The following is a 44728-nucleotide window of genomic DNA, read 5'->3' as shown; positions in this document are numbered from 1 at the left end:
AGGTAAGCGCCGCCGGCCTTGAACACGGCGAGCAGCGCGACGACCATCGCGACGCTGCGCTCGGCGCACACGGCAACGAGTGTATCGGGCCCGACACCCAGCTCGACGAGGTGATGCGCGAGCCGGTTGGCGCGGGCGTTGAGGGCGGCATAGGAGAGGTGCTCGTGGTCCGCGACGAGCGCGACGGCCTCGGGGGTTTGCCGGGCCTGCGCCTCGACGAGTTCGTGGATGCACTGGTGTTCGGGGTAAGCAGACGCCGTCGCATTCCACGTGTGCAGCAGCAGATGCCGCTCGTCGGCATCGAGCAGGTCGATTTGCCCGATCGGCCGCTCAGGATCGGCGAGCGCGGACTCGATAAAATGCAGCAGCCGCGTTCGATGCGCCAGCACACTTGCGTTGTCGTAAAGCTCGGCATTCGCGTCCACGTGCAACGTACACCCGGGATCGCGCGGATCTCCTGTCACGGTCACCGCGAAATCGTTGACGAGGCCATTGGCGAGCGCATGCAGGGTCGCACGGCTCTCGCCGAATTCCCACCGGTTGCCGTACGGCACGATATTGATGCGCGGACCGAAGACCGGTGCGGTGACCGCACCGCGCAGCTGCTTGATCTCCTTCACGCGGAACTGCTGGTGCTTCATGTGCGAGAAGACTTCGGTGCTCACGTGCCGCGTCAATTCCACGAGCGTCATGTGCGGCGCAAGAGGCAGCCGCATCGGCAGGATGTTGGCGAACATCCCGGGCAGTGTGCGCGTCTCCTTCGTGCGCGCCGATACCGGGAAATCGAACACGGTAGTCCGGCCGTTGCTCGTTCGGTAAAGGTACGCCGCCACGATGGCCGTGAGAACGAGCGGCCACTTCGCGATCTGCGTCTCGATCCGGTCGAGCTGTTCGACAAACGCAAGCGGAAGCGGCGCGGATTCCCGCCTGAAAAAGCCGCTCGCGCGCGGCGTCGTACCGGCCAGGGTTTCCGGAGCAGGCAGGGTGTCGACGTAGTCTTGCCAATACTGGCGGTCGTTCGCGTAGCGCGACGATGACCGGTACGAGCGGTCGCCGTCCGTCATCAGGTCAGTCGCGCCGAAATCCGCGTCGGGGACGGGCTGCTGTCGCGTCAGTGCCGTGTAAATCTGGGCAACCCGGCGTGTCACGAGCGGGATGCTCGCCCCATCCATCACGATATGGTGATAGCGCTGGTACCAGACATAACGCTCGTCGCCGAGCTTGAACAGCATCTGGCTGAACAGCTTGCCGGAGAGCAGGTCGAACGCCGTGCTCGACTCGATCTGCATGACATTCCAGCAAGCTGAAAACGGGTCTGCTTCATTCGACACATCGATAAAATCCAGCCCGAATGCATCCGGTTCGCATTCAAACTGCAAGGGCCCGGCCGGTGTTTCGAGAAAGCGAAAATGCAGGCTCCGGGCTTCCTGGATAACACGGCTTAATGCCGCCTCGAAGGCCGGACGATCTAGCGCGCCATTGATATCCACATAGCCACGGCTGTCGAACAACGGGTTGTCGGGTTCGAGTTTCTGCGAAAACCACATTTCCATCTGCGCGGCAGTCAGCTCCGCGAATTCCTGAGGGTCTTTTGTATTCAAAATTATCCTCGTCATTGTTCAATACACGCGACTTGATGGCGAAGGGCGCGAATGATGAGCGATCACACATCGCGCGTTTCAATAACCTGAAAAATCAAACCCATTCTTGACGGTGGTTCGCCGGCAGCCCGCGAGCAGGGTTGTTTTCAAGGCCAGACAGGCGAAACGGGGAGGTGTTGCTTGATTGGATGTGCGAACTGGCGACTCTAAGTATTCGTGCCACATGAATATTTGAAGCGCACTGTAGCATGCTGATTGTGAAAATTAGCTTACTCAATGCGAGTTATTTTCATATCGAGCATAATCCGCAACAAATTAATAATTCGTTTCGATCCGGGTATTTTTATTATTTACCAACCCGATTCAATACAAAAATAATCAATTCATCGAATTATTGAACGATGAAGGCGACCATGCTGACGCCCTCGGAACACAAAGCGTCGAGACCGATCGTTCACGATCGTCAAAAACCAAAAGCCTCGTAACGTCAGGGCTGACGAACGAGGCTCTTGGCAAATCGATATTCCAATACCGCGAGTCGCGAGATATCGACCCACGTTGCGACCGCTTTGTGCACGCCCGTCGCGACTGGCCGGTCGAACGTGTCGATGTTCAGCGCGTACATCGCGCGGCCAAACGGCGTCACGCGATTGCCATTCATGCCTGGCTTTGTGACGCGGAACATGACGGCGTGGTCGCGTTAAAACGCCACCCGCCCGATTCTTGTGCGGCAGATCGATTGCATTTCCAGACTGACCGATTCGAAAACGCGTCAGAACCGAACACGCATGGCGCCGACCGCCGTGTCGACACCCGAGCAGGCGACCGAATCAGCGCAACCGGTGTGCACGGTCGACGGCCGTGCACACCGCCGTGGCCCCGGCGGCGCCTATTGCGGACTCGCCGCCTCCGGTGCTGCGCGCGTCATGCTCGCACCGGTTCGCTCTCGCGCCAGCGCGCCATCAGCGTGTTCGACGGCCGCGTTTCGTCGCGCAGCTTGCGCGCGACGTCGACGCCGGAAACCGGCAAGCCTTGCGGATCGAGCATCCCGAGCTGCACGAGCACGCTCGCCTGATCCCAATAGATGTGTTCGTTGTAGAGCTTGGGCCCGCGAAATTCGACGATGGCGACCATCGGGATCTCCACGCGCTTGCCGGTCGGCGCGACGCCGGGCAGCAGCCAGTCGATCTCCCGGTCGTGCGTAAACGTCAGGATGAATTCATCGACCATGCGATCGACGCCAACCACGCGCGAGATCGGCGCCATCGCCATGTCGGCCGGATTGTTGTGGATGAAGTGATGCGTGTAGAAGCGCCTGAGTTCCGTGTACCCGGTGCCGCCCGTCATGGTCGGCACGTGATTCACGTACGGCTCGGGCACCATCGTCCGCATCGTCTCGTCGGGATCGCGCGCGGCGAACTCCAGATGGAAGTGATGATCGGCGAGCGCGCCCAGGTCGTAGTCGGGACCGAGCACCTTGCGAAACACCGCAAGACTGCGCGTATGCGCGGACATCGCGGCCGCTTTGACGAAGGTCGGGCCGCTGCGGCTGAACGCATGACCGGCGCCTTCATATTCGTAAAGCTTCACGTTCGGCTTGCCGCCCAGCGCCGCGCGTATCGCCGCCACGGTCCCGGGCGGATTGAGCGGATCGTCTACGCCGAAATGCAACGCGAGCGGGCACGTGACGCGCTCGGCCAGATCGAGCGACTGTTCGATGCCGACGCCGTAGTAGCCGACCGCGCAGTCGACGCCGCACTGCGCCGCAGCGAGCCAGGCGAGCTTGCCGCCGAGACAGAAGCCGAGCACGCCGACCTTGCCGTTCGATTCGGGCAGCGTGCGCGCACGGGCGACGGTCGCGCGGATATCTTCGATGGCGCCGGCCACATCGAGACGCCCGTAATAGTCGAAGGCTTTTGCATGGTCGGCTTCGCCGTAACCGAGTTCGATGTTCGGGCCGAACGGGTGGAACAGGTCCGGCGCGATGACGACATAGCCCTCGGCCGCATAGAGATCCGCCACTTCGCGCATCTCGGCGTTCACGCCGAAAATCTCCTGCAGCAACACGACGACAGGGCCGCTGCCGGCTTCCGGCAGCGCGAGATAGGCGTCGAACGCAACGTCGCCCCGTTCGATTCTGATTTGCTTCGTCATGGATGCACTCCCGATAGAGTAGGGGGGAAATATGCGGGCCGCACGGTTCGCTACCGCGATGCCTGCCGCTCGAACCACTCGCGCGGCGAGCGGCCCTGGTCCGGCCCGAGGATTGAAAAACCGCCGTCGACGGGTACGTCGACACCGGTGATCCACGACGCATCGTCCGAACAGAGAAACGCGACGACGCGTCCGATCTCGTCGCCGCGGCCGACTCGGCCGAGCGCATGCAACGGCCGGCCAACACGATCCGCGACATCGACCGAGCCACCCGCGAGCCGTTCCAGCGACGGCGACCACGTCCAGGCCGGCGACACGCTCACCGCCCGCAGGTCGCGCGACGCGAGATCCACGGCGAGGTTGCGCGTCAGTTGCAGCAACGCGGCCTTCGACGCCGGATACAGCGCGCGTCCCGCCGCGCCGAACTTGCCGCCGACGCTGCCGAGGTTGACGATCACGCCGCGTCGCCGCAGGTGCGGCGCAGCCTTCTGCGCGAGAATCGCCGCCGACACGAGATTGACGTCGAGCAGGCGCGCCCACTGTTCGCGCGTCGAGGCGAGACCGGCGTCGTCGTAGCTGCACGCATTGTTCACGACGATGTCGAGGCCGCCGAAGGCGGCGATACCCGCCGCGATCGCGCGATCGAGCTGCGCGTCGTCGGTGACGTCGGTCGGTACGAAGTGGGCCGGGGCGCCGATCGAAGCGGCCAGCGCATGGCCCGCGTCGACGTCGAGCCCCGCGATCAGCACGCATGCGCCTTCATTCGCGAGGTTGCGCGCGATGTCGGCGCCGAGCCCCTGCGTCGCACCGGTGACGATCGCGACCTTGCCCTCAAGGCGCGCGCTCGAGCGCCCCGGGCACGCCTGCCGGGCCGGTTCGGGAGAACGCGACACGTTCATGCACCCTCCGTTTTCGACGCAGGGCCGAACAGCTCGGCCACGCTGGAAATGGCCGCAATCAACCGCATCGACTCGAGCGAGGCGTCATGCTGGCGGCGATCCGCACAGGCGCAGGCGTCGGCCGCGACGGTCACGCGATAACCGAGATCGGCGGCATGGCGGGCCGTCATCTCCACGGTCGAATGCGTCGCGACGCCTGCGACGATCAGGTGACGCACGTCGTGAGCCGCGAGGAGCCGTTCCAGCGGCGTCCCGATGAAACCGCTCGTGCACTGGTGATGCACGACATGGTCGAGCGCGCGCGCCGGATCGGGTTCGAGCGCCGGGTAAAACTGCGCGCCCCAGCTGCCGTCGCGCAGCGCGCCGAGTTCGGCGGTGCGCACGAAGACGGGGGCATTGCGCGGCAGGTCCGCGTAATCTTCGCGGAATGCGATACGGACATGCACGATCGGCAAACCGTGCGCCCGCGCACCGGCCAGCAGCGCGCCTGCCGCGTCGAGCACCGCCGCGCGACCGGGCTGGTCCGTGTCGAAACCGACGCGGATCTTGCCACGCGGATCGATCACGTCGTTCTGGTAATGCAGCGCAATCACGGCCGTGCGCGCAAACGGAGTCGAAAGCGTGGCGGCGTTCATACGAATACCTCCAGGTTTGCGAGTGCATCGGTCGAGTTGATGAGATCGACTCGCTTCAGGTAGATCTTCCACGCCGGGCCACGCGTATCGAGCTTGTGCGTGACGAGCCCCGCGAGCGTGCGCTGGCCGATCCGCCATTCGTTGACGATCTGCGTCGAGTGGACGACCAGCCGGCCGGCTGCGTCGCGGCCGTCGACGATCACGTTGCCGACCATCCGCGCCGTGCGCGTCGACGGCTGCTGCGACCAGTTGCGCCGGTTCGTCACGCGGGCCGCGCGCACTTCGCGCAGCGTCGCGTCCTCCCAGAACAGCGAGATATGATCGCGCGGGTTGGCCTGGCCCGGCTCGTGCGGCAGCCAGTACATGCCGTCCGGCGCCCACAGGTCGAGCCACCCGTCGAACGCGCGCGTATCGAGCAGCCGCGCCTCGCGGTACAGGAACTGTGCCGCCTGCGCCTGCAGGGCGGCGTCGAAAGCGAGAGCAGGGGCGTCGACCGCGACGGTCGACAGGTCGAAAGCCGGATCGTGCAGCATCAGGCATCTCCTTCGCGCATGCGCGCGGGTTGGCCGGTCTCGTCGACCATGAAACGCTTCCACGCGGCGAACTGGTTGCGCATCGGCAGTTCGCTGGTGCCGTTGATCGATACGAAGCCGTCGTCCGTCGCGCGGTCCGTGCCCGCGTAGCGATGCATGCTCACCCATTCGCCGCCGCGCGTCCGGTTGCCTTCCTGGCAGCGCGCGTAGACTTCGACGTCGTCGGGCATCACGTTCGACGACGGGGAATTGATCACGTTCGCGTAGGTCAACGCACGCTCGAACACCTCGTCGGGCGCGCCTTTCAGGCGAAACAGCTGGATTTCGACGAGCGTCTGGTCCACCGCAATCGGGCGGATCACGCGAAACTGCTGAAATACCGTGTGCGGGGAACCGCTGGCGTAGATGACGGTGTTGTGGCGATTCATGCCGAGAATCCGGCGCGCGCGCTCGTCGCCGTAGGCCTGCGCGAGCACCGCGAAATGCGCGCTCGACACCGGATCGCGTTCGGCGGCCGCCGGATCGAAGATCCCTTCCATGTAACCGTGGCCGTACGTGTACGCGCGCAGCTCCAGTTTTTCCCAGAATTCGTACGGTTCGCCATTGCCGTCCATGATGAGCAGTTCGAACGGCATCGCCCCCAGCTCCGCGGCCCGCGAGCGGGCCGACACCACCGACGATTCGTGCGTGACCGGCGCATGCATCGTGTCGTGCAGGTTCTCGTAGAACACTTTCCAGTTCGAACGCTGCAACACACGGAATACCCCGCCCGTGACCTCGACCTCGCCAACCGGCGAGCGATCGCACAGGTTGTCGATCGACGAGACGACACCATTCAGGAACGTCCGCAGATCCGGGCCCTCGTCGCTCTGGCTGGCGAACACGAAGCCGCGATAGCTGTCCACGCGCGCGACGCGGCGCATCGAGAAATCCGGATGCTGCGGGTCGAAGCAGGTGTTCTGCAGGCCATTGCGCAGCGGCGCCGACAGGTGTGTGCCGTCATGCCTGAAGGTCCACGCATGGTATGGACACCGGAAGAACTTCCCGACCGAACCGTCGCCGTCGGGTACGACTTTCACGCCCTTGTGCGGGCACCGGTTGTAGATCACGTGTATCGCGCCGTCAGACGCGCGCACCATCACGACTTCCTGGTCGCCGAGACGCGTCGTGTGATAGTCGCCGGCCGTCCTGACCTGGCTTTCGTGGCCGACGTAGATCCACGCACGGCCGTAGATCCGCTCCATTTCCAGCGCGAAGATCGCCGGGTCGGTATAGAGGCGCTTGTGCACGCTGTCGGGGCGCACCAGACCCGCCAGGGTCTCGTTGGTAAGGCTCATGGGGTTTCCTCGAAGGAGAGGGTCAAAGATCCAGGACCAGGTGCGCGCCGTTCGCGCGCGACACGCACGGACAGAACCCGCCGCGCGCGCGATCGTCGTCGCTGAGGCAGATGTCGCGGTGATCGGGATCGCCGTCGAGCAGGCGGACCGCGCACACGCCGCAATCGCCGCGCCGGCAGTCGTAGAGCGGATCGAGGCCGGCTTCGATCATGGCGTCGAGAATCGAGGTGCCGGGCGGCACGTTCAGCGTGCGCCCCGACACCGCGAGGCGGACTTCGACCGGCGCGTCTCCGCCCGTCGCGACCGGCGCCGCAAAGCGCTCGCAATGCAGCATGTCGTCGCGCCAGCCGAGACGCCGGGCGACCGCGAGTGTCGCTTCGATGAGTCCGGCGGGGCCGCACACGTACAGGTGCTTGCCGCTTTCAGGCGCGCCGATCGTGTCGGCCAGCGGCATGCCGCGCGACGGTTCGCCGTTGTCGAGCCAGGATGTCGCATCGGGTAGCGCGGCAACCTCGTCGCGATAGGCCATCGAGACGGCGTCGCGCGCGGCGTAGTGCAGGGCGAACGGGCGCCCGGCTTGCGTCAGTTCGCGGGCCATCGCGAGAATCGGCGTGATGCCGATGCCGCCCGCCACCAGCAGGTGCTGGTGCGCGTCCGCAACGAGCGGGAAATCGTTTCTGGGCGGATCGATGTCGAATGCGTCGCCGGGCGTGCATGCGTGCATCCACTGCGAACCGCCGCTTCCCGCGGGTTCGCGCAACACCGCGATTTCGTAACGGTCGACCGGCCCGGCGCTGCCGCCGGCGTTCACGAGGGAATACGCGCGCCGTTGGGTGCGTGGGGAGAGCGGCACGTGCACGCCGATATGCGCGCCGGCTGCGAACCCGGGCAGCGGGCCGCCGTCTGCGGCGACGAGAAGCAATCGGCGGATTGCGGGCGTCAGGGCGTCGATACGCTCGACGCGGATTCTGAGCGGGGACATCCAGCGGCTCCGTTGAATTCAGAGGAGCCCACTGTATGCGGGCGAATTGGCCGCGAATATCCGTCGAGCGCAGCGCCTGTCCGGCGCGCGCAGAATTCCGGCTCAGCCGGCGGACTGGCGGGCGCGGCGCAGCGTATCCGACGGCGATTCGCCGAACGTTTCGCGATACAGGGCGGCGAAGCGGCCCAGATTCGCGAAGCCGCAACAGAGCGCCACGTCGGCCACGCGGCCGGTCTCGCGTGCCTGCAGCAACTGGTCGCGCGCACGTTCGAGACGCCGTTCGCGCACCAGCTGCATCGGGCTGCCGCGTGAAAAGCGCTGAAAGCCGTCGAGCAGCGTACGCACGGGCACGCCAGCGGCCAGCGCGATATCGGCCAGCGTGATCGGCTCGCACGCGTGTTCGGCGATATAGGCTTCCGCCCGCTTGACCGTGCGCGGCACGAGTGCCGTTCCGCCGGGCCTCGTCTGGCAGTGATGGGGTTGACCGGCGAGCAGGAGCGAGATCACGAGCCGTTCGAATTCGAGCGCGATGCGGCGGTCGCGCTGCGCGAGCGCGACGGTTTCCGGCGACGAGGCCATGACGCGCAACTGGGCAAGCCACGGCAGGAGGTCGGGGCGGGAGAGATCGAGCACCGGCTCGATCTGCAGATGGTCGTATCCCGTATGCGCCAGGATCGCGTGCTTGTCGACGCGCACGAAGAACTGCTCGCAGTCGCGGGAGAACGTGCCGCCGAAACGGGTGGCCGGACCGACGATGACACCCTGGGCCGGCCCGACGATCACGCGCCGGCCACCGACGCTGACGTCCGCATAGCCGCCCAGGCTGAGGATGGCGAGATAGTAATCTTCGATTTCGCCGGCATCGACGCCCATCGCGACGTCGTAACCGATCGTGCCGAACCCGACACTGTCGATCCGCACGTAGTCCATGTATGCCGAATAGCCGCCGCGCGCGCTGCCCGGCGTGAGCCGATGCTGTTGCAGCACCGCGGCGATCCGCTCGCGCGTGTCGTCGATATCGGCCGATTCGAAATAGCGGTATCGACGGAGCAGGGTCGGCTCGATCGGCAAGGAAGCATTTGGCATGGCGTATCTTCTTTGCGTATGCGGGGAAGCCCGGAGGGCAAAATCGGTCGATCGCGGTCGTGTTCCGGGGTACGCCCACTGTACACGTTTGCGACACCGTCAATAAAACGCGCAAGACCGGCTTCCGGATATTTGCGCGAACCGGACAGGCGACCGTATGCGATTGCGTTTACCGGCTAGCTCGCGATCGTCGGCCGACGCCATACTCGTCGGCGTCGCCGAGCGCGCAGGCGATCGAAGCCACGGCAAGCGCGCTGGACGATGCCGGCGGCAATCCTTACGTTCGCCAGGAAATCGATGATCGCCTCATCCTGCGCCCTCGCGCCCTCGCCCGCGCACGACGGCCTCGACGCGCGCGATGTCTCCGCGTTGCTCGAGCTTGCGCGCGGCGGCACGCTCGAACAGATCAGCGGCCGCTGTCTGGCCTGCCTCACGACCGGGCTCGACGCATGTGCGAGCGGCTTCTATTTGCTCGCCCCGGATGCGCGCCCGATTGCCTGCGAAACCGCCGGCGCGCCGATCGATTTTCTCGACGAATACGAAGCCGCCATACGCGAGCGCGATCCGGTGCTGCACGTCGTGTTGCGCTCGCGTCGCGCGATGACAGGGGGTGCGCTGCCGGCGGCCGTATGGGGGCATTCGCCGGCATGGCGGCACCTGCAGCGCTGGGGCTTCGGCCCCAATCTCCAGGGGCCGCTCGAAGCGGGCGGCAGGATCGTCGGAACGCTGAACCTCGCACGCAAGGCCGGTGGCGAGCCGTTCAATGTGCGCGACATCGCACGGTTCGCTTGGGTATGCCGGGCGGTATCGGTTGCCGTGAGCCAACCGGGCGCACTGTACGCAGGCGCGTGCTCGCCGTGCCTCACCGAACCGTGCGATCCCTGCGATCCGCTGCCGCCGCGCGCTGCCGCCGTCGGCCGCCTCGTGCGCGACGGCGCACCGAACAAGGCGATCGCACGCACGCTCGGCATTTCAGAACACACAGTCAAGGAGCATGTCCGCGCGTTGTGCGTGCGCTTCGGCGCCCCCAACCGGACCGCGCTGAGCGCGATGCTGGCGTTGCGGTCAACCCCCGCATCCGGCGGGATTGAGACGGCGTGCGCACGTCGCTAGATTGTGCGTTCGCGGCCAGCCGGTCGCTTCATCCTGGAGCACAACAACCATGACTCACCCCATGACGAACGCCGCCGTCGGCGCAGCCGATCCGCAGCATGCCACGCATTGCCGCCTGAACGACGGCGGATTCATCACGCGCTCGAAGCTGATTCCGTGGACGCGGCTCGACAAGCCCGGCCTCGAAGGCATTCAGTACAAGATCCTCAATTTCGACGAAAACCGCGGTTACATGGTCGTGCTGAACACCTTCGATCCCGGCTCGCGATTTGCCCCGCACAAGCACATGGGAGCCGTCGAGATCTTCATGCTCTCGGGTTCGTTCTTCTACGACAACGGCCAGGTGTTCGCCGACGATTTCATGCTCGAGGCGGGCGGTGTCACGCACGCACCGGGCTCCGACGACGGTGCGCTGATGCTCGCCATCTTTCACGGGCCGCTTCAGATTCTGGATCAGGACGGCAGCGTGCTCGTGACGGTCGGCATCGACGAAATGTACGCACTCGCAAAACGGAACGGCGCCGTCGCCCATCTGAACAAGACCGAGCATCGCGTGGCGCTGACGTCGGGGGCCTGAGCGGGTTGCGATCGTGCGGGACGACCCGTCGCTGGGTCTGGCGGCGACGGGTATCGAGCGGGTTTGCGGAGCACCGCGACATGCAAGACCGCTCGGATCGGCTCGATAGACTCGCGATAATTTTGTCTACGGCGCGGCCGTAAACGCGGCATCGAACAAGCGAAGCAGGCGATCGACTCCGATTGCCGGATCGGCGCTCAAAAAACGCTGCTCCGATAGCGGAACAATGGCGCGCTGCGCGAGGCCGTTACTCGATCGCTCCCGGCGCCGGTGCGGAAGAGGGTTGAAGCGTTTGCCTTCGACTTGATGGTTGAGGGCGGCACGTCCCCGTGGTGGCCTGGATGCAACGTGCAGGGAAAGATGCCGAACGCGTCTCGGTACCCGCTCGAGATCCACGGCAGTTCCCCCCGATTGAATAACTGTGCAGTTCGATTCAGTCCGACGCGCGGCTCCCACTCGAGGTTTGTGTATCCGAAAGCGTGCGCTGGATAGTCGGACCCGGCTCCAGAGCAGGAGCGACGCTCCCGCCGGCTTTCGTTCCGGCCGGCTTTTATGCTTCTTTCAGCCAGGGCATTTCCACGGGTGACACGACCAGTTGCCGGAATTCGCGTTTCAGATCGAAGATGAACCCGACCAGGATCATGGAGTCGGCGTAAGGGATCGGAAAGACATGCGGATTTTCCGGAGTACGCAAGGGGCGCTCGGGCGTGTCCGCCGTCGCCGCGGCGTTTTCGCGAACGCTTTCCAGTTCGTCGGCCATGGCCAGGTCACCGGTTTTCAGCACGCGGCTACGCAGGTCGCTGAAGGGCTCGATGCGCGCAGAGTCTTCGTGGTATTCGGGCACTTCGTAAATGAACCAGGACATTTTCGTCTCCTGTGAGAAGGGGCGATATTCTAACGCTGCGCGAGGATTCACCGAAAATCGGCCGTGACGTGCGATGGCCGCGGTCGCGGCGACACAGGCCGGCCGCGCGTTGCTTCGACGCGTGACATTCGACAGCGATGGCATGACGCTGGACCATTTGTCTGGATCCGTTCTCGAAGGTTGCGGGATCGCACCTCAGTCTGGCAAGTCGATCGTCGCGGAACCGGCGGGACATGAAACAGGATCGCGAACGAGACGAGCGATTCGGGTAAGGGGCCGCTTGCGCAGTGTCGGCATGTTCTCCGGCGAAGGCGACGGCAACATGCTTGTGCGCTTCGGCGCGCGTACGGAGATCACGCCGCACGCGATCGCCCCCCCTGGCCCCGTACGACGGGTAGGACAGCGTGGCAATGGCGGCTCCGGCAGATCGCAGGAACGACGCAGATGAGCGATCCGCCGCCGATCTTGACGGTACAGGCGCGCCATCCATGATCGCGTCTACACGCGAAGCACAATCCGCCGGGGAAGCGTCCGACCTCGCCGGGCTCCCGAGCTTCACCGATGCGATGGCTCACCGCGCGCGTCGGCACGACCATCCCATCCCCCGGGTTCGCGCGTCGTCCCGTTGCGCGCTCCGGCACGCCGGGGGATCGGTCGTCAGCGCCGGCCTGAGCCGGCCGGTTCGTCAAGTCACCGGCGGTGCGTGCCCGTGATCCCCGAACCCCCGAGCGTCGTCGTATTCCCGCGAAATATCCTTGTTCGTATAGTCCCCGAGCTTCGACGCGGCGACCACGCTCAGCACCGCGCACACCAGCACGTACACCGCGATCGCATACCCCGAGTGGTAGTAGGCGAACAGCGCCGTGGCGATGAGCGGTGCCGGACCACCTGCAATGACCGAAGCGAGCTGATAACCCATCGACGCGCCGCTATACCGCAACCGCCCGGTGAACGACTCGGCAATCAATGCAGCCTGCGGTCCGTACATCATCGAATGCGGAACCAGCGACAATACGATGGCCGCGAAGATCCATACCGGATTCCGGCTATCGACCATCGCGAAGTAGACGAATCCGAACACGCCGACGGCAACCGCACCGATCATGTACATCCGCCGCCGCCCGATCAGGTCCGACACGTGCCCGAACAGCGGAATGGTGAAGAACTCGACCACGGATGCGACCAGCACCGCCGCCAGCAGCAGTTCGCGCGTGACGCCCAGCGCCGTGATCCCGTAAGTGAACACGAACGCCGTGTAGATATAGAACGGCGCCTGTTCGGCCATCCGCGCGAACGCCGACAGCACGATATCCTTCGGCTGCTTGCGCAGGACTTCAAGCATCGGCGTCTTCTCGATCCGGCGCTCGGCCAGCAGCTTCGCGAAGATCGGCGTCTCGAGAATGTTCAGACGGATATACAGCCCGATCGCAACCAGTACGATGCTGAGGAAAAACGGTACGCGCCAGCCCCACGCGACGAACGCACTGCCGGAAATCCAGCTCATGGCCAGCACGGCCAGGTTGGCGAGGAACAATCCCGCTGGCACGCCGAACTGCGGCCACGACGCGACGAAGCCGCGATGCGCATTGGTGCGCGCCCACTCCATCGACATCAGGACCGAGCCGCCCCATTCGCCACCGACACCGACGCCCTGGATGAAACGCAGTACCGTGAGGATAACCGCGCCCCAGATGCCGATCGCGGCGTAGGTCGGAACGAAGGCCACGGCGAACGTGGCGAACCCCATCAGCAACAGGGTCACGATCAGTGTGGCCTTGCGTCCGATGCGGTCCCCGTAATGGCCGAAGATCGCCGCGCCGACAGGCCGTGCGACAAAACCGACGGCATAGATCAGGAACGCCTGCAGCGTGCCGACGAGGGGGTGGGATTGCGGGAAATACAGCTTTGCGAAGACCAGGCCGGTGACCGTGCTGTAGAGGAAGAAGTCATACCATTCGATCGTGGTGCCAATCGTGCTGGCGATGACGGCGCGGCGCAACTGGCGCCGGGATTCCTCGTCGGAGAGGGGCGTGGCCGCGGATTGCATGGCAGCCATTTTGATATCTCCCGGGAAAGGGCGATAGAGAAATAAACCATACGCCCGGCGACAGGTTCCGGCAAGCGCGATCTGCGGCACCCAGATCTTTCAATCAGGCATCCTTATATATCATCATATGATGTTGAATTGTCATTCGCCGAGACGGCAATGAGGTTGGCGTGATGGACGAACTGAATGCACGCGGATGTGACGTGAGGCGGAATGTTGCGACCAATCAGGCAGTGAGTCTCGCGTCGAATAAAAGAGAAGTCACTTGCCGAATGGCTGCAAAAAACGTCTCGGGTCGGCAGCGCGCGACGTCGGCCGCGGCGCTTACCGATCCTGTCCAAATCCCACAAGTCAGCCCACCTGAACGCCACGCTCCTCCGCAAGCAACCGACGATAGTGAGGCAGTGCGCCGAACAGCAACCACACCGCGAGCGCGGACGCGATCGTACAGACGATCCCGATCGAATCGCCGACCATCTTCGGATTGCCGAACACGCGATCGGTGAAGAGGGCGATCAGGGTCGGTCCGAGCCCGAAGCCGATCAACTGCGCGAAGAACGAGTAGAGCGCGCCGACGGTGCCGCGCATGCGGCTGGGCGCGACGAGTTGCAGTGCGGCGGCCATGCACCCGGTCGGCAACGTGAAGAAAAGATTGGGTGCGGAAGTATCAACCGGGCGCCGAGCGTACTCAGTCCACGACCCAGCAGAACTCAGCCGTAAAGGAAAGCGATCACGCAGGTCGTACAAGCATACCGGGTCAGTTGTCGTTGTTGTAGAGAATCGACGATGACAGGCACCTTGCGATTGTCGGCCTTCGCGTTACCGCCGACGTTCCTCCCGAGCCGGTGCCCGACGCCTGTACGTGTTTCGTCCGCGAGTGCGTATTTCCAAGGACGTACTAAAGCATTTCAAGCGCCTGACCGACGGCAAGGTGGTGTGGGAACGAGGTGACAGATCGTGGCGGGTTCTACGGCCAGGCGAGGTCTATAGAGGTCGTCAAAAGGACCAGGAAAACGCGAAAATGGCCAAGACCCAGAAGCGCCCCACATCAGTAGCCTGTTCCAACTGCGGCCGTTCGCTCTCTCTCACCCAATACACAAGTGACGGACCGACCGACGGATTCGACAAGAACATGGTCCACGAACGGCACGACGGCACACTAGCTGGTACGAGCGTTCAGTGCAGCACTTGCGGCCATTACACCATTTTCGTGCGGCGTCGAGATGTCGGAACAGGCAACAGATAGGAAAACCCGACATCGTGCAACGGCTGGCGATATTTGTCGTGGTCGTCAGCCCGATCGGCTTGGATCCGGGCAGGTTTGCGCAGGGCCGACCACGCAAACCGCGAACTGGTGGGATGGCCGGTGCGAAGGAGCGGATTGAACGCTGGCGACAGTTCTACAACGAACGCCGGCCCGATAGCGCGCATCGCTATCAACCTCCCGCCACGCTCGGTCGAGTCTGGCTATCCGGTGACTCAGGTCAGAGGCGGTGGTCGGTGAAACTCAGCTGTTCGCGGAGATAGCGGACGAACGCCTGCACCTTGGGCGACGGTGCGCGTTCTTTCGGGAACAGTACATTCAGATCCTGCGGTGGGCCTTTCCAGTCCGACAATACGCGGCGTAGCCGGCCCGCCTTGACGTCTGGCTCCATGCTCATGTCCATTGCCAGCATCAGGCCTTGTCCCGCCCGCGCCGCATCGAGGATCAACGCGGGATCGCTCGCGACGATCACCGGATCGAGGGAGTAGTGTTCCGGCTTGCGGCCTGGTTTGCGCAGCGTCCAGATGTAGCAGCCGGTGCCCTTGGCCTGATGCAGAACCAGGGCTGGGTGGTGGTGCAAATCGTCTGGCCCGGACGGCGCGCCGTGGACGTCCAGATACCCGGGGCTGGCATAAATCGATGTCGCGAAGCTGCCGAGGTGCCGCGCGACCAGACTCGAATCCGGGAGGATGCCGAAGCGTAGCGCGATATCCACGTCTTCGGCGAACAGGTCTAGCGGCACATGTGTAGCGACGATCTCGAGCCGAACATCGGGGTAGCGCGAACGGAAGCCGGCGATCAACGGGGCGATCCAGGTGACGCCGAACGAATACGGAAGGGTCACGCGCAGCCACCCACGCGGGCCGTCGCGCAACTGGTGCACCGCGCTTTCTGCCGCATCGAGCCGGTCGACAATCGCGCGGCATTGCTCGAAGTAGGCTGTACCCGCCTCGGTCAACCGTAGCTTGCGTGTGGTTCGGTGCAGCAACTGCGCGCCCAGATGGGTTTCCAGTTCCTGGACGCGCCGGCTAACGGTTGTCTTCGGAATTTGCAACGCGTTGGCCGCGCCGGTGAAACTCCCCGCCTGTACGACGTGGACGAAGACGAGCGTGTCGTTCAGATCCCTTGCCATGGATGCACTCTTGTAGGGAGCGGTCGTGACGATGGAGTGCAAGGCTAACACGTCCATTGTTCCATTGATGGGGCAATGCTTGCCACGACGACGGACTAATCGGCTGCGCGCCGATCCCCTATCTTCGGCGGTACCAAACCAACCGGAGCACCCCATGAATCTCACCGAATACACCGCCATTGACGGAGTCGGGCTGGCTAAGCTCGTCGCCGCCCGGGAAGTTACACCGGCGGAACTGGCGGAATTGGCACGCGTCGCGGCCGACGTCGTTAATCCAAGTCTCAACGCGATCGTCGAACATTGGCCGTTCGAGGCAAGCGGACGCGTGTCGCTCGACGGAGGTGGACCGTTGGCCGGCGTGCCTTTCCTGATCAAGGACATCGCAATCTCGATGGCGGGCAGGCGCCTCGAACTGGGTAGCCGCCTCGCGCAAGGATGCGTAGCGGCCGGCGATTCGGTTCTGATGGAGCGCTTTCGCGACGCGGGCCTGGTCACGATCGGCCGGACGACGACACCCGAGATGGCGTTCAGCACGACCACCGAGTCGACGCTTCAAGGGGCGACACGCAACCCGTGGCAACTCGGACTGAGTGCGGGTGGCTCGAGCGGTGGCGCGGCGGCGGCCGTCGCGGCAGGCGTTGTCCCCGTCGCACATGCGACCGATGCGGCGGGATCGATCCGTGTGCCTGCCGCGTACAACGGACTGTTCGGACTCAAGCCGACGCGCGGGCGCGGTTCGAACGGACCGGCGCTGGACGAAGTGTTCTCCGGGTTCGGCGTCCAACTGGGCGTCAGCCGTAGCGTGCGGGATAGCGCCGCGTTGCTGGATGCTGTGCAAAGCCGAGACGCGGCGGGCGAACCGTATGTCACGTCCGCGCCAGCGCATAGCTTCCTTTCCGAGGTTGGCCGTGAGCCGGGGAGGTTGAAGATCGGCTTGATGATCGACCCGTGGAACGGTGATCGCACCGATCCGGCGATCGCGGCTGCCGTCAGCGACACCGCGCGCCACCTCGAAGGGCTAGGTCATCACGTGAGCCTCGAGACGCCAGGTATCGGGGTGTCGTGGGAGGCGCTCGTGCAGGCGAACGCGACGATCTGGACGGCGACGATGATCGGCTGGATCGACAGCATCGCGGCGTCGACCGGTCGACCGGTCGACGCAACGACGCTTGAGCCGGCGACGCTGGCCTGCGTCCGGTACGGCCGACGGGCACGGGCGACGGATTACGCAGCCGCCCTGGATATCCGGAACACCGTCACGCGTGCGGTTGGTGCATGGTTCGAGCGGTTCGACGTGCTGTTGACGCCAACGTTGCCGCATGGCGCGCCAGTCATCGGCACCTACGCGCAGGGTTCTGAGTCAATGAATGGGCTCGAGTGGACGGATCGGGTGTTCCGACATTCGCCGTTCACGCCGCCGTTCAATGTCGCAGGCGGGCCGGCGATGTCGGTGCCGCTGGAGAGCGATCCGAAGACGGGGTTGCCAATCGGGGTGCAGTTCGCGGCGGGTTTCGCGCGTGAGGACAGGTTGCTGCGGCTTGCTGGGCAACTGGAGCAATCGCGGCCGTGGAGCCTCCGGCGGCCGGGGGTGTGGGCAGGGAGCCGAACATAACGGCGATGTCTGGCAAAGAATGAGGGACGGCGCACATCGTGAGGGCGCCGGCAATTTGGCGGCAGCAATGAACACTCGATGGAACCGCAAACGATTTCCGCGGATTGCAGGCGGATTCTGGACGCGGCCGTCGAGATGTAGCTCGGTATAACCAGTGAACGCGTCGGCCTGCAGCGCCTCAGCGATGACCATGCCTTGATTTCGCGTACAGCAGGAATTTTGTTAATCTCCTGTATGTACGGAGGGTTGCATGTCAGAGGGGTCAGTGCCGAAACGGCAATACACGGACGAGTTCAAAGTCGAGGCCGTCAGGCTTGCCGAATCCGTCGGTCAGCATGAAGCCGCGCGACGGCTCGGGGTCCCGATGGCGACATTAGCGAACTGGATGCGTCGTAGTCGCCGGGCTGACGGCGTTGGCGAGGCGGGTGCTCATCAGGCGGTCGCAGCACGGTCAGCTCGCCCGATTAGCGAACTGGAAGCGGAGAACAGTCGGCTACGCAAGGAATTGGCCAGCGCGAAACTCGATATTGAGATTCTCTCAAAAGCAACGGCGTACTTTGCGAGGGAGGCGCGGTGAAGTACGCCTGGATCGATACTTGCCGCGACCGGTACAGCGTCAGTCGTTTGTGCCGAATATGCCACCCATGGCAATTCTACCGATACGACCAATCACGTACATATCGAACGAAGGCCACTTCAGAAAGCCGGATGAGACCAGTCGGTCGTCAAGAATTTCAATGCCAGCCGCACTGATGGGCAAGCATCTGCATCACTTCTCCGGTTCAATGGGTAATCGATATCCACGGCCAGCTAAACCGAACACACACGCCCTCCGCTTCCGTCGACTTCCCTGCCCTCGTTGAAGAGTGAGGTCTCAACTGCGCACTCAAAGAGTTGTCTGCAACAGCTTTTTACTGAACTTCTGGTAAGCATAATCTGCTGTCCGAGATGGTTACCCCCTTCGTTTGGAAATGGAGAGTTCCAGCGTGACTTTGTCACCCAGAGCTACACCGTCATACAGTCAACAAGAGCAGGGCACTGACGAGTAGATCGCAGACGAGTTGACGGAGGTTGAGCTTGGCATGCCGGTCGCCGAGGCGACACAGTCACTCGGCGCCTAAGGACTCTACTTCGACGTTCGTTAGGGCTTCTAGGAATGCGACGAGATCACTCTTTTCGTCGGGCGTTAAAATAATGGGGCGGCGAGTCAAAGTTGTTCGATAGTAAATTTCCTGATCGATCGCGCCCGCAAGCGTTGCAATGCTTCCATCGTGCATGTAAGGAGACGTCAGTGCGACGTTTCTTAAACTCGGAGTGCGGAATGCTCCGATATCCTTGGGATCTAGCGAAACGACAAATCGACCAAGCTCAGCCACTTCCGGGTCACTAAGAACGATGTCCGACACGGTACGGCCAGTACGGCGAGCCGAGAATGCACGCTGAGCAATTTCTCCAAGTCGGGAATCTAGGGGTAAAAGCCCAACGTGTAACGCATGAAACTGGTTGTCGGTGAACATTGCCGATTTTTTCCCGATTAGGTGGCAAGCTGCACATTGTGCACGCCCTTCAAAAAGAAGCAGACCGCGCTTGGCGCTTTGAGACATCGCATCTTTGTCGCCCGCATAGGCGTAACGGTCAAAGGGGGAATTCCCGATCAGCAGCGTACGCTCATAGGCCGCTAGCGCCCGCGACACGTTCTCTGTCGTTATGTTTTGTTGGGCAGGAAACACCGCGGCAAATTCGGTCGGGTAACTTGCGTTGCTTTGGATGATCCGAATCAGCTGCGCTTCAGTCGTCAAGCCATGTTCCCGAACATTGAAGAGTGGTTCGCGTGCCTGTTGCTCTAGCGTGAGCTGCCTGCCATCCCAGAATTGGTTGGGCAGTAATGCCGCGTTCCATAGGCTGGGCGCGTTCCTGGTACCCATCTGATCGCCAATACCTAACGACTTTTGCAATCCATCGGTGAATGCGAGATTCGGTCGGTGGCAACTGGCGCAACTGATCGAGCCGTCCGCGCTGAGATGCTTGTCGAAGAAGAGTCTCCGACCTAGTGCGGCCATCCTCGGATTCACACCTTGGAGTACCTCTCGAGCATCAGGCGGGAGCCCAAGGAAATTGTCTTGTTGGTCTGCATGGAGGCGACTGGCCATACCCATCACAGTGAATGCAACGGCAATCATGGCCGAGAGCCGAAGGAGTGCGCACCGAGTGAAAGATAGTCTTTTCCTTGGATTAAAATTCATCAATCTAAGTGGAATTGAAATATTATTTCAAGAAATCGAATGTGTGCGTGCGGATGAATTTTTCGTTGCAGATATATTGTATGGAAAATTGCTCTTTGGTGCTTGCTCAATGTTGTATGAAGATTTCGACGCGCGGATAGGTTATGCTAGCCTTACTCGTCAAAAAGAGTCAGACCCAACTGAAATTCTAAATTTCCCCCCGGGGGGGGGCATGGTGGAAATTTGAATCGCCAACCGCGCATCATATGCGGTGTATCCATGCTCGGAAGCGAATCCCGTATCATCGTCTGCTAGTCACTTCTTATAGAGTTTGGTGGTATTGAAAAAATAGACTCATTTCGTTGAGCACACCTGCCCGCTTGACGGAATAAATCTAGCGAGGATCGCAATGCGGCGACGCTTATTGCGCACTATCCACATCGTGTGGATAGGCGTTGTATTGGTATGGATCGGGTTTTCCGGTGTTAGTATTGCCGACCCAATCAATTATTCCTATGATGAGCTCGGCCGACTTGTCAGCGTCGTTGATGGCTCGGGTGAGGCCGCCGTTTACGAATATGATGCGGCAGGGAATATTCTGTCGATTGTGCGCAAAAGCGGCCCGATATCCGTGCTATCCGTAACTCCACGGCAAGCTCCGGTCAATAGCATCGTGACCGTTTCGGGATACGGGTTTTCATCGGCCGCCAATGAGAATAGTGTGACATTTGATGGCGTGGCGGCCACGGTTGTCTCCGCCAGCCAAACTCAGTTGTTGGTTCGAGTTCCTTCGGGTGCGGCATCGGGCTTGGTGACTGTTTCCGCTCCGGCAGGCACCGCCGCTTCTCTCAAGACATTCTCAGTGAGCGTGGATGTCACACCAACTCTGACTAGTGTTTCACCAACTGTCGCGGCCCCCGGCGATGCTATTTCCATCCTCGGCAGCAATTTCCAAGCGACCAACGAACTCAACAACCTGTCGCTCAACCTGCGCAGCGCTTTCGTTCAATCGAGCACAGGTACAACAATCACATCATCGGTGCCGATGGGGGCAACCTCAGGTCGGGTTGGAGTGACCACACCGTTTGGGCGTGTCGACAATGGGCCAGATCTTTTTGTCCCTCCGAGTCCGTATACGGTGGCCTCGGTCGACTCGGTCGGACGCATGAATCTCGATGGACCAGGAACAGTGGCGGTCGGTGCCGCCGGGAAGATTGGGCTGAAAGTCTTCGATGGTCACTTTGGACAACGCGCCAGTGTCCTCATGAACAGTACGACGTTCACCAAATGTACGTTAGGATCCTTGCGCATCCTATCGCCGCTTGGCGAGCCGATTGCACAATCAAATCTTTGTGCCACCTCATTTACGGGTTCCTTTTCGCTGCCGGTGGATGGTAGCTATACCGTGCTAGTCCTCCCGGAAAGCAGCGACACCGGTAACGTTTCGCTGACTGCTTACGACGCAACCGATGCCACTGGTACGATTAGCCCCGGGGGATCACCGGTAGCTCTCTCAACAACCAAACCGGGACAGCAAATTTCGCTGACGTTCGCTGGCATTGCATCAAAACGAATTTCTCTGCTCGCCGGGCTTGACAGCAGTATGTCAAAGGCGTGCGTTTATTTTTCGATCACGTCACCGGACGGATCGACTTTGCTTCCAGAGAAACTGAGCTGTGGATCAACTTATTTCTCAGGAGTCCAACCGTTACCATCGTCGGGTAACTACACGATTCGACTCCGACCTACCGTAACCAACGTTGGCGCGGTGACGTTTACGCTCTATGACGTGCCGCAGGACGCAACCGCTGCGATTTCATCGGACGGCACGCCAGTGGGACTGTCAGTCTCGACGCCTGGTCAGAGGATGAATCTGACGTTTAATGGGATAACTGGCCAGAAAATCTCGTTGGTAGCTGACATCGCGTCGCCATTGTGGCAAAACTGCGAATACTTTTCCATTACCAGTCCAGACGGAAGCTTACTCCTCCCTCAAAAACTCAACTGCAATACGAGCTTCTTCAGTGGTGTGATAACCCTTCCATCCTCTGGAACCTACTCGATACTGTTGGCGCCTGCTTCGACGACAGTTGGGAGCGCAACGTTCAAACTCTATACCGTTCCGCCGGACACAACGGGAACCATTGTGGCGAATGGCACCCCCATTGGCATCGTTGTCTCCGCACCCGGTCAAAAAGGCAGCTTGACGTTCTCGGCCTCAACCGGGGACAGAATTTCATTGAACGTCAGTCCTGATTCAAGCATGGCGCAAGCCTGCCAAGGGGTCGCGGTCACCAATCCTGATGGGAGCACGGTTACAAGTACCAACGTATGTTTTTCCGGCTTCTTCAGTGGTGCAATTACGCTCGCTCAGACCGGTACCTACAAGATCCAACTCACACCGAGTGGAACGAGCATGGGTACCATGACATTTTCGCTATATGGCGTACCGCCAGACGTTACTGGGGTCATCTCCATTGGTGGAAGTGCGGTGCCAGTGACGCTGTCAACGCCGGGGCAATCGGCGGTACTGTCATTTAATGGACAAGCCGCACAGACCGTCAAACTGAGCGTCAACGTCAGCAAGACGTGCAACTACGTTGCAATCTACAAGCCGGACGGTACTGATCTCTTATCCCGTACTATGTTCTGCAGTTCAAACTATACGAGCAGTGTTCTGACACTTCCGATTACCGGAACCTATCAAATCAAGTTGACACCTTCCTCGACGAGCGTTGGGTCGGCAACGTTCAACTTGACTAATCAGTAAGCGGGGCGCTCGAGATGAACAGAAAGAAATTACTTCTCCATGTTGAGAGGATTCGGGCTTGGCCATACTGGATCTTGATGGGCGTGTTGGCCATATCCCAAATTTTCTCGCAGATTGCGGCTGCCGACGAAGTCGCCAGTTCAACAATTGCTTCGGCGATTTCTCGCGTGTCGCCCGAGTCATCCGAAGGTTCGTCAATCAAGACCTTTCCGACTAATGGTGCGATTGATGTTCCACTCGATGCCAAGTTGAGTGTTCAAGCTCCTAAGGCGTTTGACGAGACATCTCTGAGGCCCGGCGTCGTCACTCTGCTGGGCCCCACGGATGCCACTCCTATTGACGCCGAGTTTTCGGATGATCGAAAGAGGATTATCGTGCGTCCTCGAACCGAGCTGCGTCCGGCTGCGCACTACACGTTATTTGTTAAAGGCACGAAATCGCTGTCGGGCGAAGAGGTGCCCATGGTGACTGTGGGATTTTTGACTACTTCGCTATCCGGCAATGAATCGGTAGGTAAGGCTGTCGCGAACGACAAACAGCTCGACCGTTCAGCCGAAATCACCTCGACGGTTGAGAAAACAAAACTATGGACACCGCAAGCCATCAACCTGAAGGGTGATTGGCGTGTTCACAAAGGTAATTCGACCTATCAGATGCTGTCGCCCCTTGCGGGACGTCAAGGCGATACGGCGTTAGCCGGACAGGTCTTGTTCATGAATGGTAGTCCCGCCGCGAACGTCACGGTAAAGATCGGTGACCGTCAAACACTTACAGATCGTACAGGTCGATTTCTCGTATCAAGTTCCAACGGTGGCCTCCAGACGCTTGTAATCGATGGTCGAAGCGCGAATAGGCCAGGTCGTACTTTCGGATATTTTGAAGTGCTTGTGAATCTGGTCGCTGGACGGACAACGACCCTACCGTTCACGAGTTGGATGCCGGTGATAGACACGAAGCATTCTGTACGCTTTCCCTCGCCTACGACCGAGGAAATCGTTGTGAAGACGCCTTATATCCCGGGATTGCAGGTCCGTATTCCGGCGGGTACCGTTCTTCGCGATCGCGAAGGACACGTGATCAACGAGCTCTCGATTACCCCGATCCCCGTGGATCGCCCGCCGTTTCCGTTACCGACTCAGTATGTCCCCGTGTATTTCACGGTTCAACCGGGTGGCGCTCATCTCGAGGGCATCAACGCCGCAAGTGCACAAGGCGCTCGGGTGATTTACCCGAATTATCGTCATGATCCTCCGGGTTCCGTTCTCGATTTCTGGAACTACGACCCATCGGAAAAGGGCTGGTACGTCTATGGGCAAGGAAAGATCTCGCCTAACGGTGAGCAGATTGTGCCGAATCTGGGGGTGGCTATCTATGAGCTAACTGGCGCAATGGTCTCGGTGCCGGCGAATGCACCTGCTATCGGGCCGTCCCCGGGAGGGTGCACTGGAGGGGGGGGGTCGCCCGGTGCAGGGGGCACGCCAGGGCCGGCTAGTCCGGACGAGAGTTGTACTCCAGCGCCCCCCACCCCTGATCAGCCGGCCGAAAGTGGAGGTGGCGGCGCAGGTGGCGGGTGTGGCTCTCAAGGGGGGGATCCCGTGGATTGCGCGACGGGGCTCTTCATGCATGCCCGGACAGATCTTTCGATCCCTGGAATCATTCCTCTAGAGCTAACTCGCGTTTATCGGCAAAGCGACAACACTGTTCGAGCCTTCGGTGTCGGAACGAATGATCGGTATGACATCTTTACGATTGGGGACATCTATCCCTGGACATATCAGGATTTGATATTGCCAGACGGTGGCCGTATTCATTTCCCGCGGACTTCGCCGGGAACAGGCTATATAGACGCGGTGTATACCCACACATCGAGTCCGAGTGCCTACTACGGCGCCGCCATTTCGTGGACCGGATCTAACTGGGTCCTAAAAATGAAAGATGGGCGAAAGATGTATTTCGCCGAATGCACCGGCTGCAGTAGTGCGCGAAAGGCGGCGATGACTGCTTTCGATGATCGATTAGGTAATCACCTGAGCTTGACTAGAGACACGTATGGAAATCTGACACGGATCACGTCTCCTGATGGTCGATATATCAACCTATCGTACGACTCGGGGAATCGCATAACGCAAGCCGTCGACAATATCGGGCGTGTCGTTGGCTATCAGTATGACTCGCAGGGACGTCTGGCTTCCGTTACTGACCCGGACGGCGGTATCGAGCGGTACACGTACGACTCATTGAACAACATGCTCACGGTGGTACGGCCGAATGGCCAGACTATGGTGACGAATGTTTACGACGAAAATAATCGTGTCAGCAAACAGACGTTGGCGGACGGTGGGATCTATCAGTTCGCTTATGCGCTCGACACCTCTGGCAAGGTAACAAAGACGACAATCACCGATCCAAATGGCAACGTTCGAATAATGTCGTTCAATGCGAACGGTTATTCTACGGGGGGAACTTGGGGGTTTGGTAAGCCCGAGGCCCAGACGTTTAGCTACGATCGCGATCAGGCATCTAACCTTTTGCTTTCGTCTACGGATGCGCTGGGTCGAAAGACCAGCTATACGTACGACGTGAAAGGAAACATGACAAGTCGCACGTTGCTGTCTGGGACGGCGCAAGCCCTTACTTCAACTTTCACATACGACCCCACGTTCAACAGACTTAGCACTTTCACCGATCCACTCGGACACACTTTGAGCTACTTGTACGATCCGGTTGGAAATCGGATTGGGGTTACGGATGCACTGAATCGATCCTCAACCTATACGTTCAATCATGTAGGGCAACGCCTAACATCCACAGATCCGTTGGGCCACACGACCTCGTATCAATATCTCGGCGCAGACTTGATTTCGGTAGTTGACCCGCTCGGCCGAGCTTTCACGCGATATCTCGATGCGATCGGACGCCCTCTTTCTATTGTCGATAGCGTCGGCAATCGGACACTCTTCCGGTTCAATGCTCGAGGACTGTTGACGCAGGCCGCGGACGCGCAAGGCGGAGCTATCCACGCGACCTACGATGCCAATGGTAATCTCATGAGTTTCACGGACGCTCGAGGGTCCGTCACTCAGTTCACATACGACGCAAAGGATAGGTTAGCTAGTCGAACGGATCCGTTGCAAGCGACGGAATCATATACGTACGATGGCAATAACAATCTTATTCGGTACGTGGACAGGATCGGTAAGGTGGCCACCTATACGTACGATGCTTTGAATCGTGGCATCGCAGCCAAGTATGGGCAAACATTGGTGGGTGGAAATCTAACGGAACCGGACGCATCAGTAAATAGCACATATGATTATGGCGACCGCTTGACGCAGATAGTTGATACCGCTAGCGGGTCGATTTCGCGATCATACGATGGACTGGATCGACTACTTAGCGAGACGACACCAACCGGCATCGTTTCGTACGGATACGACGCGGCTGGTCGCCGAGTAACCTTTCAGGTTGGTGGGCAGCCTAGCCTATCTTATGGCTATGACGATGCTAACCAGTTGCTGGCTATTATCCAAGGAAACTCGAAGGTTGCGTTCACCTACGACGCTGCTGGTCGACCAAAAACGCTGACAATGCCGAATGGCATCGTCAAAACATATGAATTCAGTGCTGCGGACGAGGTGACGTCGATTGGCTACATCAAGGGCAGTACAGTTATTGGTGCGCTGTCTTACACGTACAACCCTAATGGTCAGCGAGTGGAAGCGAACGGTTCGCTTGCGACGACGCTGATTCCTGCAGGGATGTCGGGTGCAACTTACGATGCCGCCAACCGACTTGTAAACTGGGCCGGATCAACCAAAACCTATGACGCGAATGGGAATCTTGCTTCGGATGGGACGTCAACCTATCAGTGGGATTCGCGCGAGAGGTTAACTTCTATTGGCGGCAGCGTTAATGGTTCATTCTCGTATGATTCATCTGGCCGAAGGGTTGCGAAAACCATAAATGGATCTACAACAAATTTCGTCTACGACGGCGAAAATTTCGTACAGGAGCTAGCCGCTGGATCAGCTTCGGCGACGCGCCTAACAGGGTTATTGATAGATCAATTTTTTACACGCACAGATAGTTTGGGGGCGAGGATTGCTATCACTGATGCACTGGGTAGTACCCTTGCATTGGTGGATGAGAATGGTTTGACAAAAACCACATATTCATATGAACCGTATGGTGGTGCATCGACAGCGGGAGAATCAAATGCAAATTCCACCCAATACGCCGGAAGAGAGAATGATGGATCGGGGCTGTATTACTATCGGAATCGATATTACAGCCCACAAACTTCGAGATTTATCAGCGAAGACTCTATTGATCGCACGAATGGATCGGTAAACGCGTATGCATATGTTCGCGGAAATCCCCTCTCTTTTATTGATCCACTTGGTCTTTACGACATTGAACCGGGGCTCCAGCCGGTTTGTCCTGAGTGCGCACTAATCCCGATTGCGAGAGCTGGAAGAGTCATTGCAGATCTTTGGCCCAGACAGAAGGAACCACAGGCGTGCCCAGGCGCGGACAAGCAGTTTGGGAAGAAATTTGGCGAGCACAAAGACCCTGATTTACCGGGGTATCGAAACAGCAAGGAGTACCGCGATCTGGCGAATGACATATATAATGACTCAAACGCTACGAGAACGACATATCCCAAAGGTGCGCCGAAGTATTCGGGTGAAACACATGTTCAGAGCGGCAATAATTTACTGAGGCTTGACTCGAGCGGAAATTTCAGAAGCCTTTATCCTATAGGGAATCCATAAGATGGCCGAACACTTTAATATTTCGTTGATTTTAAGTGGCGTCGCGGATTCGACTTCGCGTCTAGATACCGTCCTGTCTCTCAGAGACATATATTCGTCGTTATTTGGTGATATCCAGGAGGTTTCCCTGGACAATTACAAAACGACGGAATCGGTACGCGAAGGTTGGCCCAAGGGGGAGGCTCTTGTAAAGACGGGGGCAAATATCCATGAACTCTTGTTTGTTTACGGAAATAAGTTGGGCTGGGACGGATCTCGCAGTAGCATTCATATTGACCAGAACGGTTTTTGTGAGGAATTTTTAATATCCTTACCATTGAAAGATGATGCCGATCTGTCTGACGTAGAATCTCTCTTCTTGGCAACAAAGGATTTTGCTGAAAGCATCTCAAATTCTTTCGTTTTGGCTGCCGGCTGGGAGTTTGAGTGCGAGATCTCCGAGAAAATTGACGATGTCTTGCTCGGCGCTCTTTCTGACGACTCGCTGTGCATGTGGGCCGCCTTCCCTAAGCAATTGATTTCGGGTGTACCTGAGAGATACTCAAAAGTAAGTGAGTCGGCGTCGACGATGTTGCTGAGTCGTGTGTAGATCGAACATGTCGACAAGTTTTGATTAACAGGGTGGATATACGTCGACATGGTACCCGATGAGCCTCCACCGATTTGTCCACCCCTTTGTCAATGGGTTGTTGATGTCCGCGCAGAACTGACCCACTAGAGCTCCAAATTTTCATCGAATTTTGACCCACGTGAATGTATCCCCTGCTCAATCTTTGAGCAGGGGATACAAAGGTGATCACGGTGGGCATATTGGCCAAGATCAGGCGGATGTATTTCCGCGAGAAGGTCCCGCTGCGCGAGATTGCGCGGCGTACGGGCCTGTCCCGAAACACGGTGCGCCGCTGGCTGCGGCAGACTGATACCGTCGAGCAGAATTATCCGAAGCGCGTCAGCCCGAGCGTCATCGACGACTGGGCCGCACAGCTGACAGGTTGGCTGCGTGCCGACAGTCATCGCCCGAAGCGTGACCGGCGCACCGCCCGGTTCATGTTCGAGGCGATCCGCGCCGAGGGTTACGCCGGCAGCTACGGCCGCGTGAGCGCGTCCGTGAGGCGTTGGCACGAGGGGCAGATTGAGGCGCCTCGCAACAAGGCCTTCGTGCCGCTCGCCTTCGAACCCGGCGAAGCCTTCCAGTTTGACCGGAGCTGCGAATACGCTTTTATTGGCGGGCTGCAGCGGCGCCTGGAGGTCGCCCACGTCAAACTTAACTCCAGCCGCGCGTTCTGGCTCGTCGCCTATCCCACACAGAGTCACGAGATGCTGTTCGATGCGAACACCCGCGCAGTCCAGAATGTAAGGCGCATATTGTCGCGTCCGCTGCACGATGGGCGATGTTCTGGTCGTCGCGTGGGCACGGCATGATCGCCGACTATTAGACAACTGGCTGAAGCGACTGACCGCGGAAAACATCGGCGCCCGAGCGCCCGGAAACGGCCCGAAGCCGGTGATGAGACGTCGAACATGGAAGACAGCAAAATTTCGTTTGTCAGCAATCCGGGTCTGATATTGGATCGCGTTGTTGGCGATCACGCAATTCGTCGATCAACATGCGTCGACGGGGCGAACCATACATTTTTTGCCAGGACGTCATGCAACATGGCCTTGTCCAGGCTCAGATCTGCCACCAGTCGTTTCAGCTTCGCGTTTCCTCTTCAAGCTGCCGCAGCCGGCGTAGTTCGGAGGGCTCCAGCCCTCCGAATTTCCTCTTCCAGTTGTAGAACGTCGCTTCGCTGGTCCCGAGCTTGCGACAGATCTCTTCGACCTTCGTGCCCAGCTCCGCCTGCTTCAGTGCAAACGCGATCTGCTCTTCGGTGAACTTGCTCTTCTTCATGGCATGGCCTTCGTGTCCGCTTGGACACATCACGCCGAATTTCTCTACTTCTGATCCGGACTATTTCTTGGGTCAGGGTCAACCGGCGAGTCCACCAACTTACGAGTGGTGTACTCAGCGCGGTACGGTCAGATCCGCCCCGAAGCCATTGGAAACAGCTTCAGCGCATTGTGACCAAGCTGCGACAATTGTCTGGAATCCAGCCCCGACGACAGGCGCAACATGCGCATGTTGCTCTCCATCGTGTCGAAGCATGTGCAAGGCACACCGCAGTCTGAGCCGTAGACGATATGATCGATTCCTGTCATTGCGACAGCGGGTGCGATCGTGTGAACGGATCCAGTCATAGCCGTATCGACGTACAGTCGTGCAAGCTGATTGCGCATTTCCGATTCGGTGAGCATAGAAGCGTTCCTGACCCACGGCTTGGTTCCTAGGAGTACTAACCTTGCAGACAAAGCGGGGAGGGCCGCCCCACAGTGCGCCAGGATAAATCTAACATCCGGATAGCGCCGAAAGATGCCTGTATACAGCATGTCGACTACGGTTCGCGTGGTTTCGAACGCGACCTCGAGTAGTGCGCTTGCACGCCCGAACATTCCGGGGCCATAGGCATTTGGATGTACAAACACTACGGCCTTCCTCCTGTTCAGTTCTGCCCAGACGGGTTCGAGGCGCGTATCGCTCAGGTACATGCCGTTGTAACAGCATGTCATTGCAAAACCGTCGGCCTGAAGCATCGTTGCGGCGTGTTTAATCTCGGCCAATGCCGCGTCCGGGTCGTTGGTAGGCAAGGCGGCGAGAAGACCGAATCGTGACGGATAACGCTTGACGATTGATGCACCAAAGTCATTTGATTTTCTGAGCATATCTGGTGCAAACGGGATGTTGCTTAGCATCTGCATACGAATGCCTAGTCTGTCCATTACATCCAGCGCGCGTTCTACGGACCAGTCAGGCGGCTTCGGCCCAATCCAGTCGTTATTCTGCATGGCATTCCAGCGTGCGTCGCTTTCAGCGGTTGTCATAGGCGGCGTAAAATGTGCGTGGGCATCTATCCAATCTCTCGGCTGCATGTGAACTTCTCCAAAAGTGACTCGCAAATGGTAGAAAACGACGATCGACAGCGCAATCGCGAGAATCGGCCAGAAGATGTCTGTACGCCGCCATGTTCGCAACAACCCGTCCTGATCGGCCCGACGCCAAACCCTGTCTCGGTGCGGATCGTGAACTTTCCAGCCGGAACTGTTTTCGTGCCACAAGCGGCGCCTTGGGGCAAGTTTCTGTTTTCGGTGAGCGGCGTCGTTGAATTTGCTATTGAAGGCCGGCGATATCTCTCGCCACCTGCTTACGCGCTTTGGATTCCTCCGTTCATCGAGCATGAGTCGAGGGCACGCCAAGCAACCCGATACGCAGCTGTGTATATCGCACAAGCACGATGCGATTCATTGCCGAGAGAAGTGACTGCATTGCGGTGCACCGATATTCTGCTTGCGATTGTTCAGAATTTGGCGGCCCGCTCAATCGAGGTTCCGGTTTCGATGGAGGACTTGCGCCTCGCGAATGTTCTAGTTGATCAAGTACGCATCGCTCCTCCATTTGATGGCTTTCTCCCGTTCGTCAATGAACCAGCGATTGCGCGCATCATGACTGCTATTGTTCAAACACCGGGAGACAGGCGAAGTCTGGCGCAGTGGGCTGAGGAGGAGGGGCTAAGCGAACGGAGCCTGTCGCGGCACTGGCGAGAACTTGCTGGCGTGTCGTTCCATGAATGGCGCCAGCGGGCCAAACTCGTTGCGGCACTAGCGATGCTCGAAGAAGACTATTCGAGTGATGAAATCGCTCGACGGCTGGGTTACAACAGTTCCTCGGCGTTCATCGCGATGGTCAGGCAAATGACAGGCACTAGCCCGGAACGCTTGAGGTCGACGAACCGGCATCGTGGTCCATAGTCGTAGTCGTCGGGATCAAGTGTCAGTTTGAATGTAAGCAATGGAAAGTCGATGCCGTTGTGTAAAAATCGCAGCAGGCCGATGCTTACGCCGGGTTCGATCAACTGTTTGCGAGCGGCGAGATCCACGAAACGGCATGCTGAGATCACGCGAGGCTGTACATCTACGATGTTCACGCGCGCACGCCGACTTCGGATATGGTCCTGTTTCTGTTTTCCTATCGCACTGCGCGGTACATCGCGGGCCCAACGATCAGCTCGACGGCCATTCGTATCGAGAGCGAGCGCCTTCACCTTGCGCTGCTCAATGCGCTCCCGGACCTTCTTATCCATTGATCTCTTTACCGCTTTCCGGTCATTTCTGGGCGCCGTACAGCACCGAATAGATTTCTTGCTGTCGCTCGTACCGCCGTAGCGCCAGTTCACCATCGTCAGCAGCCTTTGCTATTCCGAGAGCGCCGAGGTACGAAAACTTAACGCAGTGTCCGGGATTGATTGACCACTACAGAGAGGACCGTGACCAAGGTGACGCGCCAAGCGCGAAGCGCTATCGAAGCCAGCCGTAAAGGAGCGGGTATGGCACAACAGGGGGCAGTGTGGATGCTGTCGGGAGGGGATCTTCGGAACGATCTTCCATTTTTCGGCACAATCGGCTTTATCTTCGGCCTGATTCAATGGTTCGGTTACCGCTACTTCAACAAATCCAACGTTGGCACTGATCTCTTGGTGGAGCACATCGCCTTCAATTCGCTGCTGATGACCGTGATGTTCCTTTGGTTCGCCAAGTGGGCTGTCGAGCGGCTTTGCATCACGCAGGATCGACCGCTTCTCCGTGCGCTGATAGCGCACGTCAGTACTCGCGCCGTAGCCCTTGCCTCGGTCGCGGCTGCGACCGTCATCGGTTTCGGGGCGGCCGCCGCTGTATCCCACAATATTGGCCCGGCCCTGTGGACATGGTATTTCTCACTGTACCTCGTTGCGATGGCCGAGATCGCCGCGAATCCGTTCTTTGGGCCGAATCACTCCAGGCTGTATCGCTGCTCGATGGTCATCGTCATTGTCTCGCCCGTCGCCGCTTCATTCATGCGTTGAGACGAGCCGTCTCCGAAGTGTTGGGCGACATCTGTCACGTGTGGCGCACCGACGCCGCGCTAGACGGTGGTGAGCAAACCAATTGTGACAAGCTGTGGCGAAGCCAACCAATCGCGTAAGGCGCGCGATGAACGAAAACCGCTATGTCCCAAAAGCAGAAAGAGATCGAGCAGGTGCTGAAAGGTGTTCGGGATGGGACACAGACCGGGACCTAAAATCGCCACGCACTGCGGACGTGCAACGAATCGGTAGGCGGGCAGTCTGATCGGGTTCTTCTTTCACTTGCCGCACGGATGGGCAGCCCGCCCCGAAAGCGGGCGGCCTAATCGTGAGGAGCGAAGCGGGATCGTGCCTCGGCACGGCGACAGACCGCGCAAAGAAGTCGGCAACTGCTTCGCTCAATGCAAGTCAGGCGGTACGTAGTGAACCCCGAATTGCTCCGCCAGTTGCGCGAGCCGCCGATCGCGCGTCCAGAGCCGGGTGCTCGGAGTCAACAGCACCGATGCCAGCAGCGTGCAATCCACGGCACCGCATCCGCGCCCATACAGCCGTTCCCGCTCGATCCAGTCCGCTACTTCGCCTGACGTCGCGAGGCGCGTTTGGCGTAGTAACGCGAGATCTCCCAGCGTTCGCGCCCGCGGTTCGGGCGGCGTCCCGCACGTGAGCTCAAGTATCACCAGTGGATGTGTAAGGACGTTATCGATGCGCAGAAGTTGGATAAGCGCCGGTAGTGGCCGCCGGAAATGCTCGACCCACACGGAGGTGTCGACCAACACACTCATCGGGAGGTTACCTCAGGAGCGCGGCGCGGGACATCTGCCATGTCGGGCGCGCGACCGCCCAGAGCGGCCAGGCGTTGGCCGGCCTGGACACGCACGAAGGTTTCAAGTGCCGCCCGGAACAGGTCAGCCGGCGGCATGCCCGGTTCGGCGAGTTCGAGTGCGCGCGCATAGAGAGTGTCGTCGACGGTGACGGTGGTACGCATGATGGCTCCTTTGATGCGTTTTTGCATCAATTCTAGCATCAATTCAACAGCGGCTCAGTCGCTGATAAACGGATCACCTGCCGGCCTGAACTGGGGCCGTGACACTTTCGTGGGCGAAGAGGGCCGCGAACTGACCGAATGTTGCGCTGCACAACGGCGCCCGCTATAATTTCCTGTTCCCCTTTCTGCGCGCACCAGAATCCGCGAGAGGCATTCCTGCCTCGACTGTCCGTGCGCCATCCCACGATCTCGTTCGCACCCAACAGGCTTGACCAGCCTGTCACGCCCGCGGCGATCGTCGGCCAACTTGTCGAGGAGAATGTATTGGCAAACCCAGTTCGCGACGGCTCAGCATCTCGTGTGATCGCGGTCACGTCAAAGACCAGCCGCCGCACCCCAAAGGAAAAGACGTCGGGCGTCGCAACACCGCTGGACGTGGTATCGATGGCGCGCCAGGACGAGGAGCGTCAACGGCAGATGCGCGCGCTGATCGCCCTGGGCCGTGAGCGCGGCTATCTGACCCACGCGGACATCAACGATCACCTGCCCGACAACTTTACGCAAACGGCTGCGATGGAAACGATCGTCAGCACGTTCAGCGACATGGGGGTGGCCGTCTACGAGCAGGCGCCGGACGCGGAGACGCTCTTGCTGAGCGACGCCGCGCCTGCCGCAGCATCCGATGATCAGGCAGACGAGGAAGCGGAAGCCGCACTGTCGACCGTCGATTCCGAATTCGGCCGCACGACCGATCCGGTCCGGATGTACATGCGTGAAATGGGTGCCACCGAATTGCTAACCCGCGCGGGCGAAATCGAGATCGCAAAGCGTATCGAAGGCGGCCTGCAGGACATGATTCAGGCAATCGCCGCGTGCCCGTCGGTTGTGTCGACGGTTCTTGCCGATGCGGGCCGAATCGCTGCTGGCGGACTGCGTATCGACGAACTGGTCGATGGCATCAGCGACGCCGCGGAAGAAGGTGAGGTGGCCCTGGAGTCCGATGACGCCGAGGTGGAAGAGCACGCCTCCGACGATGACACGGACGGCGACGACGTTGATGCGGACGCTGGGGATTCCGAGAAAGCGAACGCGGCCCGCCTCGAAAATCTCACGAACGACAGCCTTGCGATTTTTGCGCGCGTGCGTGCCCTGTTCGAGCAGTTGCTGGATGCGTCCGCTACCGGTAAAGCGCATTCCGCAGCCGTTGTGCAAGTGCGCGCGGAGATTCAGCGCGAACTCGTGCCGATCCGCTTCACCGCAAAAACGATCGACCGCCTGTGTGTCAGCGTGCATGAACAGGTGGCCGAGGTTCGTGCAATCGAGCGCAGCATCCTGGCGATCGCTGTCGACCGTTGTGGCATGTCACGCGAGGCGTTCGTCGAGTTGTTTCCGGGCCACGAGACCGACCTTGAATGGACTAGGCGCACGGCGGCGACTTCGCGACAGTGCGGCGCGGCACTCGAGCGGCATCTGCCGGCCATCCAGGCAGAGCAGCACAAGCTCATCGACATCGAGGCCAAGGTCTCTCTGCCACTCCAGCAGCTCAAGCAGATCAACCGCCAGATGAGTACCGCAGAGCTGAAAATGCGGCAGGCCAAGCGGGAGATGATCGAAGCGAACCTGCGTCTTGTCATCTCGATTGCCAAGAAATATGTGAACCGCGGCATGCAGTTCCTGGATCTGATCCAGGAAGGCAACATCGGCCTGATGAAGGCGGTGGACAAATTCGAATACCGGCGCGGCTGGAAGTTCTCGACTTACGCGACCTGGTGGGTCCGGCAGGCAGTCACGCGTGCGCTTGCCGATCAGGCGCGCACCATTCGCGTGCCGGTCCACATGATCGAGACGATCAACAAGCTGAACCGGATTTCGCGTGAATACCTGCAACAGACCGGGCAGGAAGCGCCTCCCGCCGTCCTCGCTGAGCGTATGGAGATGCCCGAGGAGAAAGTGCGCAGCATCCTCAAGATCGCCAAGCAACCTGTGTCGCTCGAAACTCCGGTGGGCGACGATGCCGACGCGACGCTAGGCGACATGATCGAGGATGCGTCCGCGAGCTCACCGGTCGAGGCCGCGACTCATGCGAACATGCGCGCAGCGATCGATGAGGCACTTGACGGGCTGTCGCCGCGCGAGGCCAAGGTCTTGCGGATGCGATTCGGGCTCGACACGACTTCTGATCACACGCTTGAAGAGGTCGGCAGGCAGTTCGACGTGACCCGTGAGCGGATCCGCCAGATTGAGAGCAAGGCGATGCGCAAGCTGATGCATCCCAGCCGAGCGGACAAGTTGAGGCCCTTTCTCGAGCGTTGAGCAAGGACCGAAGTGCGCCACATTCCTCTTTCGACACCCCGCTTCAGACCCGCAGCGATCACGCATCGGCGTGATCGCTGCCTTGACGGGCCGGGTTCGCGGCACGAAGGAGAACTTAGACCGGCTTGATGTTCGCGGCCTGTTCGCTTAGCGCAAGCGGTGACGCAAGTGTATTGCGGCTGTCGAGCTCACGCCGCTGCCGTTACCAACACGTCCGAATCGGAGTTGATCGATGGACTTTCTATGGCCCACCCGCAAACCGCTAGCGCAGACAGGTGGCGATTGACGACTCGCATTTATCTATGCGGCCTATAGCGATCCGATCGCAGCGGATCTGGCCTGCACGATGTAGTCGCACGTTTTTGTCCCAATATGTGGCGCGGCATGATGTTTCACCTGATGTGCACGAGCAGCGTGTAGGCCGGCGCTAGTTGCTCGAACCACCGATGGTCGCTGCCGTCTATCTGCACCAGTTCGCCCAGACACGCACGCCGTGCCCGCGGCTGATAAACCTTCAGCGGCCGCTGCCGGCGCGGAATCCATAGGCCGGAGGCCATTATCAGTGTACGAACTGTCTCGACGGCCAGTTCGATGCCGTGACATTCCCAGAGCTTCTCGCAGGCCAGTGTCGGTCCGAAATCGGCGTAGCGATCGCGGATGATCGACAGCGCCCGGTCGGCGTCTCCTGGGTCCAGACGGCGGTTGCCGTATCCCGACACCAAACCCGCAGGACCGTGCTCAAGCAGCCGGCGAATCTGTCGTGTCGTTAATTCCAGCCGTTCCGCTGCACGCCATGGCTTGAGCTTGCCGTCCGCTACGTCCTGAATGACCTTGAATCGGTCCAGTTCGAGCATCGTGATCCGATCCGTGGCAACCATCGTAGCCTCCGGCGCCGGCCCCCGGCGGCAGAGTAGCGTACGTGGCAAGAAAGCGGACATCTCAATCTAGCCGCCACAGAACAAAAAATCCATCATATATATTATGTAAAATCAAGTGGCCAACAAAGCCGGCAGTGCCGTCAGGTTGAATGAGACTGACGGCCTGTCCATCGATCGAATCGCACAGTCACTCCGCTGTTGCACCCGCACCGTCCGGCACTACGTCGCCGGTCGCTCGCCGATTCCATGTCATCGCATCGAGCTACTTAGGTTGCTTGCACGCGAAGCGGATGCGCCGGCCTCCCGCGCCATCGCCGCCTCTATGGTCGAACAACCAGCCGTTGTAGGGGTAACCTTGATCTCCGTGCAATTTTCCGGTTAGAGCGATCTGGACTGCATGCGGGGTTGCGCCCCGCCGCCTCTAAATATTTGTTTAAAATCAAATGGTTGCTGTCTGTTTTTCAAGCCAGCGGGCTACAGACATACCATCCAACCAACGAGTAACAAGAAATGAAGGCGCGGAAAAGGGCGTGTGGGTCGCCCGCAAGGTGATGCACCGTCATCGCAACGCTTGTCGGCCCGGTTGCCGACGCGAACGAGGCGAATTTCGTAGCAACAGTCGCCTGGCGCGTCAACGGCATCGTCTCGGTGACGAACAAGTTGCAATTCGACGATCAGCCTTTGTGAGGTGAACGCGGCCACTATCTTCTTGCAACGATATGTTCATGGCGGTCATCAATCGATGCTATGTGAGGATCCACGGCCGACCTCGAATGAGAGGGGGACTCGCCCCCGCCGCGACCAACCCCGCGTTGTAACGTGATGAAGCAATTTCCGCCTCCTGCCTACGGTGAAGTATTCGCAACAGTCTCATCATCAAATCGTGTGGGGTACCCCCCGTTCTAGCAATGTTCGGGCGATCTGCGCAAGGCGTCGCGGGGGAGTGAATACGAGCTAGCGATCACGCTGCTGTCTTGAGCGCAGGCGCCGGCGCGGCGCCCGCCGCGTCATACCCGGCAATCGCAAGCGCGAGCACGGGATTCAGGCTGTCAACCATCGCACTGGGGATCAGGATCGTCGCGCCGCGTTCCTTCGTCGTTTCGTAGATGATGTTCATCGCTCGCAACTGAAGCGCACCTGGATGATTTTCGTAGACCTGCGCCGCTTCGACGAACTTGGTCGCGATCTCGGCCTCCGCCGAGCCGAGGATCACACGTGCCTGCTTTTCGCGCTCGGCTTGCGCCTGGCGCGACATCGAATCCTGCAGCGCGACTGGGATCGCAACATCGCGGGTCTCGACCGAGCGGACGGTCACGCCCCAATCCACGGTCTTTCTGCCGATCTCGTCGCGCAGGTGCATGTCGGCCGCCTTGCGATCCGACAACAAGGCAGCCAGCATCGATGCCCCGATCATTTCCCGCAGCGAGGTTTGCGCAACGCGGTCGATTGCCTGCCGGTAGTCGGTGATGGCGAGCGCGGCTTTCTGCGCGTCATGGACGTGCCAGAAAATCACGGCGTCGACGTTGACGGGCACGGTGTCCTTGGTCAGCGCTTGTTCGGCGTTGAAGGCGGTGGTTTGAATGCGTTCGTCGATGATCGCGACAACATTGTCCAGGATTGGAATGATCATGAAAAAACCGGCACCCTTGACGCTTTGCAGCTTGCCAATCCGCAGGATCACGAACTTCTCCCAGACGTTGGCGACCCGCACGGACAGTGCGATCAGGACCGCGACGATGAAAAGGGGGGCCGCAAGATACAGGTGGCCCCACGCGCCGATGGCGAATGCCGCGAGGACGAACGCGGCAGATAACACGAGTGTGATGGGATTCATGGTGACGCTCCGTTTCGGTGACGACAACCTGGCGCATGAGCGATGACGCGCACTGCATCTCGGGTCGTCTGGGGCGTTCTGGCAACAGGGGCAGAGGCCCTGATGCGAGCGTGCGCCCTATCGCCATGCCGATCGGTACGGTGCCGTACCTCGATCGCGCGCGCTGCGCTTGCGTGACCGGATAACGAAATATCGGGCGATCCGGTGTGTGAACGACGTGCAGCGCACCACGAAACGCTTCCCGGAGACTGTTCTTCAGCGTACCGACTCGACGAGCCTCCGCGATGCACGATGACGTTTGTCACGTTCTTCAGCCGGGAGCCGTTAATGAAATATCCGATCTACATCACGCAGCATGGGCAGCCCCGCTATCGCGGCGCGCTTCCGGATTTCCCCGAGGTCGGTGTGGAGGGCGACTCGTATGGCGAGCTGCAAGCGGCCGCCGAGCAACGGGTCATGGCCCGCTACGACCGCTCCGCGCGTCTCGTTCCGCCACCGACCACGGACATATCGGTATTGCAGGCGTCGGAAGTCGATGCCGGGGACGGGATCTGGCGGTTCATCGATCTCGACCTGAGCCGGATGACGTCGAGTTCCGTGCGCATCGAGCTGTGCTTGCCGAAGCGCATCGTGCACGACATCGATCGGACGGCGAACGCGCTGCATACGACTCGCGATGCCTTCGTGTCGCTGGCGTGCGAGAACGCAGCCGTCCGATCCGCGCAGCACGGGGCGTTGCGGTGCGAACCCATCGCGAAATCGCTGTCGGAAGCGGCCTGACGGCCCGGGCGTGCCGGGCATGAAGCCGCTGCGGATGGTGCGGCGATGGGGGAGGAAGCGCCTTGAAGATTCACGTTGCGCGTGTGTCGCGACGCCGGACATCGCCATGGAGCAATTCCCGGCCGATTCGCGAGGAGTTCTTCGGCGAGGAGCGACTGGCGCAGCATGCGGGCAGCCTGGCTCGCGCGCAGAAGGTGTTGCCTGGCGTGATCTCGGGCCCGTCGCTCGCCACACGGCTGAAAGACAATGCGGATCATCTGCTGAAGGCCTATCAGAACACGGCGGCCGCAGACGCACGCGGCGAAGAGATCATGCCTGCCGCGGAGTGGCTGCTCGACAACTACTATCTTGTCGCGGAACAGGTGCGGCAGATCCGGGACGATCTCTCCCCGCGTTATTACCGCCAACTGCCCAAGCTCGGCAACGGCCCGTTCGCCGGTTATCCGCGCGTGCTCGAGATCAACTGGGCCTTCGTCGCCCATACCGACAGCCGTTTCGATCCCGACGCGCTATGCCGTTTCATGCTTGCCTATCAGGCCGTGGAACCGCTGACGATCGGCGAACTATGGGCGGTGGCGATCACGCTGCGGATCGTGCTGATCGAAAATCTGCGGCGGCTCGCGGATCAGATCATCGACGACCGGCGCGCGCGGCTCGACGCCGACGCGCTCGCGGATCGCCTGCTCGGCGAACGCGGGCAGGCGCGGGCGGAGACGGAGCCGCTCGTCGCGCGTTATGAGCAGGTGGTATCGCACGATGCGTTCGCGGTGCAGTTGATCCAGCGGCTGCACGATCCCGATCCGGCCGTCGCGCCGGCACTGGCGTGGCTGCATCGGCACCTGGCAGCGCGCGGCGCGACGCCGGACCAGATCGTCGCCTCCGTCAACCACGAGCAGGGCGCCGCCAGCCTCACCGTGCGCAACGTGATCACCAGCATGCGGCTGATTTCGGAGGTGGACTGGACCGAGTTGTTCGAGCGCATCAGTCTGGTCGATCAGGTGCTGCGCAGCCACCCGGGTTTCGCGGAGATGGATTTCCCCACGCGCAATCTGTATCGCGACGCGGTTGAGGCGCTTGCCCGCGGCGCGCCCGTCAGCGAGCTCGAGATTGCCCGTCGCGTCGTCTCCGATGCCGCGGCACAGGGGCCGAGCCACGCGCCGGCCGCCGGCGCGATGCCTGGCCGCGAGGCGGACCCCGGTTACTACCTGCTGGCGGACGGCCGCGCCGCATTCGAAGCGGAGATCGGCTATCGGCCGCCCGTTGCGTTATGGTTGCGGCGCCTCACCCGCCACGCCGGCCTCGGCGGGTATCTCGGTCGAATCGGGCTGATTGCCGCGCTGCTGCTGACGGGCATGCTGGCATGGCTCGCTTGCATCGAGCCGCCCGGTCAGTGGCTGATCCGGCTCGGCGTCGCCGGCCTGCTACCCGCGCTGGATGCCGCGGTCGCGCTCGTCAATCGCGGCGTGATGCGCGATGTCGGCGCGAAGATCCTGCCAGGCCTCGCATTGCTCGACGGCATTCCGCCGGACCTGCGCACGATGGTCGCCGTGCCGGTGCTGCTGACGACGGAAGCTGTGCTCGACGAGCAGATCGAGCAACTGGAAATTCATCATCTGGCGAGCCCCAACGGCGCGCTTTACTTCGCTTTGCTCTCCGACTGGATGGACGCGTCCACGCCGCACGCCGACAGCGACGACGGGCTGCTGGCATCCGCGACGGAGGGCATCGACCGGTTGAATCGCCTTTATCCGGCTGCGCCGGGCGAAGGCGAGCGCTTCCTGCTGCTGCACCGCAAGCGCGTATGGAACGATGGCGAACGGTGCTGGATGGGCTGGGAGCGCAAGCGCGGCAAGCTGCACGAGCTGAACCGGTTGCTGCGCGGCGCATCGGACACGACGTTCATCGCGGCGGCCGGCCGGACGCCGCACGTGCCGCCGGACGTGCGCTACGTGATCACGCTCGATGCCGATACGCGGTTGCTGCGCGATACCGTGCGCCGCCTGGTCGGCAAGATGGCGCACCCGCTCAACCGGCCGGTATTCGATTCGGCAAGCCGGCGCATCGTCGGCGGCTACGGCGTCCTTCAGCCGCGCGTCACGTCGTCGCTCGCGAGCGGCGACGAGGGTTCGCTGTTCCAGCGCGTGTCGTCGAGCGCGCACGGCATCGATCCTTACGTGTCGGCCGTATCGGATGTCTATCAGGATCTGTTCGACGAAGGCTCCTATGCGGGCAAGGGCATCTACGACGTCGATGCGTTCGAGGCGGTGCTCGCCGGTCGCGTGCCGGAGAACGCGGTGCTCAGTCACGATCTGTTCGAAGGTATTTTCGCGCGGGCCGGACTGGCGTCGGATATCGAGGTTGTCGAAGCGTCGCCGTCCCGCTACGACGTCGCCGCGAGCCGCCTGCACCGATGGGCGCGCGGCGACTGGCAGCTCCTGCCCTGGTTGCTGTTCGGCCACGAACCGTTGACGGCGGTCGGCCGCTGGAAGATGCTGGACAACCTGCGCCGCACACTCACGGCGCCCGCCATGCTGGTCGCGCTACTGGCCGGATGGATGCTGCCGCTCCCCGTATCGCTCGCCTGGAGCGCCTTCGTGCTGGTGACGATCGCGCTGCCGTTCCTGTTGCCTGTATTGAGCGGGCTGGTGCCGCGCTGGCGGCGCACGCACGTGAAGATGACCACGCGCAGCGTGCTCCATGCATGGTCGATGGAGTTGCGGTTCGCGTTGACGCGGTTCGGCCTGTCGATCGTCATGTTGCCGCAGCAGGCGTGGTCGATGGGCGACGCGATCGCGCGTACGCTGTTTCGTGTGGCGATCAGCCGTCGCCATCTGCTCGAATGGACCACGGCGGCCGCAGCGGGTGCGCGCGACCGGCGGACCCTCGCGCCCACCTATCTGCAAATGCGCGGCGGCGTGACGCTCGCGCTGCTTGTCGCGGCTGCCAGCCTGATGGCGGGCTGGCGCTTCGATCGTCATACGGGCTGGCTGGCCGTGCCGTTCGTACTCGTCTGGCTTGCCGCGCCGGTGATCGCGTATTGGCTGAGCCGCGCACCACGGTCGGCGGGCGAGCTGGCGGTGACTCCGCACGATGCGCGTCAACTGCGGCGCGACGCGCGCCTGACCTGGCGTTTTTTCGAGACGTTCGTGACGGCGGACGATCAGATGCTGCCGCTGGACAATTTCCAGGAGGACCCGAAGCCCGTCGTCGCGCACCGGACTTCGCCCACCAACATCGGGTTGTACCTGCTGTCCGCCGTCAGCGCCCGCGAGTTTGGCTGGCTCGGTACGCTGGACGCGGTGTCGCGGCTGGAGGCGACCGTCGCGACGATGCGGCTGATGTCACGCTATCGCGGCCACTTTTATAACTGGTACGACACGCGCGACCTGCGGCCCCTCGAGCCGAAGTACGTGTCGTCGGTCGACAGCGGCAATCTTGCCGGCCACCTGATCGCCCTCGGCAACGGTTGCCGGGCCTGGGCGAATCAGCCCGCCGGTGTGGGGTGGCAGGCCGCGTACGAAGGGATCGGTGACACGCTCGCGCTGTTGCGCAAGGCAGTGTGCCGCGATGGCGATGCCCGGACGACCTTGCACGGCGAATTCGAGCGGGCCGCGACCGAGCTGGATGAGACGCTCGCCGCGCCGGCCCGGGAAGTCGGCGCCCCGGACGGCCCCGCCGCGCCGGAATGGTCCGGGATCACGATCCTCACCGCGACGGTCGCCGATGTCGCGCGCGCGCTGACGGACGAGGTCGGCGGGGTGCGGGGCGGCGACGTCGACGACGTGCTGTTTTGGGCGCAGGCGCTGGAGCACGCGGTGCAGGGGCATTGCCGCGACGCGACGCGCACGCCGGACGAAGCGGACGTGCTGAACAAGCGCCTGCATGCGCTGGCCGATACCGCGTTGCAGATGGCCTATGCGATGGAGTTCGGCTTTCTGCTCGACCCGGTGCGCAATCTGCTGTCGATCGGTTACGCGGTGGCCGACGGACGGCTCGATCCGGGCAACTACGATCTGCTGGCATCGGAGGCGCGCCTCGCGAGTTTCGTCGCGATCGCGAAGGGTGATGTCCCGGCGCGGCACTGGTTCCGGCTCGGCCGCCTGGCGACGCCGATCGGGCACGGCGCGGCGCTGATCTCGTGGTCGGGATCGATGTTCGAATACCTGATGCCGTCGCTCGTGATGCGTGCGCCGGACAGCAGCCTGCTCGCGCGCACCAATCAGCTGGTGGTGCGTCGCCAGATCGCCTACGGCGACGGGCTGCGCCTGCCGTGGGGCATGTCCGAATCGGCGTACAACACGCGCGACATCGAGCTGACCTATCAGTATTCGAGCTTCGGCGTGCCGGAGTTGGGGCTCAAGCGCGATCTCGACCAGAACCTGGTGGTCGCGCCCTATGCGACCGCGCTCGCGGCGATGGTCGCGCCGGACGCCGCCGCGCGCAACTTCGAGCGGTTGCGTGCAGCCGGCGCGTGCGGGCGCTTCGGCTTCTACGAAGCGCTCGACTACACGCCCGCGCGCGTGCCGGAAGGCATGCCAGTTGCGATCGTGCGGGCATTCATGGCGCATCACCAGGGCATGTCGATCGTGTCGATCGCCAATGCACTGCTGGGCGGGCGCATTCGCGCCTTCTTCCATGGCGAGCCGGCCGTGCGCGCCACCGAGCTGCTGTTGCAGGAACGGGTGCCGGGCCGGGTCGCGGCAGGGCGGCCGCGGATCGACGCGAGCCCCGCCGGCAGGATGCATGGCGTCGACGCCGGCGTTGCACGGCGCCTGCTGTCGGCGGACGATCCCGCGCCCGTCACGCATCTGCTGTCCAACGGCCGCTACGCCGTGATGCTCACGGCCGCAGGCTCCGGCTACAGCCGCCGCGACGATCTGGCCGTCACGCGCTGGCGGGAAGACGCGACGCGCGACGATTGGGGTAGCTATCTGTATCTGCGCGACGCCGAGAGCGGCGAGGTCTGGTCGGCCACGTGGCAACCCACCGGCGTGGTGCCGGACAGCTACGAAGTGACGTTCACCGAAGATCGCGCCGAGTTCGTGCGCCGCGACGGCACCTTGACGACGTCGCTTGAGGTAGTGGTATCTGCCGAGGACGATGCGGAAGTGCGGCGGGTGTCGGTGGCCAATACCGGCTCCCGGCCACGCGTGATCGAATTCACGTCCTACGCGGAAATCGTGCTCGCTCCGCCCGCCGCCGATCATGCCCATCCCGCATTCTCGAAACTGTTCATTGAAACCGAGTACGTGCCGGCGTCCGGCGCGATTCTGGCGACGCGGCGCAAGCGCGCGCCGAACGAGGCGGAAGTTTGGGCCGCGCATCTGGCCGTGACCTCCGGCGAAACCGTCGGCGCGGAAGAATTCGACACCGATCGATTGCGCGTCATCGGACGCGGGC

At 61.1% G+C, this 44728-nt stretch carries 32 protein-coding genes and 4 pseudogenes (1 of these 36 running past the window's edge); 15 read left to right on the top strand and 21 right to left on the bottom strand.

Going from position 1 to position 44728, the window contains the following annotated elements; genetic code table 11:
* The 9 genes from BLA15945_RS28315 to andR form a co-directional block, all read right to left on the bottom strand.
* Window positions 1-1601, bottom strand: a 1601-nt coding sequence (locus tag BLA15945_RS28315; protein WP_174993913.1) for a condensation domain-containing protein, incomplete at its 3' end; no start/stop codon positions are given.
* Between the two features lie 487 nt (window positions 1602-2088).
* Entirely contained in the window at window positions 2089-2262 is a 174-nt protein-coding gene (locus tag BLA15945_RS28310) for a hypothetical protein (RefSeq protein ID WP_174993912.1), read from the bottom strand.
* Window positions 2263-2525: 263 nt separating this feature from the next.
* Window positions 2526-3755: a dienelactone hydrolase family protein gene (locus BLA15945_RS28305; RefSeq protein ID WP_059241599.1), complete on the bottom strand. Its 1230-nt coding sequence runs from the start codon at window positions 3753-3755 to the stop codon at window positions 2526-2528.
* A gap of 50 nt (window positions 3756-3805) precedes the next feature.
* On the bottom strand, window positions 3806-4654 hold the full coding sequence (locus tag BLA15945_RS28300) for an SDR family oxidoreductase (RefSeq protein ID WP_174993911.1): 849 nt from the start codon (window positions 4652-4654) through the stop codon (window positions 3806-3808).
* Window positions 4651-5289 (bottom strand): cysteine hydrolase family protein, encoded by a 639-nt coding sequence (locus tag BLA15945_RS28295; protein WP_174993910.1) that lies wholly within the window; start codon window positions 5287-5289, stop codon window positions 4651-4653. The genes BLA15945_RS28300 and BLA15945_RS28295 overlap by 4 nt, the downstream gene beginning before the upstream one ends.
* Complete coding sequence (locus tag BLA15945_RS28290) at window positions 5286-5822, bottom strand: aromatic-ring-hydroxylating dioxygenase subunit beta (RefSeq protein WP_174993909.1); 537 nt, start codon at window positions 5820-5822, stop codon at window positions 5286-5288. The genes BLA15945_RS28295 and BLA15945_RS28290 overlap by 4 nt, the downstream gene beginning before the upstream one ends.
* Window positions 5822-7159: an aromatic ring-hydroxylating dioxygenase subunit alpha gene (locus BLA15945_RS28285; protein WP_174993908.1), complete on the bottom strand. Its 1338-nt coding sequence runs from the start codon at window positions 7157-7159 to the stop codon at window positions 5822-5824. The genes BLA15945_RS28290 and BLA15945_RS28285 overlap by 1 nt, the downstream gene beginning before the upstream one ends.
* A gap of 22 nt (window positions 7160-7181) precedes the next feature.
* Window positions 7182-8141, bottom strand: coding sequence for a PDR/VanB family oxidoreductase (locus tag BLA15945_RS28280; protein ID WP_174993907.1), 960 nt, complete (start codon window positions 8139-8141; stop codon window positions 7182-7184).
* Window positions 8142-8243: 102 nt separating this feature from the next.
* Window positions 8244-9227, bottom strand: coding sequence for an anthranilate 1,2-dioxygenase regulatory protein AndR (andR, locus tag BLA15945_RS28275; RefSeq protein WP_059241609.1), 984 nt, complete (start codon window positions 9225-9227; stop codon window positions 8244-8246).
* Window positions 9228-9524: 297 nt separating this feature from the next.
* Between andR and BLA15945_RS28270 the strand changes: the two genes are divergently transcribed.
* Window positions 9525-10340: a helix-turn-helix transcriptional regulator gene (locus BLA15945_RS28270; protein WP_174993906.1), complete on the top strand. Its 816-nt coding sequence runs from the start codon at window positions 9525-9527 to the stop codon at window positions 10338-10340.
* A gap of 49 nt (window positions 10341-10389) precedes the next feature.
* Complete coding sequence (locus BLA15945_RS28265; protein WP_174993905.1) at window positions 10390-10917, top strand: cupin domain-containing protein; 528 nt, start codon at window positions 10390-10392, stop codon at window positions 10915-10917.
* A gap of 550 nt (window positions 10918-11467) precedes the next feature.
* Here the strand turns inward: BLA15945_RS28265 and BLA15945_RS28260 are convergent.
* The 3 genes from BLA15945_RS28260 to BLA15945_RS28250 all read right to left on the bottom strand — a co-directional run bounded on the left by BLA15945_RS28260 (window position 11468) and on the right by BLA15945_RS28250 (window position 14453).
* Window positions 11468-11782: a helicase gene (locus tag BLA15945_RS28260; RefSeq protein WP_174993904.1), complete on the bottom strand. Its 315-nt coding sequence runs from the start codon at window positions 11780-11782 to the stop codon at window positions 11468-11470.
* A gap of 685 nt (window positions 11783-12467) precedes the next feature.
* A complete protein-coding gene (locus BLA15945_RS28255) occupies window positions 12468-13838 on the bottom strand; it encodes an MFS transporter (protein ID WP_174993903.1) in 1371 nt (456 codons plus the stop codon).
* Window positions 13839-14180: 342 nt separating this feature from the next.
* Entirely contained in the window at window positions 14181-14453 is a 273-nt protein-coding gene (locus BLA15945_RS28250; RefSeq protein ID WP_233464313.1) for a hypothetical protein, read from the bottom strand.
* 238 nt (window positions 14454-14691) lie between these two features.
* Here BLA15945_RS28250 and BLA15945_RS38060 point away from each other — a divergent pair, with 238 nt between their 5' ends.
* On the top strand, window positions 14692-15075 hold the full coding sequence (locus tag BLA15945_RS38060) for a DUF6953 family protein (RefSeq protein ID WP_407045117.1): 384 nt from the start codon (window positions 14692-14694) through the stop codon (window positions 15073-15075).
* A 238-nt stretch (window positions 15076-15313) separates the two neighbouring features.
* On the opposite strand, the gene BLA15945_RS28240 is transcribed toward BLA15945_RS38060, so the two are convergent.
* On the bottom strand, window positions 15314-16225 hold the full coding sequence (locus BLA15945_RS28240) for a LysR family transcriptional regulator (RefSeq protein WP_059242466.1): 912 nt from the start codon (window positions 16223-16225) through the stop codon (window positions 15314-15316).
* Between the two features lie 154 nt (window positions 16226-16379).
* Between BLA15945_RS28240 and BLA15945_RS28235 the strand changes: the two genes are divergently transcribed.
* Together BLA15945_RS28235 and BLA15945_RS28230 are read left to right on the top strand one after the other, a co-directional pair.
* Window positions 16380-17837 (top strand): amidase, encoded by a 1458-nt coding sequence (locus BLA15945_RS28235; protein ID WP_174993902.1) that lies wholly within the window; start codon window positions 16380-16382, stop codon window positions 17835-17837.
* Between the two features lie 250 nt (window positions 17838-18087).
* Window positions 18088-18473: pseudogene (locus BLA15945_RS28230) on the top strand (transposase); the annotation flags it as partial.
* 470 nt (window positions 18474-18943) lie between these two features.
* Here the strand turns inward: BLA15945_RS28230 and BLA15945_RS28225 are convergent.
* On the bottom strand, window positions 18944-20017 hold the full coding sequence (locus BLA15945_RS28225) for a cytochrome-c peroxidase (protein WP_174993901.1): 1074 nt from the start codon (window positions 20015-20017) through the stop codon (window positions 18944-18946).
* Window positions 20018-20045: 28 nt separating this feature from the next.
* Here BLA15945_RS28225 and BLA15945_RS28220 point away from each other — a divergent pair, with 28 nt between their 5' ends.
* From BLA15945_RS28220 to BLA15945_RS28200, 5 genes and pseudogenes are all read left to right on the top strand, one after another.
* Window positions 20046-20306 carry a hypothetical protein gene (locus tag BLA15945_RS28220; RefSeq protein ID WP_174993900.1) on the top strand — a complete coding sequence of 87 codons (261 nt, stop codon included), beginning with the start codon at window positions 20046-20048 and terminating at the stop codon, window positions 20304-20306.
* 177 nt (window positions 20307-20483) lie between these two features.
* On the top strand, window positions 20484-22829 hold the full coding sequence (locus BLA15945_RS28215; protein ID WP_174993899.1) for an IPT/TIG domain-containing protein: 2346 nt from the start codon (window positions 20484-20486) through the stop codon (window positions 22827-22829).
* Between the two features lie 14 nt (window positions 22830-22843).
* Window positions 22844-27604, top strand: a complete 4761-nt coding sequence (locus BLA15945_RS28210; RefSeq protein ID WP_174993898.1) for an RHS repeat-associated core domain-containing protein — start codon at window positions 22844-22846, stop codon at window positions 27602-27604.
* A gap of 1 nt (window position 27605) precedes the next feature.
* Window positions 27606-28193: a hypothetical protein gene (locus BLA15945_RS28205; RefSeq protein WP_174993897.1), complete on the top strand. Its 588-nt coding sequence runs from the start codon at window positions 27606-27608 to the stop codon at window positions 28191-28193.
* A gap of 212 nt (window positions 28194-28405) precedes the next feature.
* Window positions 28406-28990: pseudogene (locus BLA15945_RS28200) on the top strand (helix-turn-helix domain-containing protein); the annotation flags it as partial.
* A 242-nt stretch (window positions 28991-29232) separates the two neighbouring features.
* On the opposite strand, the pseudogene BLA15945_RS28195 reads toward BLA15945_RS28200, so the two are convergent.
* Window positions 29233-29495: pseudogene (locus BLA15945_RS28195) on the bottom strand (transposase); the annotation flags it as partial.
* A 128-nt stretch (window positions 29496-29623) separates the two neighbouring features.
* Window positions 29624-30523, bottom strand: a complete 900-nt coding sequence (locus BLA15945_RS28190) for an amidohydrolase family protein (protein WP_407045119.1) — start codon at window positions 30521-30523, stop codon at window positions 29624-29626.
* A gap of 12 nt (window positions 30524-30535) precedes the next feature.
* On the opposite strand from BLA15945_RS28190, the gene BLA15945_RS38055 reads away from it, so the two are divergent.
* The gene (locus tag BLA15945_RS38055; protein WP_407045116.1) at window positions 30536-31447 is read left to right on the top strand and encodes an AraC family transcriptional regulator; all 912 of its coding nucleotides are present in this window, start codon (window positions 30536-30538) and stop codon (window positions 31445-31447) included.
* On the opposite strand, the gene BLA15945_RS28180 is transcribed toward BLA15945_RS38055, so the two are convergent.
* Window positions 31351-31779: a hypothetical protein gene (locus BLA15945_RS28180; RefSeq protein WP_174993894.1), complete on the bottom strand. Its 429-nt coding sequence runs from the start codon at window positions 31777-31779 to the stop codon at window positions 31351-31353. The two genes, BLA15945_RS38055 and BLA15945_RS28180, sit on opposite strands and share 97 nt — an antisense overlap.
* A gap of 183 nt (window positions 31780-31962) precedes the next feature.
* Here BLA15945_RS28180 and BLA15945_RS28175 point away from each other — a divergent pair, with 183 nt between their 5' ends.
* Window positions 31963-32538, top strand: coding sequence for a hypothetical protein (locus BLA15945_RS28175; RefSeq protein ID WP_174993893.1), 576 nt, complete (start codon window positions 31963-31965; stop codon window positions 32536-32538).
* A gap of 398 nt (window positions 32539-32936) precedes the next feature.
* On the opposite strand, the gene BLA15945_RS28170 is transcribed toward BLA15945_RS28175, so the two are convergent.
* Window positions 32937-33320: a type II toxin-antitoxin system VapC family toxin gene (locus BLA15945_RS28170; RefSeq protein ID WP_174993892.1), complete on the bottom strand. Its 384-nt coding sequence runs from the start codon at window positions 33318-33320 to the stop codon at window positions 32937-32939.
* Complete coding sequence (locus BLA15945_RS28165; RefSeq protein ID WP_174993891.1) at window positions 33317-33523, bottom strand: type II toxin-antitoxin system VapB family antitoxin; 207 nt, start codon at window positions 33521-33523, stop codon at window positions 33317-33319. The genes BLA15945_RS28170 and BLA15945_RS28165 overlap by 4 nt, the downstream gene beginning before the upstream one ends.
* Before the next feature lie 477 nt (window positions 33524-34000).
* Between BLA15945_RS28165 and rpoD the strand changes: the two genes are divergently transcribed.
* Complete coding sequence (rpoD, locus tag BLA15945_RS28160; RefSeq protein ID WP_407045118.1) at window positions 34001-35836, top strand: RNA polymerase sigma factor RpoD; 1836 nt, start codon at window positions 34001-34003, stop codon at window positions 35834-35836.
* Window positions 35837-36234: 398 nt separating this feature from the next.
* On the opposite strand, the pseudogene BLA15945_RS28155 reads toward rpoD, so the two are convergent.
* Window positions 36235-36714: pseudogene (locus BLA15945_RS28155) on the bottom strand (ISNCY family transposase); the annotation flags it as partial.
* A gap of 961 nt (window positions 36715-37675) precedes the next feature.
* The gene (locus tag BLA15945_RS28150) at window positions 37676-38548 is read right to left on the bottom strand and encodes a slipin family protein (RefSeq protein ID WP_027792660.1); all 873 of its coding nucleotides are present in this window, start codon (window positions 38546-38548) and stop codon (window positions 37676-37678) included.
* Window positions 38549-38875: 327 nt separating this feature from the next.
* Between BLA15945_RS28150 and BLA15945_RS28145 the strand changes: the two genes are divergently transcribed.
* The gene (locus BLA15945_RS28145; RefSeq protein ID WP_059234133.1) at window positions 38876-39328 is read left to right on the top strand and encodes a type II toxin-antitoxin system HicB family antitoxin; all 453 of its coding nucleotides are present in this window, start codon (window positions 38876-38878) and stop codon (window positions 39326-39328) included.
* Window positions 39329-39390: 62 nt separating this feature from the next.
* On the top strand, window positions 39391-44728 hold the 5' portion of the coding sequence (locus tag BLA15945_RS28140) for a GH36-type glycosyl hydrolase domain-containing protein (RefSeq protein ID WP_174993890.1). 3308 nt of this gene lie beyond the right edge of the window; the window shows 5338 of its 8646 coding nt (coding positions 1-5338); the start codon lies at window positions 39391-39393; its stop codon lies beyond the right edge, outside the window.

Source organism: Burkholderia arboris, assembly GCF_902499125.1.
GTDB lineage: Bacteria > Pseudomonadota > Gammaproteobacteria > Burkholderiales > Burkholderiaceae > Burkholderia > Burkholderia arboris.
This window is presented reverse-complemented; position numbering and strand designations above follow the sequence as displayed.

Coding starts and splice junctions, on each gene's coding strand:
- BLA15945_RS28295 (WP_174993910.1), bottom strand. CDS start 5,289: ATGAACGCCGCCACGCTTTCGACTCCGTTTGCGCGCACGGCCGTGATT.
- rpoD (WP_407045118.1), top strand. CDS start 34,001: ATGCGCGCGCTGATCGCCCTGGGCCGTGAGCGCGGCTATCTGACCCAC.
- BLA15945_RS28170 (WP_174993892.1), bottom strand. CDS start 33,320: ATGAGTGTGTTGGTCGACACCTCCGTGTGGGTCGAGCATTTCCGGCGG.
- BLA15945_RS28145 (WP_059234133.1), top strand. CDS start 38,876: ATGAAATATCCGATCTACATCACGCAGCATGGGCAGCCCCGCTATCGC.
- BLA15945_RS28285 (WP_174993908.1), bottom strand. CDS start 7,159: ATGAGCCTTACCAACGAGACCCTGGCGGGTCTGGTGCGCCCCGACAGC.
- BLA15945_RS28235 (WP_174993902.1), top strand. CDS start 16,380: ATGAATCTCACCGAATACACCGCCATTGACGGAGTCGGGCTGGCTAAG.
- BLA15945_RS28270 (WP_174993906.1), top strand. CDS start 9,525: ATGATCGCCTCATCCTGCGCCCTCGCGCCCTCGCCCGCGCACGACGGC.
- BLA15945_RS28190 (WP_407045119.1), bottom strand. CDS start 30,523: ATGACAACCGCTGAAAGCGACGCACGCTGGAATGCCATGCAGAATAAC.
- BLA15945_RS28300 (WP_174993911.1), bottom strand. CDS start 4,654: ATGAACGTGTCGCGTTCTCCCGAACCGGCCCGGCAGGCGTGCCCGGGG.
- andR (WP_059241609.1), bottom strand. CDS start 9,227: ATGCCAAATGCTTCCTTGCCGATCGAGCCGACCCTGCTCCGTCGATAC.
- BLA15945_RS28250 (WP_233464313.1), bottom strand. CDS start 14,453: ATGGCCGCCGCACTGCAACTCGTCGCGCCCAGCCGCATGCGCGGCACC.
- BLA15945_RS28260 (WP_174993904.1), bottom strand. CDS start 11,782: ATGTCCTGGTTCATTTACGAAGTGCCCGAATACCACGAAGACTCTGCG.
- BLA15945_RS28150 (WP_027792660.1), bottom strand. CDS start 38,548: ATGAATCCCATCACACTCGTGTTATCTGCCGCGTTCGTCCTCGCGGCA.
- BLA15945_RS28205 (WP_174993897.1), top strand. CDS start 27,606: ATGGCCGAACACTTTAATATTTCGTTGATTTTAAGTGGCGTCGCGGAT.
- BLA15945_RS28290 (WP_174993909.1), bottom strand. CDS start 5,822: ATGCTGCACGATCCGGCTTTCGACCTGTCGACCGTCGCGGTCGACGCC.
- BLA15945_RS38055 (WP_407045116.1), top strand. CDS start 30,536: ATGTGCGTGGGCATCTATCCAATCTCTCGGCTGCATGTGAACTTCTCC.
- BLA15945_RS28255 (WP_174993903.1), bottom strand. CDS start 13,838: ATGGCTGCCATGCAATCCGCGGCCACGCCCCTCTCCGACGAGGAATCC.
- BLA15945_RS28165 (WP_174993891.1), bottom strand. CDS start 33,523: ATGCGTACCACCGTCACCGTCGACGACACTCTCTATGCGCGCGCACTC.
- BLA15945_RS28265 (WP_174993905.1), top strand. CDS start 10,390: ATGACTCACCCCATGACGAACGCCGCCGTCGGCGCAGCCGATCCGCAG.
- BLA15945_RS28240 (WP_059242466.1), bottom strand. CDS start 16,225: ATGGCAAGGGATCTGAACGACACGCTCGTCTTCGTCCACGTCGTACAG.
- BLA15945_RS28310 (WP_174993912.1), bottom strand. CDS start 2,262: ATGAATGGCAATCGCGTGACGCCGTTTGGCCGCGCGATGTACGCGCTG.
- BLA15945_RS28305 (WP_059241599.1), bottom strand. CDS start 3,755: ATGACGAAGCAAATCAGAATCGAACGGGGCGACGTTGCGTTCGACGCC.
- BLA15945_RS28280 (WP_174993907.1), bottom strand. CDS start 8,141: ATGTCCCCGCTCAGAATCCGCGTCGAGCGTATCGACGCCCTGACGCCC.
- BLA15945_RS28210 (WP_174993898.1), top strand. CDS start 22,844: ATGAACAGAAAGAAATTACTTCTCCATGTTGAGAGGATTCGGGCTTGG.
- BLA15945_RS28225 (WP_174993901.1), bottom strand. CDS start 20,017: ATGATTGCCGTTGCATTCACTGTGATGGGTATGGCCAGTCGCCTCCAT.
- BLA15945_RS28180 (WP_174993894.1), bottom strand. CDS start 31,779: ATGGATAAGAAGGTCCGGGAGCGCATTGAGCAGCGCAAGGTGAAGGCG.